45 protein-coding genes (1 of these 45 only partly in view) are annotated in these 57,671 nt (G+C 56.1%); 14 read left to right on the forward strand and 31 right to left on the reverse strand.

Translation table 11 applies throughout. From position 1 onward, the window contains the following. The 3 genes from BUC36_RS13240 to BUC36_RS13250 all read right to left on the reverse strand — a co-directional run. Positions 1 to 3,473, reverse strand: a 3,473-nt coding sequence (locus tag BUC36_RS13240) for a beta strand repeat-containing protein (protein ID WP_084536013.1), incomplete at its 3' end; no start/stop codon positions are given. Between the two features lie 57 nt (positions 3,474 to 3,530). Next, positions 3,531 to 5,501, reverse strand: coding sequence for a ShlB/FhaC/HecB family hemolysin secretion/activation protein (locus BUC36_RS13245; protein WP_073275915.1), 1,971 nt, complete (start codon positions 5,499 to 5,501; stop codon positions 3,531 to 3,533). Between the two features lie 104 nt (positions 5,502 to 5,605). After that, positions 5,606 to 8,191 carry a bifunctional serine/threonine-protein kinase/formylglycine-generating enzyme family protein gene (locus BUC36_RS13250; RefSeq protein WP_159436021.1) on the reverse strand — a complete coding sequence of 862 codons (2,586 nt, stop codon included), beginning with the start codon at positions 8,189 to 8,191 and terminating at the stop codon, positions 5,606 to 5,608. A gap of 623 nt (positions 8,192 to 8,814) precedes the next feature. Here BUC36_RS13250 and BUC36_RS13255 point away from each other — a divergent pair. From BUC36_RS13255 to BUC36_RS18840, 11 genes are all read left to right on the forward strand, one after another. Beyond that, complete coding sequence (locus tag BUC36_RS13255) at positions 8,815 to 9,303, forward strand: Hcp family type VI secretion system effector (RefSeq protein ID WP_073275919.1); 489 nt, start codon at positions 8,815 to 8,817, stop codon at positions 9,301 to 9,303. 196 nt (positions 9,304 to 9,499) lie between these two features. Beyond that, complete coding sequence (locus BUC36_RS13260; RefSeq protein WP_234994988.1) at positions 9,500 to 11,380, forward strand: type VI secretion system Vgr family protein; 1,881 nt, start codon at positions 9,500 to 9,502, stop codon at positions 11,378 to 11,380. An 11-nt stretch (positions 11,381 to 11,391) separates the two neighbouring features. Then, the gene (locus BUC36_RS13265; RefSeq protein ID WP_073276167.1) at positions 11,392 to 11,970 is read left to right on the forward strand and encodes a DUF6931 family protein; all 579 of its coding nucleotides are present in this window, start codon (positions 11,392 to 11,394) and stop codon (positions 11,968 to 11,970) included. A gap of 47 nt (positions 11,971 to 12,017) precedes the next feature. Further along, positions 12,018 to 12,266 (forward strand): PAAR domain-containing protein, encoded by a 249-nt coding sequence (locus BUC36_RS13270; RefSeq protein WP_234994994.1) that lies wholly within the window; start codon positions 12,018 to 12,020, stop codon positions 12,264 to 12,266. 138 nt (positions 12,267 to 12,404) lie between these two features. Further along, positions 12,405 to 12,593, forward strand: a complete 189-nt coding sequence (locus tag BUC36_RS19385; protein ID WP_407661776.1) for a DUF6795 domain-containing protein — start codon at positions 12,405 to 12,407, stop codon at positions 12,591 to 12,593. Next, positions 12,533 to 12,712 carry a DUF6795 domain-containing protein gene (locus tag BUC36_RS19390; protein WP_407661774.1) on the forward strand — a complete coding sequence of 60 codons (180 nt, stop codon included), beginning with the start codon at positions 12,533 to 12,535 and terminating at the stop codon, positions 12,710 to 12,712. The genes BUC36_RS19385 and BUC36_RS19390 overlap by 61 nt, the downstream gene beginning before the upstream one ends. Before the next feature lie 143 nt (positions 12,713 to 12,855). Next, positions 12,856 to 13,284: a DUF6795 domain-containing protein gene (locus BUC36_RS13275; protein ID WP_234994989.1), complete on the forward strand. Its 429-nt coding sequence runs from the start codon at positions 12,856 to 12,858 to the stop codon at positions 13,282 to 13,284. A gap of 15 nt (positions 13,285 to 13,299) precedes the next feature. Further along, positions 13,300 to 13,659: a PAAR domain-containing protein gene (locus BUC36_RS18605; protein WP_084536018.1), complete on the forward strand. Its 360-nt coding sequence runs from the start codon at positions 13,300 to 13,302 to the stop codon at positions 13,657 to 13,659. A gap of 8 nt (positions 13,660 to 13,667) precedes the next feature. After that, positions 13,668 to 14,195 carry a DUF6795 domain-containing protein gene (locus BUC36_RS18835; protein WP_143186994.1) on the forward strand — a complete coding sequence of 176 codons (528 nt, stop codon included), beginning with the start codon at positions 13,668 to 13,670 and terminating at the stop codon, positions 14,193 to 14,195. Beyond that, positions 14,192 to 15,358 (forward strand): lipase family protein, encoded by a 1,167-nt coding sequence (locus tag BUC36_RS13285; protein WP_159436022.1) that lies wholly within the window; start codon positions 14,192 to 14,194, stop codon positions 15,356 to 15,358. The genes BUC36_RS18835 and BUC36_RS13285 overlap by 4 nt, the downstream gene beginning before the upstream one ends. Before the next feature lie 438 nt (positions 15,359 to 15,796). Continuing rightward, positions 15,797 to 16,153, forward strand: coding sequence for a hypothetical protein (locus tag BUC36_RS18840; protein ID WP_143186995.1), 357 nt, complete (start codon positions 15,797 to 15,799; stop codon positions 16,151 to 16,153). Between the two features lie 57 nt (positions 16,154 to 16,210). Here the strand turns inward: BUC36_RS18840 and tssH are convergent, their stop codons facing one another. From tssH to BUC36_RS13375, 17 genes are all read right to left on the reverse strand, one after another. Then, complete coding sequence (gene tssH, locus BUC36_RS13290; protein WP_084536020.1) at positions 16,211 to 18,874, reverse strand: type VI secretion system ATPase TssH; 2,664 nt, start codon at positions 18,872 to 18,874, stop codon at positions 16,211 to 16,213. Positions 18,875 to 18,902: 28 nt separating this feature from the next. Next, positions 18,903 to 20,033, reverse strand: a complete 1,131-nt coding sequence (gene tssG, locus BUC36_RS13295) for a type VI secretion system baseplate subunit TssG (RefSeq protein WP_073275929.1) — start codon at positions 20,031 to 20,033, stop codon at positions 18,903 to 18,905. After that, positions 19,997 to 21,826, reverse strand: coding sequence for a type VI secretion system baseplate subunit TssF (gene tssF / locus BUC36_RS13300; RefSeq protein ID WP_073275931.1), 1,830 nt, complete (start codon positions 21,824 to 21,826; stop codon positions 19,997 to 19,999). The genes tssG and tssF overlap by 37 nt, the downstream gene beginning before the upstream one ends. Then, a complete protein-coding gene (tssE, locus tag BUC36_RS13305; RefSeq protein ID WP_073275933.1) occupies positions 21,826 to 22,296 on the reverse strand; it encodes a type VI secretion system baseplate subunit TssE in 471 nt (156 codons plus the stop codon). Before tssE ends, tssF begins: the two co-directional genes overlap by 1 nt. Positions 22,297 to 22,298: 2 nt before the next feature. Next, the gene (tssC, locus tag BUC36_RS13310; protein ID WP_073275935.1) at positions 22,299 to 23,816 is read right to left on the reverse strand and encodes a type VI secretion system contractile sheath large subunit; all 1,518 of its coding nucleotides are present in this window, start codon (positions 23,814 to 23,816) and stop codon (positions 22,299 to 22,301) included. 109 nt (positions 23,817 to 23,925) lie between these two features. Beyond that, positions 23,926 to 25,413: a type VI secretion system contractile sheath large subunit gene (gene tssC, locus BUC36_RS13315; protein ID WP_073275937.1), complete on the reverse strand. Its 1,488-nt coding sequence runs from the start codon at positions 25,411 to 25,413 to the stop codon at positions 23,926 to 23,928. Continuing rightward, positions 25,410 to 25,931 (reverse strand): type VI secretion system contractile sheath small subunit, encoded by a 522-nt coding sequence (tssB, locus tag BUC36_RS13320; RefSeq protein WP_073275939.1) that lies wholly within the window; start codon positions 25,929 to 25,931, stop codon positions 25,410 to 25,412. The genes tssC (BUC36_RS13315) and tssB overlap by 4 nt, the downstream gene beginning before the upstream one ends. A 44-nt stretch (positions 25,932 to 25,975) precedes the next feature. After that, positions 25,976 to 27,256, reverse strand: a complete 1,281-nt coding sequence (gene tssA / locus BUC36_RS13325; protein WP_073275941.1) for a type VI secretion system protein TssA — start codon at positions 27,254 to 27,256, stop codon at positions 25,976 to 25,978. A gap of 81 nt (positions 27,257 to 27,337) precedes the next feature. Further along, positions 27,338 to 28,099, reverse strand: coding sequence for a hypothetical protein (locus tag BUC36_RS18845; RefSeq protein ID WP_143186996.1), 762 nt, complete (start codon positions 28,097 to 28,099; stop codon positions 27,338 to 27,340). A gap of 578 nt (positions 28,100 to 28,677) precedes the next feature. Beyond that, positions 28,678 to 29,346 (reverse strand): type VI secretion system-associated protein TagF, encoded by a 669-nt coding sequence (gene tagF / locus BUC36_RS13340; RefSeq protein ID WP_073275955.1) that lies wholly within the window; start codon positions 29,344 to 29,346, stop codon positions 28,678 to 28,680. A 15-nt stretch (positions 29,347 to 29,361) separates the two neighbouring features. Next, positions 29,362 to 32,904: a type VI secretion system membrane subunit TssM gene (gene tssM / locus BUC36_RS13345; RefSeq protein WP_073275957.1), complete on the reverse strand. Its 3,543-nt coding sequence runs from the start codon at positions 32,902 to 32,904 to the stop codon at positions 29,362 to 29,364. 51 nt (positions 32,905 to 32,955) lie between these two features. Continuing rightward, entirely contained in the window at positions 32,956 to 33,819 is an 864-nt protein-coding gene (gene icmH, locus BUC36_RS13350; protein ID WP_073275959.1) for a type IVB secretion system protein IcmH/DotU, read from the reverse strand. 2 nt (positions 33,820 to 33,821) lie between these two features. Next, on the reverse strand, positions 33,822 to 35,159 hold the full coding sequence (gene tssK / locus BUC36_RS13355; protein WP_073275961.1) for a type VI secretion system baseplate subunit TssK: 1,338 nt from the start codon (positions 35,157 to 35,159) through the stop codon (positions 33,822 to 33,824). 54 nt (positions 35,160 to 35,213) lie between these two features. After that, on the reverse strand, positions 35,214 to 35,819 hold the full coding sequence (gene tssJ, locus BUC36_RS13360; RefSeq protein ID WP_143186997.1) for a type VI secretion system lipoprotein TssJ: 606 nt from the start codon (positions 35,817 to 35,819) through the stop codon (positions 35,214 to 35,216). 26 nt (positions 35,820 to 35,845) lie between these two features. After that, positions 35,846 to 37,483 carry a type VI secretion system-associated FHA domain protein TagH gene (tagH, locus tag BUC36_RS13365; RefSeq protein WP_073275963.1) on the reverse strand — a complete coding sequence of 546 codons (1,638 nt, stop codon included), beginning with the start codon at positions 37,481 to 37,483 and terminating at the stop codon, positions 35,846 to 35,848. Positions 37,484 to 37,612: 129 nt separating this feature from the next. After that, positions 37,613 to 39,106: a type VI secretion system contractile sheath domain-containing protein gene (locus BUC36_RS13370; RefSeq protein ID WP_084536029.1), complete on the reverse strand. Its 1,494-nt coding sequence runs from the start codon at positions 39,104 to 39,106 to the stop codon at positions 37,613 to 37,615. Positions 39,107 to 39,108: 2 nt separating this feature from the next. Continuing rightward, entirely contained in the window at positions 39,109 to 39,909 is an 801-nt protein-coding gene (locus BUC36_RS13375) for a transposase (protein WP_073275967.1), read from the reverse strand. Between the two features lie 161 nt (positions 39,910 to 40,070). On the opposite strand from BUC36_RS13375, the gene BUC36_RS13380 reads away from it, so the two are divergent. The 3 genes from BUC36_RS13380 (at position 40,071) to BUC36_RS13395 (ending at position 45,262) form a co-directional block, all read left to right on the forward strand. After that, a complete protein-coding gene (locus BUC36_RS13380; RefSeq protein ID WP_234994990.1) occupies positions 40,071 to 40,976 on the forward strand; it encodes a Stp1/IreP family PP2C-type Ser/Thr phosphatase in 906 nt (301 codons plus the stop codon). Positions 40,977 to 41,021: 45 nt separating this feature from the next. Next, positions 41,022 to 44,165, forward strand: a complete 3,144-nt coding sequence (locus BUC36_RS18850; protein ID WP_143186998.1) for a DUF6531 domain-containing protein — start codon at positions 41,022 to 41,024, stop codon at positions 44,163 to 44,165. A gap of 80 nt (positions 44,166 to 44,245) precedes the next feature. Then, positions 44,246 to 45,262 (forward strand): succinylglutamate desuccinylase/aspartoacylase family protein, encoded by a 1,017-nt coding sequence (locus BUC36_RS13395; protein WP_073275975.1) that lies wholly within the window; start codon positions 44,246 to 44,248, stop codon positions 45,260 to 45,262. Positions 45,263 to 45,315: 53 nt separating this feature from the next. Here the strand turns inward: BUC36_RS13395 and BUC36_RS13400 are convergent, their stop codons facing one another. The 11 genes from BUC36_RS13400 to BUC36_RS13450 form a co-directional block, all read right to left on the reverse strand. Further along, on the reverse strand, positions 45,316 to 46,536 hold the full coding sequence (locus tag BUC36_RS13400) for a lytic murein transglycosylase (RefSeq protein ID WP_073275977.1): 1,221 nt from the start codon (positions 46,534 to 46,536) through the stop codon (positions 45,316 to 45,318). 102 nt (positions 46,537 to 46,638) lie between these two features. Continuing rightward, complete coding sequence (gene trhA, locus BUC36_RS13405; RefSeq protein WP_073275979.1) at positions 46,639 to 47,286, reverse strand: PAQR family membrane homeostasis protein TrhA; 648 nt, start codon at positions 47,284 to 47,286, stop codon at positions 46,639 to 46,641. 155 nt (positions 47,287 to 47,441) lie between these two features. Continuing rightward, on the reverse strand, positions 47,442 to 48,764 hold the full coding sequence (locus tag BUC36_RS13410) for an adenylosuccinate synthase (RefSeq protein WP_073275981.1): 1,323 nt from the start codon (positions 48,762 to 48,764) through the stop codon (positions 47,442 to 47,444). Between the two features lie 77 nt (positions 48,765 to 48,841). After that, positions 48,842 to 50,035, reverse strand: coding sequence for an ATP phosphoribosyltransferase regulatory subunit (locus BUC36_RS13415; RefSeq protein WP_073275983.1), 1,194 nt, complete (start codon positions 50,033 to 50,035; stop codon positions 48,842 to 48,844). A gap of 192 nt (positions 50,036 to 50,227) precedes the next feature. Continuing rightward, the gene (gene hflC, locus BUC36_RS13420; protein WP_073275985.1) at positions 50,228 to 51,106 is read right to left on the reverse strand and encodes a protease modulator HflC; all 879 of its coding nucleotides are present in this window, start codon (positions 51,104 to 51,106) and stop codon (positions 50,228 to 50,230) included. 12 nt (positions 51,107 to 51,118) lie between these two features. Continuing rightward, positions 51,119 to 52,267, reverse strand: coding sequence for an FtsH protease activity modulator HflK (gene hflK / locus BUC36_RS13425; RefSeq protein WP_073275987.1), 1,149 nt, complete (start codon positions 52,265 to 52,267; stop codon positions 51,119 to 51,121). Positions 52,268 to 52,344: 77 nt separating this feature from the next. Next, positions 52,345 to 53,658, reverse strand: a complete 1,314-nt coding sequence (gene hflX / locus BUC36_RS13430; protein ID WP_073275989.1) for a ribosome rescue GTPase HflX — start codon at positions 53,656 to 53,658, stop codon at positions 52,345 to 52,347. 113 nt (positions 53,659 to 53,771) lie between these two features. Then, complete coding sequence (hfq, locus tag BUC36_RS13435) at positions 53,772 to 54,059, reverse strand: RNA chaperone Hfq (RefSeq protein WP_073275991.1); 288 nt, start codon at positions 54,057 to 54,059, stop codon at positions 53,772 to 53,774. A gap of 439 nt (positions 54,060 to 54,498) precedes the next feature. Further along, a complete protein-coding gene (gene miaA, locus BUC36_RS13440) occupies positions 54,499 to 55,422 on the reverse strand; it encodes a tRNA (adenosine(37)-N6)-dimethylallyltransferase MiaA (RefSeq protein ID WP_073276174.1) in 924 nt (307 codons plus the stop codon). A 67-nt stretch (positions 55,423 to 55,489) separates the two neighbouring features. Next, the gene (gene mutL, locus BUC36_RS13445; RefSeq protein WP_073275993.1) at positions 55,490 to 57,406 is read right to left on the reverse strand and encodes a DNA mismatch repair endonuclease MutL; all 1,917 of its coding nucleotides are present in this window, start codon (positions 57,404 to 57,406) and stop codon (positions 55,490 to 55,492) included. Positions 57,407 to 57,509: 103 nt separating this feature from the next. Next, positions 57,510 to 57,671, reverse strand: the 3' end of a protein-coding gene (locus BUC36_RS13450) for an N-acetylmuramoyl-L-alanine amidase (protein WP_073275995.1). It continues 1,149 nt past the right edge of the window; 162 of the gene's 1,311 nt are visible here — the last part of the coding sequence; its start codon lies beyond the right edge, outside the window; its stop codon occupies positions 57,510 to 57,512.

Here is a 57,671-nt window from a genome sequence, read left to right on the forward strand (position 1 = left end):
TTCGCCTTGATGCTGTCAGCCCCGGTAACCACAAAGCGATCACCGTTATTTGACGTCACCAAGTTACCGTTGGTCGCCTCCTCAATACCGGTGAAATCGATATTGCGGACTCTGGCTTCGCCATCCGCGCCGTTCAGCTGAATATCCGCACCACTGGCATCTACCGTATCGAGGCCGCCACTGTCGGCGCCGGCATTGATCGCGCTCAGCCCGGCAAACTGAATATCGTAGCTGGTGACATTGCCGCTGCCGTCCACGCTGAACTCGTCGGCATTGTCGGTGCCGTTCAAAGTGGCACTGTTGGTGGTGACACTGTCGATACCGGAGAAAGTAACGGCACCCGCCGTTGCACTTCTATTTCCCTCAAGTGTCCAGGACGCGGCATTGCTGGTGACACTGTCATCAGTCTCCGCACCGGCTTTGGCTTCGGAGGCCGCGGTAAAGTCGATGCCGAGTACATTCAGTATGCCGTCCGTAAGATCGAAGCTCTCGGCGATGTCGTTATTGATGCCATCGACAATAGCGTTGGCGGTATCCACTTGCTCGATACCGGTAAAGTCGATCCCCGCGGCCGATGCACTGCCGTCCACAGTGCCCAGGGTCCAGGTGAGTCCATCGGTGATGGTGTCCACCGTGTCTTTGCCGACGCCGTTGGCACCGGCGTTGACCACACTCAGTCCAGAAAACTGGATTTCGTAGCTGGTGATATTGCCGCTGCCGTCCACACTGAACTCGTCAGCATTGGCAGTGCCGTTCAGGGTGGCACTGTTGGTGGTGACGCTGTCGATTCCGGAGAAAGTGACGGCACCCGCCGTTACACTTTTATTTCCCACCAGTGTCCAGGACGTGGCATTGCTGGTGACACTGTCATCAGTCTCCGCGCCAGCTTTGGCTTCGGCGGCCGCGGTAAAGTCGATGCCGAGCACATTCAGCGTACCGTCCGTCAGGTCGAAGGTCTCAGTGACGCCGTTGCTGCTGCCATCGACAATAGCGTTGGCGGTATCCACTTGCTCGATACCGGTAAAGTCGATCCCCGCGGCCGATGCACTGCCGTCCACAGTGCCCAGAATCCAGGTAAGTCCATCGGGGATGGTGTCCACCGTGTCTTTACCGACGCCGTTAGCACCGGCGTTGACCACACTAAACCCAGAAAACTGAATATCGTAACTGGTGATAGTGCCGCTGCCGTCCACACTGAACTCGTCAGCATTGGCAGTGCCGTTCAGGGTGGCACTGTTGGTGGTGACGCTGTCGATTCCGGAGAAAGTGACGGCACCCGCCGTTACACTTTTATTTCCGACCAGTTTCCAGGACGTGGCATTGCTGGTGACACTGTCATCAGTCTCCGCGCCAGCTTTGGCTTCGGCGGCCGCGGTAAAGTCGATGCCGAGCACATTCAGCGTACCGTCCGTCAGGTCGAAGGCCTCAGTGACGCCGTTGCTGCTGCCATCGACAATAGCGTTGGCGGTATCCACTTGCTCGATATTGCTAAAGTCGATTCCCGCGGCCGATGCACTGCCATCCACAGTGCCCAGGGTCCAGGTGATTCCATCTACGGTGTCGACTGTATCCGTACCGCTTCCGCCGACTACCGTGCCGGAAGTGGAAACGGTGATGTCCCCCAACGTATTGAACGTATCGGCGCCGGTGTTGCCCACATTCAAGTTGAGATTTTCAACAGATACAATGCCGCTATTGACGAAGGAACCACCCAGGTCCAGGGAGAAATCCGAGACGAGCACGCTGCCCAGATTGGTAAAGTCACCGTCCGCATTCACGGCCAGGTGACCCGCGTTGGCACCACTTACCGCATCGATCGTGACATTCGCGGCAATTTGCACTTGATTGTGAGACGTCAGCGTCAAGGTGTTGCCAGAGTCCCAGGAAAGGTCGCTGGATACGAGTATGCCGTTGGAGTAATCCGGATTGTTTTCATTAACGGCAGCGTTGCCGCTGGCATCGTCTACCGTGCTGGAATAATTGACAGGGTCTGTCTCGCTGGCAGATACCGTGATGGTTACATTGTTGTTGTTCAGCGCCGCGGCCAGAGCCACGACAGAAACACAGTTCTCTGTGCAGTCGGCATCAGCCATAATTTCCAACCAACCCGGATCCAGCAGCCAGGTACCAGTGTCACCACCGGCGAGACTCAGGGTAGACACAGACATAGTGGCCTCACCCAGGTGCAGATTGACCTTGCCGGAGGTCTCGACAAAGCCACCGTCACCGCCCAGTACACCAGACTCGGCGCGGATGCTGCCGGCAAAGTGCGTACTGTCATCGGCCCAGACGATCACCCTACCACCGTTGCCGTCGCCAATACCGCTCGCGTCGATTTCCGCTTCCGCAGTCACCACTGTGGTTTCGGCGTTGCGAACCCGCTCATTCTTGCCCTGATAGTCGCCGCCGACCAGCACTTCGCCGCCAGCGGCGCGGCCGCGGGCGTCGATGTCGCCGCTGACAGTGACAGTATCGCCCAGCACCTTGACCTGACCACCCTGACCACTGCTGCCGCGCGCGACTATCTGGCCGCTGTGGGTGGCGCTGTCGCCGTCAAGCGTAACCTGACCGCCATTGCTGCCGGATGCATCCAGAGTGCCACTGTTGACTACTGCACTGCCGGAGCCCGTCAGCCGGATGGTGCCGCCGCTGGTGTCAATTCCGCGGGCGAGCACCGTACCCTTGTTGTTCACTGCTGACGTGAACAGACCGCCCGATACCTTGGCATCCATCAGGACCTGGGCGCCTTCGATAGCCCCCTCGTTCAACACGGCACTGTCGATACCCAGCTGGTTTTCCATCACCTCTTTGGTGACCTTGACACCGATCATGCCGTCAGTATCGAAGGTCAATACCGCCTCGTCGGCGGCTGCGAGGCTGACCATATCGGCGCTGATCAGGCCGCTCGATGCATTGGTCACCTGCTTGCCAACCAGCACCGCACTGGCAGCATTGATCAGGCCCCGATTGACCACCACGCCGGTCGATCCGTCCTGGCCCCGAAAGGAAAAGTCTCCATTCATAAAGCCAGACGAATCCATGTCCAACCCCGCGGCAGTGATAGCGCCCACGTTGACCGTTGCGGTTTCGGTAAACAAGACACCGCGCGGATTGGCGAGGATGACGTGACCGTTGGATTCGATGGCACCGCGAATGGTGCTCGGGTTCTGATCCAGAATCCGGTTCAGGACTATCGATGAGGAATTCGGCTGCAGGAACTTGACCAACTCCTCCTCGGTCAAGTTGAAGGAATCCCAGTCAATCGCCAGAAGATCCGTCTTCTGGTCGATAATCGTCGTCAGGTCCTGGGCCGTTATTGAGCCGTCACCACCGACAACGACACCACCTTCGGGAGCCGCCTGCGCGTTGTGACTGATAACCTGCCCCGCTATCAAACCGGCATAGGCGAGGTGGGAGAACTTGATGGCGGAAGTCAGTTTTTTCAGGCCGTGAGTCATTTTTTTTGCTTGCATGCCGATACCTTTGGAGAGCGTCCTGCTCGATTTCAGCGGTCGATTATTGCGATTAGATCAGTCAAAGAAGAAGGAGAAGTCCGCATAGATTGCGGGATCATCCGGGTCGTCGCCGGTGCCTTCGATAGAGGATTTGGACATGGTTGGCCAGGCTACGGAAACCTGGCTGGCAAAGGCTTCCTGCCAGCTGAACTTGAACAACATTCCCGCACCGGAAAATGCGCTCCAGTCGTTATCCAGGTCTTCTTCGTAATTGTTGACCACGCCGTAGCCTGCGTCGGCGATCAACGCTACCTGCAGTACGTCGTTCAAGCGATAACCAAAAATACTGGGATTGATAAACTCCGGGAAATCGACGTACCACTCAGCGGATAGCAGACCCGCCTGGTCGGCGGAGAAGTCCCGTACATCAAAAGCCCGCACGGCGCTGGCGCCACCGAGAGAAAACTGCTCAAAGGCAGGCAGGCTACTGTCACTATATTGCCAGCGGCTCTTCAGGATCAGGCGAGACTTCGCGTCAGTGAAGGGCATAGGCACAAAAATCAGTGAACTGCTATCTGCGGCGAACTTGGTGAAATCGTCACCGCGGAGCGGATCGACCAGGTTCTGGTGTTCTCCGTATTGAACTTTTGTATTGAGGATATTGAGCATCGGCACTGCGCCGTTGGACAGGCTATCCATATACAGACCGACTTCACCGCCATATACGTGATCGCCAGAATCCGGCAGGACGATAATGGCATCCAGTTCAGATTCCTTATCTGTGATGCCGAACGATCCGGTCAGGTTGAAATCCCGCGAACGGCGGAACTTGTGATCGACAGTGATAGCATAGCTCTCGTTTACTCCCTGGATATCCAGAAGATTAACTACGCTGTTCTCTTCATCGACATCACGCAGAGAAAATTCGTTGTAGTCAGCAGAAAACTGCAGTCGGGTGCGGGGGCCAAAGAATGGCAGGCTATAGCGGAACTGCCCCAGATCGGAGCCAAAATCTGAGCTTAGGTTGTCTGCATCGGTAGATTTAAGGTAGCCGATTGTCAGCACGTCACCAATACCCAGTGGGTTCAGCCAGTCAACGGACGTGAAAGCGCGTTGATCGCCGGTAAACGTGGAGCCGTGGTTATCGAGACGCGTCACGGCCTTCCAGGAACGCTCGTCGCGAACTTTCAGATTCAGCTTGGTTTCACCAGGATTATCACCGGCACTGAAATAGCCGGTGATATTCAGGCTCGGCAGATCGTTGAGCAGATACAGGCCTTCCTCGACATTTGCATGGCTGACAAGCTTGCCACGCTGATCTTCGAAGGGCGCTGCGAGCTGCTCAAGTGAGTACTTCAGGTTATTCTCCGCGGCGACTTGCCCCAGCAGACCTTCCTGCACTGTCAGGGTAACCACACCGTCCTCGACCTCTTGCGCGGGAATCTGAACCTGGGCAAGGAACAGCCCCTGTTGGCGATAAAAACTGGTCAGTTCTGCCGCTATCTCCTCCAGGTCGCCGTACGTGAGCCCCCGCTCCGAATTCTGCTTTTCTATAACATTTACGAGGCGCTGCAGTTCAGCTGGACCCAGGGCTTCCGGGTTAAAGCGGGCATTCATGTTGTCCAGCAGGCTGGCCAGCTCCACGAGGTTGGCCGTGGTATAACCATTAGCGAGGATCTTGTCCTCTTTCATAAATTTAACGCGGAGCTCCTCGGCTAACTGCTCGACCGTGTTTCGGTCGATACCGTACTCCGGGTACTCTTCCAAGCGATGGAACTGAAACTTTTTGACCGTAATCCGCGGCCCATCATCGCGCCTGGCGATCTCTGGGATATCCGCATTGAGGTTCCGGTCCTGTGCTTCGTGCGTGCGCTGCAGAAATTCCCGAGTGACATCCGACTCCCTGATCGTCGGCACATCCTGGTCAAAAGCTGCACGCACGCGACTGCGAAAGCTGGATTCATCATCCTGTGCGTAACCTGCCGTCGGCAGAAAGAGAAGACCAGCACCCAATACTGCCAGCTGACTTTTGTAGCGCGCGAGCATATCTGCCCCCCTTACAAATCCTTGTAAAATGAACGCCTGTTATTCTTGTTAGAACAAGCGCGACAATCTGGCCGACCGTAGGCATGCCGGCATATTGTTGTCCGTTAGTTGAGATCTCGTGCGATGCGAAATCCAGTAACCGTGTCGGGCGCGCCATCGTGGAAGCGCTTGGTAGTGGCCAGGCAACGGCTCATTGGGTCTTCCCGGCTACCACCGGCAGCCATCAGCTGGCCGTCGGTCCCGCGCACCCATTCCTGGACGTTGCCGACGGGATTGACCAACCCGAAGCTGTTACCAGAGCCGGACGTCACTGCAACCAGCTCTGCACCCTTTTCGATACCGCCGTACTTAAGGTGACAATTGCGATCTGCGACCTCAGGCTCCCCACCGGCACTTGCCGCTGCGAACCATTCGCGCTCAGTAGGCAGCCGATATTTATAACCGGTTTGCCCACTAAGCCAGTTCAGATAGGCCTCTGCGTCTGATATTTTGATATCTCGCACCGGGAAATCATCGGCCCCCAGACTCAGCTCCGCGCAGGTTCCGCCATCGCGGCAGTAGCGTTTGAATTCACCGTTGCTGACTTCATATTTGCCGACCACCAGGGACTTGCGCGAGCCGCCCTTTACCACCACCATCGTCGGCCCATCACCACCATCAGACAGGCGATCCGCACACGAATAGCGATCGCCCCTCCCGCCACTGCCGGGGCGAAGGTGCCCGCAGAAATCCAGTTTCAGCTCCTGCAACACCCCTTGGTTTGGCAGCACTGTTCGGGCGGCCGTAAGCAGCGGCTCCGTACGTAGTGGGTTTTCGTTCGCCAGCTTTTTCAGGCAACCGGTTAATTCGGCCGCCAGTACCGGACGGATTTTCTGCGCTTTGTCGGCATCCAGCGCCGCAAGTTGACTGAGTTGCCCGGTGAGACCGCCGCCGATATCCATGCCGAAGCCACAGCGTAACGATTGTTCCATCTTTCCCAGTACGGCATCGAGTTCACGCTGCTTCTGTGCTGCGGCGAGGCGTCTCTCTTGCCGTAATTCCTGCTGACGCAGGCGCTCGGCCTCGCGCTCTGCCGCCAACCGCTCTTGCTCTAGCCGGCTGCGCAACTCGGCACGCTCACTGGCCAGCTGCGACTTAATCTGCTCCGCCTGATTCGACTCACCGTACCAACTGGCCGCTCGCGCAAGCATAGTGTCGGCCTGGTCCAGATTGCCGAGGTTCAACTGGCCGGTGGCAGCAGCGACAAAGAGTTCGGATACGCGCTGTCGCGATGTATCGAGGTAGGCTTCGTCGGTCGGATTGAGCTCCGCGTATTCCGCCAGCTCGATATCGAGATCCTCCTCCCAGGAGCTCGTCAGAATACTCAGGCCAATCAAGCGGTCTATGGCTTCACGTTTGTCTGTAATGCGTCGTTCTAACAGCTCTTGCTCCAGCTTTTGCTCGAGCTCCGCCTTAACACGTTGCTGTTCCGCCACATTCTCCTGTTCCAGGTGCGTATAGCCCCACACGGCTCCAGCCAGCAAAATGGCAAAGGCACTTCCCAGCACCCACTTCCAAGTATTGTTACCAAAGAACTGCAGAACGAACTTCTCAACCGTGGCAGTACGGTTTTCACGCTTGAGCGCGAGCGCCAGCTCCAGCGCGCGCCACTGCCGGCGGCTCAGGGTGCGGATTCGCCGGGGCCTGAGCTTTTGCTCGAATGCTTTGTCTGCCGGCACTTTGCCGTAAGGGTGGCGACCGCAGAAGAGCTCATAGGCAACACAGCCCAGGGCATAGACGTCATCGCTGGGCGCAGGCTCCGCGCCCTGCAGCATCTCCAGGCTGGCGTACGCCGGGGTAAGCGCGCCGAGTGTGCTCGCATCGAAGATAGTCTTCTCGCCCGCGGTATTGGCCATACCGCCTTCAGACACCGCCCGCGCAATACCGAAGTCAAATACTTTTGCCCCTTTTCTGTTAGTGACAAAAATATTTCCAGGCTTAAAGTCTGAGTGCACTATGTGGTGAGAATGCGCGTAAATCAGCGCCTGCGATATGTCATGTAATACTGAGCAAGCTTTGTCAAAGCCCAGCCCTATTTCAGCGTGCTCGCGAAGTAGCTTGTCGAGCGGAGCCCCCTCGAGGTACTCCATCGTCATAAAAACGCGATCAGCATCCCGATCAAAATCGTATACGGTTACGATATTCGGGTGCGCCAGTGTTTGGGACTTCCTCGCTTCGCGCTGTAAAGAAATGAAAGCATCAGGATGTTGGCGGAAATCGTCATTCAGCAACTTGATGGCGACGTAGGGTTCACTATCGCTCGCCTCCAGCTTGCGGCGGTCGAGCGCCTTATACACGGCCCCCATTCCACCGACACCGAGAAGCTTATCGAGCTCGAAGCGGCCCTTGATAACCGTTTTAGCGATGGTACTGGATGCAGTCTTGGAACTCTGGAAATCTCCATGGCCGTGTTCCGAGAGAGGCAAACCGACTTCAGGGGAACGCTGCAGTCCACCTGCTTTCGGCCGGTAGACCGTAGTATCCGCAGTGAATTCTGAGGCGGCTGTAGGAATGAGACCGGGGTTCGAGCCAATCGGAGGGTGGTCATTCGCACCGGTTCTGTCGCGCGCGACGAAAACCGTCGTATCACCGTCTTCGCCCGGTTCCTGCTGCTCGTGAGTCGGCCTGACAATACGAGTCTTGTCGTTCAAATCCACCTCCCTGGAAGATTTCCTCGGCAAATTCCTTTGCCTCGACCGCATTTTCTGAACACATTTTCCAAACCGCATCAATTCGACTGGAAAACGAAGGCGCGCAGTATAACTGAGCCAAACCACCTCAACAATTAAACGGACCGCACAAACACCCGCAATTATATTTCAGGCGATTACAGCGACGAATAGTGCGCCTAAATCCGACCTCGCAGCTTTGTTACGATGGATAGAATTCGTTAATGCACGGCATTGTTAGCGTTAAACGGGCTTATTGAATTTTTTTCGATAAAAAATTGGTTCCAGAGTCAGTTCTTTTTAATTCATCAAGATCACACTCTTTCTCTGCAATTAATCTCCTGACCTCACACAATGCATAGCTATAAAAAATAGTGTCAGAGTGGATGTTAATCCTGCCTAAAGAAAGCCCTAAAACACACACCATAGATTTTGTAAAAATCGTGCCAGAGTCAATTAAATTACTGTAATCAATGGTTTTTTTTCTAAATCCTCTTTGCTTAAATGCTCACAATTGCCACTGCGGCAATACCTGCGCTACTGCGAATCGCGGTGGTAAAGGATGAACCACCAACGCCAAAGTCCATAACATATGAGGGATTACCATGGCTATCTATATGAACTTCAACAGCAATTCTCCGAAGGGCAACGTTACCGCTAAAGGCTATGAAGACTGGATTGAAGTAGACAGCTTCAATTTCGGCGTCGGCCGTGGCATCAGCATGGAGGCCGGTGCCATGGCTAACCGTGAGGCCACTCGCCCCAGCATCAGCGAAATCACTGTAACCAAGCGTATCGATGCTGCTTCAGGCGGTCTGTTCAAGGCCTCCGTTTCCGGGGACGAAGGGGTTGTCGCAGAGTTCCACGTAGTACAGACCGGTGCCAATTCGGTCGAGAAGTATGCAGTTTACAAACTGGAGGATGCAATCATCTCGTCCTACAGCATCAGCGCTTCGTCCGGCGGTGCACCGATGGAGTCTATTTCTCTGAGCTTCTCCAAAATTGAGGCGGACCTCAATCACGCGGACAAAACCAACAAGAACCCGAAAAACATGCGTGTCGGCTACGACTTGGCCACCGCTACCGTTCTGTAAGGCACGTCTTTCCTGCTTGCCGCAGGTCCAGTACCGCAGCCGCAGGCTGCGGTACCTCGGCCCCGCGGTTGTTTAGCACAGCGGTTTTGTGACCACTTCGCTAAACAGCTGCAATCATATAACGAATAATTTGCCTCTATAGAGCGCCTACAAGGATTTAGGTCAGAGCATGCCCACTCTCAATCAAGATAAACGAATGATCCAGGTCGACAGTCCGATTGGCAAGGATGTGCTTATCGCGACATCGGTGCACGGAGAGGAGCACATTTCCAAACCTTTTCGCTATCAGCTGGAACTTCTATCGGACAACCACGAGATCACTCAGGAGCAAATCGTTGGCAAAGCCCTTACCGTCAGGGTTCACCATGCTAAGACGCCTAGGTACATCAGTGGTTTTGTCACGCACTTCTCAATGCACGATGTGAATGCCGAGGGCATGCGCAGCTATACGGCTATTATTCATCCCGGACTATGGTTCACCAATCTCGCGGGCAAAAATCGTGTTTTTGAAAAAAAATCAGCCAAACAGATACTGGAAGAATTATTCGGTGAGTACAGCAAAGTCATAAAGCTCTCCCTGAAACTCAAAGCCGAGTATATTCCTCGAGAATACTGCGTGCAGTTTGAAGAGAGCGATTTCGATTTCATCAGCCGGCTGATGTCTGAAGAGGGTATCGCCTACTACTTCAGGCATGAAGATGGCAAACATGAACTTGTCGTTTGTGATGATGCCCAGGACTTCTACGACTGTGCCAGTGACAAAATCGAGTACGATGGCGGCGGCAGCCATCCCACAAAGCACACCGTGAGCAGCTGGCGACGTAACTTCAACTATCACGGTGGCGGATTCGAATTTAAGGACTACAGCGAATTCGCTGCGTCTAAGGACAATAAGCAGGAAGTCAAGACCACCAGCAAGCTGAACGATGTCTCCAGCTATATTCGTAGCCTCTATGGATTAAACCACTTTGAGGCTGACGGTGAGTCCAAGAGGAAGTTCAAGGACAGCTACCATCGTGCGCTTGCAGATCGTGCAATGGAATCTCAGGAGTCACTATTTGACGTCAGCTACGGCCGCAGTGACTGCCCCGCATTCGGCGCGGGAGGCCGCTTTGACTTCGATCATTCGTTGAACACAGAAAAAGGTAAGTACCTGCTCACCTCCGTACAGACCAGTGTGACTGACAGCAACAGCCAGGAAACACACTTTCACAATACGTTCAGCTGTATTCCCGCCAAGGTCATGCCCCGCCCGAATCCTGGTGTTAGCGCTCGGAAAATTCATTCGCCGCAAGTGGCCAAAGTGCTCGAAGTCAAGGCCAAAGCTGCCGAAAAATCCGATGATCCCTACACTCAGCTGAAAGTCAAGTTTCCATGGAACTCCTCCCAAAATAGCTGCTGGATTCGCGTTATGCAGTCATTCGCGGGCAAGAACTGGGGCGCGAATTTCGTTCCCCGCGTCGGCCAGGAAGTCGTCGTTACATATATCAACGGCGATCCAGATCGCCCACTAATAACTGGAGCCGTGTATAACGGGGACAATCCCGGGCCGAATTACACGGCTACACAAAGTGGCTGGAAAACCGAGTACGAGGGCAGCAAGTTCAATGAGCTCCGCTTCGATGATAAGGGAGGCAAGGAAGAGATCTATATGGAGGCCGGCAAGGATCATAACTTTGTGATCCACAACGACCAGACTGGAAAGATCGAAAACAAGCAATCAATTGAGATCAAACAGGATCGAAGTATTACTGTCACAGACGGAAGCGAGACGGTGACGATCGCCAAGGGCGATCAGACTGTCAATGTCCAAAAGGGCAATCAGGAAACAACCCTCGGCTCTGGAAATCATACGTTAAAAGTCAGCAAGGGGACCCAGACAACAGATGCGATGGGAGCAATAAAAATCACCTCCAAAACATCTATTGAGCTGAAGGTGGGAGGCAACAGTATCAAATTGACACCTGCCGGGATAACCATCAAGGGTACGATGGTGACCGTCAAGGGCGATGCCACCGCCGAGGTTAAGGGTGGCGGCATGCTGACCCTTAAGGGCGGTGTCACAATGATCAATTGATGGAGCTGCCAATGACTGATCTGATTAAAATTCAAGCACTCACCGCTGCTGAACTACTTAAGCATTTTGAAGTGAGCGAAGAGGCCGAAGAGCACGTCGTTCCCGAGACCGCGCCGGAAGTCAGTATTGATCGTCTAATGGAGGCGGGTCTCTACCCTGACGCTATCAAACTGCTGGCACATGGCCTCCCCAAGCGCGAAGCCGTTTGGTGGGCATGCTTATCCGCCCGCGACATTCAGAACCCACAGACCGACGAAGACAATATCAACGCGCTGATCGCAGCGGAGAGCTGGGTTAAAAAGCCCAGCGAAGAAGCGCGATTACGCTGTAAGGCTCTGGGAGAAAAAACCAAACACAGGACGCCCGCCAGTTGGGCAGCAACGGCCGCCAATTGGTGCCACGGTAGCCTGGCCGGACCGGATGAACCGGCGATTGAGCCACCTGAACACCTTTATGCCCATGCGGTTTCCGGCAGCGTGGCGCTCGCCGCTGTACTATCCGACCCGGTCAATCCGAGTAAACAATTTATCCGCTATCTGGAGCAGGGGTTAGATCTCGCCCGGGGCGGCAATGGACGAGTTGGCGATTAATTATGGGAAAGCCCGCATCGCGTATAACGGATATGCATGTATGCCCGATGGTCACAGGTACCGTTCCCCACGTGGGTGGCCCGATAGTCAGCCCGGGTGGTCCGACAGTACTGATCGGTGGATTACCTTCAGCCACGGCGGGAAGTACCTGCACTTGTGTGGGCCCTCCCGATACGGTGGCTATGGGCAGCGCGTCAGTTTTGATTCAGGGAAAACCCGCCGCCCGGATGGGCGACTCGACCACACATGGCGGAAAAATTGCGGTTGGATGCCCTACCGTCCTGATCGGCGGTTGATATCGCATGAGCAAAACCTGGATGAAACCATCGATAACGCGGCCAATGCTGTACATAATTTTGTTCACCCTTGTTTTTCCGCGCCTGGGTATTGCTATGAGTTCACTTAACCCTCTAAAAGCTTGCACCTTTTCAGAAATGGAGATCAGCTTAACGCTGCATGGAAAACCCGCTAATGGCGCGACTGTAATACGGACGGTAAATTGGCGGACCGAAAACAGCGCCACTTTTACTACAGATGATTCTGGAAAGGTTTTTTGCCGGCAATGTATGAAAGCTCAATTACAAAACTATTGCCGATGGAGTTCATATCAGCTCAAACCATAGCGGTCCATCATAATGATCAGGAATACAAGATATGGATCTACGCCAAGAGACAACCTAAGAAAAACTTCGAGCTCGATGGCCAGCCAATTAAATTAACCTGCGAGCTTTCCGATCCTTAAAAGACAGAGAGGGCGTTTGGATCGGCTGTAAAAACTTCTTGTGAATTTATATTTTCGAAAGGGATAACGAGAGCAAGCTAGTGATCGCCCTGAAAAACTAAGGAGCATTGCCATTGCGCAACATAATACTGACGATGTTGACAATGTTGATAGCAATTCCAGGAGCAACCATGTCACTTTTCGCAGGCAATGAAGTATTTCTATTTTCCAGAGTAAGCGGAAAATTAACCTACAAGAACGAACCGGCTGTAAACGTCACCTTGCGTCGCATCGTGGAATGTGGCGGAGACAAATTCGAAGAAACAACATCAACGGATGAAAATAGCTATTTCAATTTCAGTGCGCTAACCAAAAACGATAAGGCAATCTTACCTAAGGAATTCGTGTCCCATCAAAAACTAATTGCTGAACATCAGAATCATGAGATTTTGATCTGGGAAACCGTAAAGCGAAGCGAAGAGAAAAATGCGGAATTAGAAGGTAAAGCGCTAAATTTGACCTGTGAAATGACAGACAAAACTAGATTTGTTCACCTGATGCTGAATTCAATAGGCACCAACTGCACTTGGTAGAATTATAGGCGTAGCATGGGAAGCTTAATCACACATAAAGACTCTGCCAGCCTGGCCGCAGCTGTATATATAGTTCAGCAAACAAGCTTTACACCGCCGTCTATCGACCGGCTCAGGCGCTATCCGCTGTACTTTCCGACCCGGTCAATCCTGGTAAGTTACTTATCCGCTATCAAGACGATAGCCGCTGTTCTGATTGGCGACCTACCCTCTGCTACCGTTGGTAGTACCCGCACCTGTGTGGGACCTCCCGACACCATTGCGACGGACAGTACAACTGTTTTGACCCAAGGAAAACCGGCTGCGCGAATGGGAGTTACCACCGCGCATGGTGGTAAGATTATAATAGGATGCCCGACGGTTCTGATCGGATAATATTGCAAATGCATTTTCAAACTTCGAAAAGTAATAAATTACTTCCTGCACGCTGGCACAGATTTATTGGGAAATTAATCTTTTTAGTGCTGATTACGTCAACATCCAATATGGTAGCTGCAATGTCTTTTTTAAATGCCGGAAAAGCCTACGTATTTTCCCCAGTTCAAATAAGGATCACCCAGAATAAAGAGCCTCTCAAAGAAGCAAAAGTAATTCGCCGCTGGGAATGGAATGACAAGAAAGGGGAAGACTATGCTTTCACTAACAATGACGGAGTCGTTAGTTTCTCAGAAATTCGCCAGAGAGGAATCACTCAACTCTTTCCCGCGGAATTCGTCTCCGCCCAGCAAATAGTGGTGGTCATAGAGGGAAAAGAAGACCGCATATGGTCATTCTCCAAACGAAACCCCGACAAAAATTCGGAACTTGAAGGTACACCACTAAATCTGACGTGCGAACTAAGTAGCGAGGAAAAAATGTATCGCGATTTTGGCCCCGCACTATTTACCAAATGTACATGGAGTACCAAATGAGCCATCTAGAACCACTTTACGCTGCTCGCCTGGCTCAGGATATCTATGATTTAAATACCGACATCCGTAGGGACGATTTCCTGAGAGTTTACCAATCGGATTTCGAAACTGGCAAAGATAATAGTCTGAAAGGAAAGACTGGCGCTCTTACTTTCTTAAAAAACGAACATACCATTGGAATAGCCAGCAACGGAGTCGGACGTTTCAAGGGGCAATCATTCATTGCTCTCAAGGGAACAGCCAGCTTATATGACGGACTAACAGACCTGAACGCCGGCTTAAAACGTTTCCACACCGGCGGCCAAGTTCATCAGGGATTCTACTATACTTTTTCCTCATTCTTGCCACAGATTGAAGAGTTCGTGCAGCAATTGCCAGTAGAGTCACACACTATTCATTGTGTCGGCCACAGTCTCGGAGGTGCATTGGCAACGCTGACCGCTGATTGGCTGGCATGCAATACGGAAAAATCTATTAAACTTTACACATTTGGCAGCCCACGTGTCGGGCTGAATCATTTCTCAAGTAATTGCAGACGTCGCCTTACAGAAGAGAGTATTTTCCGCGTATATCATCGCAATGATCCAGTGCCAATGGTGCCGACATGGCCATTTATTCACGTCCCCGATGGAGGCAAGGGTGACTTACAAGTCCGCTCTCCCGATTCGCTAAACCCGGTTGCACACCACAGCTCAGATACTTATCGAAAATCTGTCTCTGAAGATAATAAAGGTAGTTCCAGCCTGGAATGGGACGTTTTAAGAAAGCGCCGCCCCCAAGGTTACCTCCAACAAAGCATGGAAGCCTGGCTAAAGTCAGACTCTGTCCTTAGTTTAACCATGAATACTGCATGGCTTGCTGGTGAGGCATTACTGTGGGTACTTAAGAAGATTGGAAATCTCGCAGCAATCGCTTTGGTGGCATCTGGCTCAACCACTTTCACCCTCCTTGACCGTCTCGCTATATTCATGCACAACGCCTACCAAATCAGCAAGGAGATCTCTTTCTGGGTTTTACGCCTGATCAAACGCTTAGCGCAATTAGTCGGCGTTACCATAAAGAGCGGTGCCAGTCTGACTGTTGAATTTATCAGGACAATCTTCTTGAGAGTTCATGCTGCTGTTGCAGAGCTGGTTGCACGTGCAAGCCGCACGTTACATTAAGTCTCTCGGCGCCCAGGGAATCTCCCTGGGCATGAACGGACAAAACTTGAACCTCAGCCCAGAATCATAGACTCATATTGTATCATGCCTGGACTTAATTTAATTATGCTGGTCTTCGCAGTTCTCACTCCAGTCTTGGTTATATTTGATTGCCTAAATTATAGGAAACATCAAACAAGCCAAAAGACTGTTGATCTTAGTCCGGATGAATTAAGTAACAGCCTACTAGTTGTACCTCCCCTTATCTCAATCCTTTATCCGGATGAATTTTGGCGCGCCACAGCTTTGCTAGCGTCAATCCCTTTACTAACAGCGACGCTACGGATCTTCTGCCACAAAGTAGGGTGGCTCAGTCGACCACCGGAATACATTTACTTACTACCTGGAAGCTGCCTAATTAGCATAGTGGTCTATTTCGTTTTCTACCATGAAGGTCAAATGCACGTTGCCCAGGCAGATTCGATAGGAACTAATACGGCTACACACTGGCTTTTGGATAAGGCATGGCTGTGCGTAATTTATATAATGGCAGCTTTATTTGCGATAACGCGAAAAGGCTCGGGAGGAATAAGTACGGCTAGTCTGATAGCTATCCTACTATTTAACCTTCTACCATTTTTTACCGGCTATTTTTGGATTTCGATTATTGCTGGTGTTAGCGTATTTTCATTGATTGTGCAGCGCCTAGCGTCGCGCCTAGAGGATTCCGTAAGGGGAGGCTTTGCCTTTGTTTCTGCATTTGCCTATCTCACGGTTACTTTACTTAGCGTCTTTGTCTATGCTGTTTTATATTGATATATAAATCAGTTACACGACCCTCAGCTGAGGGCCGCATCTTTAACTACCACTTTTTTAATTGACTCGGTATTTAAAGCCACCATCTTCCGTGGCACCAACATGGATATTGGTAACTTCCTGCCCTTTGGCCATCCTGCCTAAACAGCGTCCGGCCAGGGAAGGCAGTAAGGTACGATTGAGTATGACTTCTATATTGCGTGCACCCGTATCAGCCTCTTGACAACGTGCCACAATATTAATCAGTACATCCTCGTCGTAACCGAAGCTGGCCCCGTAGTGCTCTTTAACACGCTTCTCGATACGTCGCATATTGATTTTACAGATTTCCACCAGATCCTCGTCTTCCAGTGGGTAATAGGCGATGACGTTCGCACGCCCCAGGAAAGCGGGTTTGAATTTCTGCAATAACTGTGGACGGATATTGTCCAGTAGGACATCCGGCTCCGGCTTTTCCTCGACCTGACTGAAGATGGCTCGGATCGCATCTTCGCCCGCGTTGGAGGTCATAATGATGACGGTGTTCTTAAAGTCGATATCACGCCCTTCGCCATCTTTTATCGTGCCCTTGTCGAACAGGTTGTAGAAGATGTCCTGGACCCCGGGATGCGCCTTCTCCATTTCGTCCAGCAATATTACAGAATATGGCTTGCGCCTCGCGGCTTCGGTTAGAACACCGCCCTCACCGTAACCTACATATCCGGGCGGGGATCCAAGCAGCATCGAGACTTTGTGCTCTTCTTTAAATTCCGACATATTGATTGTCGTTATGTTCTGTTCGCCACCGAACAACTCATCGGCCAGCGCAAGGGCGGTTTCCGTTTTTCCGACGCCACTGGTACCGCAGAACATGAACACACCCACTGGTTTTCGCGGGTCGGTCAGCCCGGCACGAGATGTACGAATTGCCTGGGCCACGGCCTCGGTTGCATGGGGCTGACCAATGACCCGCTGGTTCAGGCGCTCAGCAAGCGTCTGCACCGCTACGATTTCATCGCTGACCATCTTTCCAACAGGGATACCGGTCCAATTTGCGATAACCTCTGCAATGGCCTGTTCGTCCACCGCCGGTTGCATCAGCGGTGTTTCGCCCTGCACATCGTCGAGCTGGGCGTGCAGAGATTGCAGTTGCTGCTTGAGATCTGCGATCGCAGCCTTATCGGGGGCTTCGCCGCTCGATAGCTGGCTCTGGAAGAGTTCATCAATCTGGTTCCGCAGCTTGTGGATTTGCTCAATCAGTTCACTCTCTTGGCGGCGCTGGTTGTCAAGTGCGCCCAGCCGTTCTTCGGCTTCCTGCTGTTGCGCTGCCAGGTGCTGCAATTGCTCTTCATGCACTCCCGTCGCAGCGTTCTCGCGCTGGAGCTTCTGAATCGTGCTCTTCGCGCGTGCTATCGTACGCTGTGCATCTTCTATAGGACCGGGCGTCGCCGACTGACCTAGTGCTACACGCGCACAGGCGGTATCGAGTAGGCTGACGGACTTGTCCGGCAGCTGGCGGCCGGGGATATAGCGGTGGGAAAGTTGCACCGAGGCAATGATTGCTTCGTCCAGAATACGCACCCTGTGGTGCTCCTCGAGAGAAGTCGCGATGCCGCGCATCATGTCGATGGCTTTTTCCTCGCTCGGCTCTTCCACTTTGACAACCTGGAAGCGGCGAGTGAGCGCGGGATCCCGCTCGAAATACTTTTTGTACTCAGCCCAGGTGGTGGCGGCTATGGTGCGTAACTCTCCCCGTGCCAGTGCTGGTTTGAGTAGGTTCGCGGCGTCACCTTGCCCTTCCTTGCCGCCGGCGCCGATCATGGTATGCGCCTCGTCGATAAACAGAATGATCGGTGTAGCGGAGGCGCGAACCTCTTCGATGACCGATTTGAGGCGATTCTCAAATTCGCCCTTAACACTGGCGCCGGCCTGCAACAGGCCCAGATCCAGTGTGCGTACTGCCACGCCCTTGAGAGGCTCCGGCACGTCCCCGCCGGCGATGCGCAGGGCAAAGCCCTCCACGACGGCAGTTTTCCCCACACCCGCTTCACCGGTAAGAATCGGGTTGTTCTGCCGGCGACGTGTAAGAATGTCGATGCACTGGCGGATTTCTTCATCGCGCCCCAGCACCGGATCTATTTCACCCTTCTGTGCGCGCTCGGTCAGATTGACCGTGTATTTATCCAGCGCCGGTGCCTTGCTGGCTGCGACGGCGACCGCCGAGCCCCCTTCCCCTGCGTTAGCGGCCGTCGCAACATGGCTTGACTCGCCGCTGCGGCCATACATCGCTCTGGCTGTTTCACGGATCGATTCCGGCGCAATGCTTTTTAACTCCGGACAGCTTTCCAGGAGCTGACGACGGGAGGTCTCATCCAGTAACAATGCGGCCAGTAAATGGCCGGAGCTGATAGCCCGGTGGCCGTAGTCGATGGAAGCCAGCATCCACGCATTCTTAGCTCCCTCGACTATGGTCGGTGACAGCGCAGCCGGCCGGCTACTGCCGGATTTAAATTTAGCAATGCTGGTCGCCAACTGTTTGGCGAAGTTAGACGGGTTGACATCGTGCTTTTCGAGCAGGTGATAGAGATCGGTATCCGACTGATCGAGTAGCTTCAGTAACCAGTGTTCCAGCTCCACGTTGTACTGGCTCTGCGCCAGGCACAGCCCGGCTGCGCCCTCGAGCGAGTCACGCATGTGCGGTGTCATGGTATCAACGAGACGCTTGAGATCTATGTTGATCATGGTCAAAGTTCCTTTTTGGTTTTGCTTGTCAGGCTGCAGGCAGTGCCTCATCCGGCGAAACCCGATCGGCGCTTAGCGTAATCGCCACACGCTGATTGTGTTCCTGCTCTCCCGCCATATGAGTGTTCCAGCCCAACAGCGGCTGGCTGTCCGGTTCATCGATGAGCTGCACCGGTACCACCTGATCCGTAAACAGCGTTACACATATCTCGAAGTCCATCTCGATGCCGGCGCTAAACTGGATAAAGGACTTGAGCGCTTCTAATTTTTCACTGCCCGGCGAAATCGCCATAAATTGCTCGTATTCCAGAGGTTCGACCACCACACGAAACTTGTTCTGCGCCTGGAAGCACTGGGTACCGAGCACCGAATTCTGCCCCAAACAGTTGTTCACACCCTGTGGATAGCCGGGACCCGGAAGGCGACAGAGGACATCTTCCGGAAGATTATCCCATTGCCCTTGGAACTGTTCGATGGATACATTCAGACCGAAGTACTGGCGGATCATGCTGGCGAGCGCCGCGGCAGAGCACTGCTGTCGGCTGAGATGACCTGCCATCCCCAGCATAGCCTCATCCGGGACCGGCATGCGGTAGCGCAATTCGCTGGTACCGAGACCGGACAATGCGGCGAGTGCATGGCTAAATAGGTCCGGTTCACGCTGTTGACGAAGATGCTGGCGTTCGTAGTTCACCGGCAACTGGTATTTGTGCCAGGCCTGATAAAACAACGAGATGTGCCGATGGTGGAAAATATCGAGAAAGTCCCGCAGGGCGGTATTCTTTTCCCGCAGCTCGCGGAGGACGAGCTCCGTCAGATAATACGGCATGACGCCCTGACTGCCGATCAGCCCCCCGAAACCGACCTCCATTCGCCACTGATTGGTTGCGGCATCACTGGGCTCACTTTCTGTACTATCTGCTTGTTGCACACGAAGTACATCGGCGCCGACAAACGAGAGACTCGACTGGGCACTAAATCGCACCAACTCCCGTGACGGCGGTGCAGCGCCCGCAACCGGCTCCAGTGCACGTTCCTGCCCTGCCCTTAATGTCACTCGCTCGAGTAGCCGTACCGCCTGGAAAAACTCAAAGCGGTACGGCTCGCGCCGCAAGCGCTCAATTACAGTAACGCTTTGTCGCCGGCGCGTGGTGGCCATCGTTTCAGCTCTCCGTCTCTGCCGCTCATGGTGGCGATCAAGCGGGTGAAGGAATTCAGCGAACAGTAAAGTCCAAGAAACCTCTCTATAACGCTGGCAAATAGTAGCGGGCTAGTGCCCGATAGCATCATGCTGTCCAGCTCAATCTTCACTTCTGTACCACGGCACAACACGACGCTGTTATCTATCTGAATTGGCGCGGTTATCGGACAGGTGGTCAACCTCAGCAGAGATTCGATCAAGTTCCTGGTGCTGGCTGAATCTCGAAAATCATAAAGGCGAAAGATTTCCTTCAACGCTTCGCAGCCGCCACTGCCAGAGAGCGAAAGGTGATTCAGGTTAAGATGTGATATCAGCCGCCAGTAACCACGCTCGCGTCGTGGCGGGCGCAGGGTCGCCGTCGGCGCCACGATACAGCTAATTCTACTGGCCGGCGCATCACCGTCGACGAGCTGCAGATACGGCTGGGCATTGCCCGTTGGCAGTTTCTTCGGTAAGTTGCGGTTACAGCAGGTCAGTTTTACGTCCATTGTGTGATCGCTGATGCGATGCGGATTGAAATCGAGATCCACCAGCGTGATATCCACTTCTGATGCCTGCTCATTACGGTGTTCACCTTCTACCACATCGCGGCGGCGACTGAACCAGAATGCCGATTGCCGCGCTTGATGCTGGCTATGCTGAATACCATAGAAGGGGCGATAGGTAGTAGTTTGCCCACTGCCATCGGTCGCTGAAACCTCGTCTACGGAGTAGATCTCCAGACCGTCACTACGTCGCGCGTCTGGCACGACATGATAGCTGTACTGCGTATGGCTGAGCGGAATCGGGTCTGCGGTCTGGGGAAATAGATTAACAGCGGGCGTGCAGCCCAATGCGAACATATTTGTGGCAATCTGCTTTTCCAGTTCTTCATGGCTCTCGGATAGATAGAAATACAGATTCAGAGTATCACCGTAGCTATTGTCCAGCGCCTCCTGTAGCCCCTCAATATCGATGAAGTGGAATTTTTCTGGAAAGGCAAAGTACTCGGTCAACAGACGATAACCGATAAACGCCGTATCTGGATATGGCAACAAACCCTCTTCAGGCTCTAACCCCACTTGTCTTATCGCATTGCTTTCCAAAAATATCGGCTTTGGGTCAGCTTCTCCATTGGCCACTACCAGCTTTGTGCATTTGCTCAACAGGATATCGTAGAGTGCGTAGATATGGCTTGGCTGGCCACGCAGAAAAAAACGCAGTTTTCCAGGGTTGAGCTCGAAGAAGCTGAGATCCTGGCTCAAGGTCTTCAGCGATAACTTGAGTACCGCATTCGCGCCTTGGATATCATTGCACCCCGGTGCGATGAATGGACGCGGCATCAGGCTGGCACTCACGGCCTCAAAAGGGCAGATATCGACGGAATAACTGCTGGTAAACCGACACGTTTGTCCCTGAAAGCTATCACTTTCCAGAAGTGTACCGGCTCCCACGTTAGTGATCGCATCAAGGTCCGGCTCGGGCTCGAATTGCACAATGGCACAGGAGGGAATAGGACGCAGGTAATGCGGGTACAGCGTTTCCAGCATCGCATCGGTGAGCTCGGGAAAATCATCGCTCAGCTTCTGCTGTACTCTCGCATTCATATACGCAACACCGGACAGCAGGCGGCCGACCAGGGGATCGTCCACGGTATCTGTATCGAGCTGCAGCCGCGAAGCCGTCGCTGGATGCATGCGGGCGAATTCCGCGGCGGTCTGCTGCACAAACGCCAACTCACGCTCGTAGAGATCGATTAGCTTTTCACTCATTAAATAATCTCCGATACATCGACCGTCTGGGTAACCGGATTAAGCGCCGAATCGAATACGATAACTTCCGCCGCAGGATTCACGTGTAGTACCGCCTCTACACGGAAACGGATACTCGGATCCTCTACATCCATCTTTTCCTGGGTTGTGACTTTTACAGATCTGATACGGGGTTCGAAGTTTAAGATGGTCTTTTCGATTTCCCGGCAGAATCGCTTGCGGCTGTCCATGGACGACAGGTTTATCGTTGACAGATCTGGAAGACCGAAATTGATATTGGACTTCTGTAATTGCACATGCGTGTCCGGCGCTGAGAGACAGCGGTAGCGCGTATTGAACAGATACTCCAGATCGCGCCTTACCCCTTCGCGCAACTGTTTGAGTAGTTGATGTGGCTGGTGCGGATCTACGTTGCGGGATGATTCCAGTAATCGATCGAGCACCGGGGCGAGCAGCCGCTTTTCTTTCATTTTTAGACTACCGTTCCAATACCGACCTGGGCCAGCGCCGTCGTGAGTTTGAGCTCCGACACTAGGTGGTCTACCGTGTAGTGGCTCTTCAGGTGAATGATGCTCTGGTAGCTGCCGACTTTGCCGGGCTCGTCTACCACCTGGACCCGCGCTTCGCGCAGCGGGTAGCGTGCGAGCATCTCCCAGGACAGGTCATCGCGACCGGTGGTATAGCGATCGAGCCACTGCTGAAGCTGGCGTTCGCAGTCCTTGGCATTCATATAGGCACCAACTTTGTCCCGGATCATTACTTTTATGTAGTGAGCAAAGCGCGACGCACATAATATCTGCTGCAGCATCGAGCTGATTCGGGCATTCGCCGTTGCAGCCTTGGTGGTGTACTGCTTTGGGCGCTGTAATGACGGCACATTGTTAAAGGCGCTGTAGGGGGTATCGTAGCAGTGACTCAGGCAGGTAAATCCCAGCTCACTCAGTTCCCTTTCGGCGAAATCTGTTACCAGTATAGAGGTCGACATACGCCCCATGTGCGCCCGTGAATCGACTGCATAGGGGACAACCGGCAACTGCGATACCAGGCCTCCCCCCAAGTGATCACGTGCCACACCGCGGATATGCGAAAACCAGCCTACTTCGGCAAATTCGCGTATCAGCACGGCGCCGAGGGCAAAACAGGCATTTCCCCAGAGATAGTTGCGGCTGTGTGAAGCGGCAACAGCCTCGGCAAACCGCAGCCCGCGATAGCGCGAGAAACTGGTGTTGTACGGCTGACGCATCAGAACTTGTGGCAGCGTTACTGCAATAAAGCGGCTATCTTCGAGCTCCCGTAATCCATTCCAGCGAATGTACTGCTTCTGGCGAAACACCTCACCGAAATCGATTGGCTTGGCCAAATCCTCATATTGATCGACACCAAACAGTTGGGGGGTCGCCGCGCATACAAACGGCGCAAATGCGGCGGCAGCGGTTTGCGCAATGCCCTGCAGGGTGAAAACATCATCGTAGGGATGGTCCGAGAACGGCCGGTGGGAAACATAGTAATCCCCCAGAATAAGGCCAAAGGGTTCACCACCTGGTGTACCAAATTCCTCGTTGTACAGCAGATGAAACAGGCCGGACTGATCGTAATCCGGAGCCCTCTCAATATCCTTGGTGAGATCCCGCCAACTTACATCCAGCAGCTTTATCTTCACATTGTCGCTATGGGGGGCGGCGTTGATCAGCATGGCCAGGCCAAGCCAACTGGCCTCCAGGCGCTGGAATCGGGGGTGGCGCAGGATTGCATTGACCTGGTCGCAGATCGCCTCGTCAATTTCCGCGATCAGCCTGCCCAGCCACTGGCGTACGCTGAAATTCTCGCGGTTGTGACAGGGACAGATTTCCGTCAGCCAGTATTCCAGGGCAAAAAGGTCGTCCGGTTCCTGCAGGAATTTTCGCAGGGGCCCCCATCCGCTTTGCATCAATGACGCCGGCAGCAGCTCCCCGAACTCACGAGACTGGTGACTGGATGATGCTGCGGACAAAGAAGCTTCTCCCAAGGAACGATTCAGTAGCGAAAGCGTGGGACTTTCGCGTTTTCGTAGGGTACATCGGAAATATCAAAGGCCCGCCGCAGACGGCGGGCCTATAGCTTTATCCCGCCGTGGGGATATTCGCCACCATACGCATGGACGTGGTCAGCTCTTCCATCTGCAGCCATGGTTTCAGGTAGGCTACTGCGCTGTAGCAACCCGGCTGGCCAGGAATTTCCTTCACTTCAACACGTGCTTCGGCCAACGGATACTTGGCTTTCATTTCCGCGCTCGCGTCAGGGTTTGAGTTGGTGTACTGACTTATCCACTTATTAAGCCAGCGCTCACAATCGCCCGCCTCCATGAAGGAACCCACCTTGTCACGCGCCATGACTTTCAGGTAGTGGGCAATACGCGAGGTCGCCATCAAATAAGGTAGGCGTGCGGAAATTGCCGCATTGGCGGTTGCATCAGGGTCGTCAAAGGCTTTTGCTTTCTGCGCGCTCTGCGAACCGAAGAATACAGAGTAGTCTGTGTTCTTGTAATGGCACAACGGAAGGAAACCCTGGGCACTGAGTTCCGCCTCGCGGCGATCAGTAATGCCGATTTCCGTCGGGCACTTCTGGTCCAGGTCGCCGTCATCACTTTTAAACAGGTGTGTCGGCAAGCCTTCCACTTTACCTCCACCTTCAGCGCCGCGAATGGCGGTACACCAGGAATTCTCTGCGAAGGCGCGAGTCATGGTGGTACCCATCACGTAGGCCGCATTCATCCAGCAATACTGATCGTGCTCTGCCGGTCGGGATACACCGGACTCATCTACTTCGAACTCTTCAAAGTTAAAGGACTCAATCGGCTTGGTGTTGGCGCCGTAAGGGGTGCGGGCCAGTGTCCGCGGCATGACCAGCGTCACGAAACGGGAATCATCGCTGTCGCGGAAACTGCGCCACTTAATGTATTCACCAGACTCAAAGATGCCGCCGAGATCACGGGGTTTCGACAGCTCGGTAAAATCATTGAAGCCAAACATGCCGGCACCAGCCGCCGATACGAACGGACAGAAGCCCGCCGCGGCTACATTCGACATCTTGCTCAGCAGCTCGATATCCTCCGGGTGGCTGGTAAACTCAAAGTCACCAATCATGCAGCCGAAGGGCTCGCCACCAGCGGTGCCGAATTCCTCTTCGTAGATTTTCTTGAACGTCTGGCTCTGGTCAAACTCCACCGCTTTATCCAGGTCGCGAAACAGCTCGCGCTTGGACAGGTTGAGCATACGGATCTTCAGCGTCGCCCCGGTCTCGCTGTTCATGACCATGTGATGCAGTCCGCGCCAGGAACCCTCCAGCTTCTGCAGCTTCTCTTCGTGCAGAATGGCCGATAGCTGCTTGGACATGGCGGCATCAATAGCCTGGACGGCTTTGTTGATCGTTTGGGTAAGATTCCGATCCCAAGTGACGGTCCCTTTCAGAACCTGCTGAGTCAGGTTGGCGATCAGGTCTTGCGCTTCATCTGGTTCAGTCTGCTTAGTGGCCGAGATCGCTTGCTCCAGTAGGCTGACCGACTGCTCTTCCGCTTCGCTTTCCGCTACGTTTTCGACTTCGGTACTCATTCCGCGTCCTCTCCCTTTTCTTCTCCCAGACCCAGCTGCTCAGAAATAGCACCGACATTTTCAGTACTCTTCAGAATATCTTCCAGAACCTTTTCCAGCTCTTCCGAACGATCAGCCTTGCTGAGCAAATCCCGCAGCTTGCTGCGCGCTTCCAACAGCTGCTTGAGCGGTTCCACCTGTTCGACAATCTGCTCCGGCGAGAAGTCATCCATGTGATTGAAGTCCAGATCCACCGCCATCTTGCTACCGTCACCGGCGAGGGTGTTCTCCACCTGTAGATTCAGCTTTGGATTGACCTTCGACATAACATCATTGAAATTATCGCGATCGATCTGGACAAACTTACGCTCCTTCAACGCCTTGCGGTTTTCAGCGTTATCACCGGAATAGTCGCCCATCACACCGGCAACAAACGGCAGTTCCTTCTTGACTTCAGCACCGTTGGTTTCTACATCGTACGTGATGTGTACACGCGGCTTGCGCACACGCTTCAGCTTGTTGTGGATGCTCTCAGACATCTTGGATCTCCTTTCCTCAATTTAGGATGCAATTAGTGAAGTGATTACCAGCCCACGCTGGCCTCTGCCTGTGGTTCTTCAGACCAACCTGTCTGAGTGGAAGCTGCCTCAGGTTCTGTCATTGCGCCTGTATCGGCGGTCATCGGAACCCCACTGGCCGCCGCAGGTGGCGCCACATAACGCTGGGTATCCGAGCCATCGAGCTTGACGCCGGTCAACTGGGAATAGACTGCACGCGATTGATCGTCGGGCAGTAGTTCGGTCATCAATTCGGCAACGGTCATGCGCCCCCAACTGATCAGTCGCTCCAAGCCGGGAGCCAGGGGGGTGTGCGGCTCATAGGTGCGGAAATATTTCGCCGCTTCCTCGAGTAATTTCAGAGCTGACTCCCGTGAGGAGACCGCACCAGCGGGCACATTGAGACCGCCGGGCGCGGTTGCGACGAGAGTTGCGCCGGTCTCTTCCGCACCAGCGGCCGGGCCTGCCGACTCGGCTGGCTCAGCGGAGGAGACCGCGAGGGCATCGAGCTGCTGTTTGTAGATAAAGCGTGTCGTGCGCAGGACTTCGTCCAGCAGAGTGTTGATATTTGTCGCCGGCGGTGCGTCGTGGCCACAACTGGAACGCAGTGCGTCATTGATGCTTTTGTAATGGGCAACGGTCTCTTCCAGCGTCTCTATAAGATCCTGCGCCCATTCATTACTGGCACTGTGTATGCAGCTTTCAATGTCGCCCAGGCTGTAGCCGAGCGTCTCGAGCCGTGCCGCCTTGGCATCTTCATCCGCTATACGGTCGGCATCCCGGGCTTGCTGATACTGAAAGAAAGAGAAGGTACCGTAATCGCCTTCGGGCGTGATTTCGGCACTGCGGATCGGTAGCAGCAATGTCCCATCTCCACCGTCCCCGTTCAGTCCCGTCAGGGGCGCCACTTTGGTTTCCAGGCCGTCTTCGTCCGGTTCCGGGTAGAGGCCCTCCCAGTGCTCGGCCACCAGGCGATCAATCAACGCCATGCCATCTCGCAGCCCGGTGAAACCGTGCAGGCGGATCAGTGCTTCGGTATACCAGGCCGCAACTTCGAGGTCTTTGCTTTTTGTCGACAGAATCTTCTGCGCCGCTTGGGCGACATCCCGCCAAGGCGCCAATAGATCAGTATCACTTTCATCGAACAGCGCCGAGCGCTCCGCCGCTCGCGCACTGTTGCGGGCATCTTTGATGGTGTAGTAGTCGGAGGTCGGCGATCGGTCCTCGCGAATATCGCTACCGGTGGGCTGGTTGTCGGCAATCGCTGCCGCCAAATCGTCAATATTGATTGAGCTTGGAAAGGCCATGCAGTGTCCTTTTTCGTTTTATCCCTTTAACCTGCTCTGAGCAGTGTGCTTCGGCTACGGCCTTTCCACACTCTGGTCAGACTAGCAACTCACTTTACGACCCGATGGCGCGGGCTCTATGCGAAAATCTCTGATGAGCTGCTCAAACAGCCTCAGCTTTCCAGCAAAAACCCGGGCTTCACACCACAGAAAAATCGTGTAGTACCAACTTTTATCGCCCACACAACCGAGTAGATACCTGATCGGTACGTTACCCAGCTCAGCAGAAAGCTGAACGGTATAGGTTGCATAAGTAGAGTTCCCGAGCGGTACAGGCTCTCCATGAATCTGCCCCGCACTGACTTTTGCATAGCACTGTTGCAATTGTGCTGCGCTGTAGTCGGTCAGCGTCAAGGTTTTCGGCAGTTCCGCCTTATCCTGCCGCAGCACAACGACATACTGGTGAGACAGCCTGTCTCCACGCTGAAAAAGAGCATGCGGATTCAAGTCATCACAAGTTTGCCAAGATGCTGGTAATGAGAGAGAAATACTGGAATCAGCGCTGAACGATCTGATCATCCCAGCTCTAACCAGTGGCGCTCCCTCGCCCTGCGACTGACTGCTACACCATAGGATGCGATCACCCTGGTATAACTCTGAATGCCACCCTCCATCCCATAGAGTATTAACAATCCTTTCTGCCCGATGTCGATCCTGAGTCCGTTTTACGATACAGCGCGCGCCGGACAACAGGCGCTTGATCTGATGGAAGTCGAGCGAAAACTGGTTAGCCAGTGCCTCGATACCTCGCCGGCGGGTAAAACCATCGCGCAGCACCCCGGTAAACACGACCTCAAAATACATTCCTATGACCTGCGATCCCTGCCAACCAAATGAAATAACGGAGCTGAAAATCTGCACCTCCGCCAGAGAACCAAAAATCCATCTGGCTCATAAACTGCCTTGAGAAAAAAAGCTGGGACTATCGTATCTAGTAATACGCAGACAGCAGATCCCAGAAAAATTAAACCTTCTGGAACCTGTTATTCTCCGTTACAAGTTACATAATTCTACCGGACCTTCTCCGCGTTTGGATACACAGCAAACAACTATCGGCAATGAAACTGGTACTAATACCAGTTATTGCTCTCCAACTTTCACAAATGAAACGAATGTACTTAATTATCCAGGGCATTCAGCCGTATTCTTGTTTTGCAAGACTTCGATATTATTCGATTAACTTAAACGATATCGAAAAATAATGCCGCAAAAACGACATATTCTTCAATGACAACGGATTACAGCAGAGTTTAATCAACATCTTTTCGAATCGGTTCGATTAAGTCCCAACAAATGCAAATTGATGCGCCACGAATCTTCAAGTGTATAAGCAATTTTTTTTGTCTTGATGCATCTTCGCTGCCACGTTCAAATAGAGCCGTTCACCAGTTTTGACTCGGCGCCCCTAGCATTGAGCAGTACAGAGTTGGTTCCGGCAACGCTGGGCTGACAAGCGTGGTCGGAGCCAGTTGCTGTGAACCCGCACACCACCAAAGGCTGAAGCTGGATAAATTGGCTCGATACAGTTGGTTCAGTAAACTCGGGTAACTACTACCAATATTGGCTTCGTTACAGGCTACGATATGGCTGCCATTGACGTCGATCACACGGTTATCTGGCAGTCCGGGCAAAAAATCAGGAAACCTTTCCAGCAGGTGATCGGCCTGCAACCCGCCTTGAAGCGCCTCTAGTGCCAGGTCGGACATTTGCTGATACCAGCTTTCGGCAGTCACCTGAACAGAAAATGGGTTCGTGTTAGAAGTCACGGGAACGGCCATGGTCAGCGGGAAATAGCGACCGACACTGTCCACGCTCGGCACCAGAATTCCGGCCCAGGCCTGTCCGTCCAGTACGCCGGAGGAGAGGGCGAAGCGCCAAATAGGGCTGGTCAGATAGTAATCCAGCCACGACTCCCCCACCAGCTCGCGTGATCCGTATACCGCGCGCTGAAGCCATTCGTCCCACACTTTCACAAAGCTGGCCGGCAACTCCCGTTGAATAAAGTCGCCGTGTCCAGGGAGCTTTCCGTACAACCCTTTTTTTATACTCACTTTCAGCTCTGCCTGTCAGAGGGTTTCGGGGCAGCGATAGCTACGCAACAAGGTGCGATCGAAAGGGTTATTCGCCGCTGACGCCAGCAGCCTGAATTGCGCCTTACGGCCTTCCTCTTCGAATGTCACCAGATACTCGGTACTGCTACGGCCACGCTCGAGCCGCGAACTCGCCAGCAGTCGATACCAGGCCCAGTCACCCTCATAGTGCTTCCGGTGTACCGTTTCATTCAGGTCCTCAAAGATAATTCTCACACGATTTGACTCCCCGCCACGCCAGGTCAGCTTTTTCATTGTCCGTGGACCATGAGAGTAGGGTACACGCTGTCCGCCCACCTCGAGTTCGAAGAGGCGCACGCTCGAATCCAGTTTGGTCGGCTCAATCCGGAATGAATAGCTTGCCTGTTCGCCGCCACCAAAAAATGTACTGCGAATACGCTCGGCGCGACGCATTTGTGCAACAGCGCTTTCAGAGAGCCCGAGACTCTGGCCATCAAGAGACCTCATCGTCCAATTTCTGGTATCGACAAATGGCTTCAGATATTCGTCAATAAATTGCTGTTCTATACCGCCCGGCTTGAAGAATTTGTTGAACTCCAGCACCGGCACTTCCTGCTCACGGTCACTGCTTAACGGGTAACGACCGGCCAGGCTGCGGCTGTAGCTGTTGTAAACTTGCTCGCGCCAAATGCGGTCTGCATGTAGCTTGGCCTTGCTCATTACCAACGCCCAGGTACTGTCAGCGATATCTTCGAGCCATTCTTTAAAGGGCGCAGGTGCATTACTCGCTTTGATTCGCAATTGCTTAATGGCATCTCCACTACCACCTGCAAATCTGGCCTTGGCACTGTTGAAAGCAGCTTCATTCGCATCCGGCGCGCTGTCAATCTCGGTCAGATATTCCTGAATGCGGGAAATGGCCGATAAATATTCCTGAATGCGCGCGGGACGTCCTTTCTCGCTTTTGGTGATGCGATGCAGCTCTTCGAATCTTATGTCAACGATGGTCGGCTGAAACTTCTGCTGCAGTGCGGTGGCAGCGCCACCAGCCGCAGCATTACCGAGAGTTCGCGTGGTGCTGGAAACTGGCAGGCGAACCCCGGAGGCATCTACCGGCAGCTCCGGCCGCGGTGTGAGACTGGTGTTATCGGCCGATATTTCTGCGATTGCGAGCAGCGGCGAATACACTGGGTCCGATAGCTTCGATAGCGTATCCAGCGCCTGGCTCGTAGTGCGAAAACGCTGGATTGAGAAGCCATTGATGAATCGCTGCCAGCGCTGGTGGTACTCGCTGAGGTAAATACGCTTTACCTCCTCGCCGAGTTTTTTGCGATCCGCTTCGCTGAAGTCTTCACCACTGAGATCGCCGCCATATATCCATCGTTCTTCGGATAACCTGGCCATCAACGTGGAATCAGCGCCAAAATCTGTCTCTTTGTATCCGGCTTTGGTGTACAGATAGGGAATCGTGAAGCGTTTATCCGAGGCTGCGACACCGAATAGCTCGTCAGTATCACCACCAATCTCCCCGTACAGGTCAATTTGAGTCACGCCAAGTTCGCTGCGCTGCAGCTGGGCATATAGTCGCTGCGGTACCGGGACACGTCGCAATTGCTGGCGCGCCCGCGCGACAACACGTTCGTTCACCCGCAGGTCTTCCGGCATCGGTTCGGCGAAGAGGCGCTGTAAGTGGCCTGCCAGCTGTTCCTGCTTCTGAGCCTCTCCGGGCAGCTGGCGCTCCCAGCGAGCCCTATAATAGTCCTCCAGAGTCTCAACATTTCGCTGGTCGGGAGTAAAGAACATCAGGTAGGTCTTCAGGGTGGAGGCTAGCGCCGGGTCATCGCTATCCAAACGATTCAGATCCCGCTCAATGTCGCGTATCAGGGCGGGCACGAAAATGCGATACAGCTGCTCCTGATATAGGTTGTCTGCAGCCGCATCGATGCGATCATCATAGAGGCCGAGATTTGTAAGCCAGGGATGCTTGTCTTTTTCATAGACAGCTGCTGCGCTGTGTAGCGGCTGCAAAAGTTCCAGGCTCTGGACCGAGGTCAACTGTGTACTCGCAACCCGCTGCTTTTGCTGCTCGTACTCAGCGATCTTTTTGCTGACCTCATTCATGTACATTTTGTTTTGCGCGATGCTGCCGGTCCACAGGAACAGGGCAGCGATAAATACAGCGGCAGAGGTCGCGTAGATACCCCGACGGAGCCACTGGGTCGCAGCCTCTATCTTGCGATTGACGCCCACCAGCTCTGCTTCCGGAAAGACCACATCCTTGAGCAATCGATGCAGAAAGTAACTTTTGCCAGCCCCCTGGAGCTTCTGCCCCATATCGCGCTCGAGACCGAAGTCGGCGCTTACAGACGCCATCATGCGGTCAATCGGGCTGCCCTCCTGAGTGCCGCTGGTAAAGTAGACACCGCGTACCATCGGCACAGTGTCGTAGCGGTTGGGGCCGAACGTCTGCTTGAGGAAATCGGCCAGCATGTCCCGCAAGCTCTCCATGCGCGCAGGAAAGCCCTGTAAAAGTGCTCTTTTTTCAATGTTGCGCTCTTGGTGTACCCGCCACAGAACGCGCTGGTTCAGGCGCTCGATCAACTGCTGAAACTCGGAGTCAAAGCTGTCCAGCGGCGCGCCCGTTGCGGGGCTTGCCTCGGCAGGAAAACTCACCCCCCAAACCTGCTCCCGCTCCGCTTGCGAAAGGTTGTCGAAAAACTCGCTGAAACCGGCGACAAGGTCGCACTTGGTAAATGTCAGGTAGATCGGGAACCGAATGCCGAGTTGCTGCTGTAACTCATTAATGCGCTGGCGAATAGTCTTGGCCTGATGGAGTCGTTGCTCGGCAGTCTGCACCATAAGATCCTGCAGACTGATGGCCACGAGGGCGCCGTTGATCGGCCGGCGCCGGCGGTAGCGCTTCAACAACGCGAGGAAGGCCTGCCAGGCACTATTGTCGTAAACCCGATGACTGTCCTGTGTTGTGTAACGGCCGGCCGTGTCGATGAGCACGGCGTCGTTGGTAAACCACCAGTCACAGTTGCGCGTACCGCCCACTCCGCCCAGGGCTTCCTTACCGTGGGATTGCGCCAGCGGAAATTCAAGTCCGGAATTCACCAGGGCGGTTGTCTTACCAGAGCCCGGCGGGCCAATGATGATGTACCAGGGCAGCTGATACAGAGAGACACTGCCCCGTTCAGACTTGAAGCGCGCCTTGCTCAGAACCCCCATTGCCTCGCGAAAACGGCTGGAGAGCGTGTCGAGTTCTTCGCGACTGCGCTCTTCATCGGGATCGATTTCGCCTTGCTGAGACTCTTCAATCTCGTTAATCAGAGCTTGGTTTTGGCGCCGCTCCACCAGCCACTGGCTGATGTTCCAAACCAGCCAGGTGGCGAACAGAAACACAATAATTGTTGCGCGTACCGCGTGTGACAGTGTTGTGTTATCACTGCCGAACTTGATGTAGTCGGCACCGAACCAAATCAGCAGTGACAGAGCCAGCAGGCCGATGCAACCCACTACCCATTTATTCGTGAAAAAATTACGCAGGCGTTTCATGCAGAGCTCCATCTCCCGCTCCCTCGGGGACCGGGGAAAACCGTTCCAGGTTTACCGGTTGGGAATATCTTCTTTCTTGTCATCGACGATGGCGGCAATACTTTCTGCCACCGGTGTCGCACTCTGGTACAGCCACCAGCGATAGCCGCTGTAGGTAATTGCCAGCACACCAAACACGACACTGGCGATCACCCACAGTGGTATATATTGAATCAGACGCGTCCTGCGCTCGACGCAGCCCTGCCAGTGCGGCGAGAGGTCCCGGTCCATGCCGGGTCTGTGACTCTCTATAGTCTGGTAGAGGTTGTCCCGTATCTGCTCAAGCTGCTCGTGTCCGCGCTGTACCAGTCGATACTTGCCCTGAAACCCGAGGCTGAGACACAGATAGAAAAGTTCGAGCAGTTGCAGATGGGATCCGGGTGTTTCCAGCATGCGCTGCAGGATCTGGAAGGACTTCTCGCCCCCAAAGGTCTCCTTGTGAAACAAGCTCAGAAGTGAGTGCTGACTCCAACCACTGGCAGTGCCCCAGGGAGTCGTCAGGACTACCTCATCCACAACCGTACACAACAGGTAGCGCGCCGTAAGAACCGTTTCAGGCGCCAGCGAAAGCTGTTTTGCTTCGCGCTCAAAGCCCTGAATTTCCCTCGTCAACCGCTTGTGTAGATCCGGTACATTGTCGTGCTTCATCGTTGTGCGCAGCTTGATGATCACACCTAACAGTTTCGATGCGGCGGCGACCAACGGATTGAGCGTGTTGCGGATCCTGATTTCCTGTCGCACATCGCTGCCAGCGAATTGATTTGGCGGTGTACTGCCGGTCGGACGGCTGGCCGCAGCGGCGCCGGGTGTTGGAACCACCACTGTGCGGTCTCCGGCCGTGGGGGCGCGCGGCGGGGTAAAGCTGTCATTACTCATGATCAGTTATTCCTTATTGCCCAGAGCTCCATGCTCAAACCCGGGAACTCGGCCCCTAGATGCACTGCGAAGCCGCCGGATCTCTGCATGGCCTGCCAGAGTTCACCGGCGCGCTCCACCTCAAAGTAGGTAAAGCCGGCGTGGTACGGAATCTGTCGCGGCGCAACGGGTAGAGCTCGCAACGACAAACCGGGTAACTGCGCTGAAATCAGTTCGCGGATGGCCTCTACCGGTGCCACCTTGGCCTGCCCGGGGAAACGGCTACGCAACAGGTCGCCCGGCATATCCGCTTTTGCCGCCATAATGAAGCTGGCAGTCTTGACCAGCGAAGGATCGGTTACTGGCGCCACATAAATACCGTACTTGCGCTGCACCAACTCCATCGCAATGGCAGTCTGCTCCAGCACCGTAGACAAACACTGGCGCAGTGCTGCGAACAGGCCGGCATAGCTCTGCTGCAAATTCTCGTGGGCGTAGTGGGGAATCTCCGGCGGGCGCTTATTGGCGGTCGTAAACGTGGACAGCTCACCGGCCAACTGCAGTAACTCGACAAACAGGCTATGCGGGTGCAGGCGGGGTTGTGCCGTAAGCTGGACCAATAGAGGCTCAAAGCGATTTATTACCTGTAACAGTAGATAATCGGCAATCTCCGCCGAGCCACTACGCCCACTGTCGCTCAGGCGATGGCCCAGCGCGGAGCCCCGATGACTAAGCAGCCCCTTGATCTCTTCGATGTAGGCTTTAATGACCGATGAAGCGTCACCATTCAGCAATGGCGGAATATAGTCGGAATCAAGCTCCACTGGCTTTTCGGGCTGACGCTCCCGGATGCGCGCGATACCAATGGCGGCGTAGCCGCTCAGATCATCGCTGCCCAGTTTCAGGCAGGCACGCAGCTTGCCGACCTGTATCCGCGCGGGCTCGCCGGATGTGGAGGCACTGTTGCGGGCATCGAAATTACTGGTCTGATAACGCGCCTGGGGGAAGTCTTCCTGGTCACGCACCGACTCCTGGCTCCCCGGCCGCTTCATCGGTATACACAGATACACCACTTCATCGCGGGTATTGACCGGCACTTCCAGCACTTCGGGTAGATGCTCATTTTCTGGCGCAAGCATCGGTGTACCATCCGGGAATATGACATTCACCCGCGATACGGATATTTTCCCCATGGCCAACGGCTCACTGTCGATGGCAAGTTCGACGAGTCCCCACGTGTAAGGGCCAAGGGCGCCGGTGCGGGCCTCGAGTAACTGTTCCAGATAGCGATCCTGCTGCTGGAAGTGCTGCGGGCGAAGAAACATGCCCTCGCTCCAGATTACCTTATTGTTCGCCGACATAGTTTTTCCTTATGAAAGTCGGGGCCGGGAGTGTCCAGCCTGGCCGTGACTCAGCTATTTTCCTTGTTCCGTCTGCTCCAGCTGTTTACGCATACGCTCATATTCCGCGCTGGAGATAGTCACCGTACCGTCGTCACGGGATCCAGTAGCGCCACCACTTCCAGAAGACCGGCGCATGGCCAATGCTTTGGTGGAACCTATCTGCGTGCCGGTCAACGTCACTTCGTACTCGTTTTCCTTATGCTCGGTGATCGGCAGCAACATAAGGGCATCAGCCCGCTGGTACTGCACGAACTCAGCCAGCAATCCTATGTATCTGACTTCCGGACTGAGCTGCAGCTTCTCGATCCGTTGCTCGCCCGGCGCAAACTCTTTCAGGACCACGGTGTCGAGCAGGTCATTTCCGAGGCGGGATTCTGCGTTCTCGTAAAGATTCAGGAAATCCTCGCGGGAAAACTGACGGTCATCAGCGAGCATAAAAACCCGCACTACCACTGGTGATGCGCGGCCGTCGTTATCCGGATTTACATCGTTTTCACTGTCCACCGACAGCTCAACGCTGGTTTCAAAATTTAATGTACGCCGTGTGGTCTGGCAGGCAGACACGGTCAGAATCAAGGCACCGATCAACAGTAACTGGAAAACTTTATTGGTGGTCACATTTAACTCCCGTTTTTCCTTTATCGTCAGTTTTTCAAGCTTCTGGCATTTTTCAGCTCGGATAGCTGGTTTTCGTAAACAGTCGCGAACTCCTCACCAAATAGCCGCCGATAACAGGCGTCCGGATCCTTCAACAATTCTCGATACAGCTCGGTGAAGCCTTCCCAGTTTTTGGCATTCTTGCTGGCGAAAACTCCACCGTGCTGACCGGCATGCCGCTCGATATTTTCCGGATTGAAGAACTTCAGCATGGCGTCATAGCCGGCACGCATACCGGCGAGCACTGCGACCTGGTGGTCGGAAAGGTCATCAAAGCTGTCCCGCACTGCTTGCTGGGGTGACATAAAGGCACCGCTGCCGGCGAACATTGCGGTCAGCGCATCTGCGGCGGTCGCACTGAATTTCAGCGGATTGTTCGCTTCCGTCTGAATCATGGTGCGCTGCACACGCAATTCGTTTTTTATGCTGGTGCGCGCGCGCAACAAGTCGATAAGCCGCGCAACCGTCTCCTGGACAATCGCTGTCGTCTGCTGGTCCACCTGTTGCAGCTGCGCCAGGGAGAGATTCAGCCCCAAGGCTGCAGCCAGGGCATTGGTAGTGGCCGTGGCAGGCGCCGGCGCAGCCGGTGTCGAGGGCTGCGGCGCCTCCACCGCGGGCACTGGCGGAGCCTGATCCTGGCGGACACCGGGAACCGGCTGTTGCGGCTGAAGCTGGGAAAACTGTTGCGACGCATCGGAAAATGCGGCTCCCGTGGACATACCGTTATCGAATCCCGGCGCACCTTCCACCTGTTGCCCCTGCATAGCGGCGAAAGAATCGGCAAAAGGGTTATCCAGCGGAGGGGCCGGGGGCACTGGCGACCCCGTGTTCGCGGTGGGCTGCGGGCGTGGATCCGACCAGAGTTGATCCACAGCGGGCGCGATATCGGCGGAGCTTGTCTGTTGCGGTACAATTTGCATCGAGTGACGATCGGCCGGTGCATGGTCCTGCTCACTGCCGTCTTTCCACCAGTCGTCGCCCCAGTCGCCGCCCGCTTCTGCAGACAAGCCCCCTGCAGTGCCGCTGAAGGCAGACAAAGGGTCCTGAACCGAGCCGAACTCGGATCCCTTAACGCCACCGAAGGTCGCCAGTGGATCCGTCGGCCCCGAGTCCGTCCCGAGAAGATTATCGCCGCTTACAGCGCTCTGATTAGTACCGCTGACATAGCCCCACTCACCTGTATCGCCACCACCGCTGCGGCCAGGCTCCAGCCAGCTGTCGAGCTGCTGCGCTTCCGCCTGGTTCTGCATTTTGGCAGCCGCGGCGGCACTGAATGTCGTGCGGTCGCTACTATCGAGAAAATCCGCATCACCGAGGCCTTTGGGCAGCCCGTGACTTTCGGCCTGTGGGCGGCGAACACTGACTTTGAGTTGGTAGTCGCCAATACCGATTACGTCACCATCGTTCAGTGGGGCCTGGTTGCCCTTGCCCAGCGGGTTGTCTCCCTGATTGTGATAGGTGCCGTTTGTACTCTCGTCCGTAAGGAAATACTGGTTGTTGCTGAAGGTGATCAAGGCGTGCTTCGATGAGACTACCCGTTCCGGATCCGGCAGCACCCAGTCATTGCTGTCCGCGCGGCCGACACTGCCACCGGCGGGCGTAAACAGTTTTGTATGCTTGAGCATATTGGCACCCCGGGGGTCTGCCAACACGGAGAGAACTAAGTCCATTTCACTCTGACTCGCGCTATAGAAATTTCGGGCCTCTAACACAATGGAGCCCCACTAACGGATACGGCGGCGCAACCCCGCCGATCAGCTCCAGGGGCCCCTGAGATCAGTACCGGCAAGCGACTGTAATCTCGGCAATAAAATCTGGTCTTTTCCCTGCACCGACCGCAACGTACTGATGCCCGTGCTGGCGAACCGTGCCGCGGCACGGTCTGTCAATTGCGCCTCAGCACAGGGCGTCATCCAGTCTCCCTGCGGCAGTTTGCGTAGATGCAGCGGCAAATCTTCGTAGCTCGCCGACGCCACCGGAGCGAGCCGGCCGGTACGAACAAACTGCTGACAGATTGACAGTACCAATAGGTATGCGCTGTTGCCCCACAGGTAATAATTGTGGCCGTGCTCCGGTGTCAGCTCCTCGAAATCAAAACAGTCGGTGCGGGCGGAATCTGCACCGAAAGGCAGCCGTAACATGAATCTGGGACCTGCCAGCGCAACATATTCACAGCCCGAGTAGTCACGCACGGCCTGCCAACTCTCGGCGAACACCTCGGACAACGGGTAGTGCCAATCATCCGGGTCCAGCGAACCGGCCAAACTGGTACACCCGGCGAGGCGGCAGTCCCCCCCCAAGATAACGGCGCTGCCTGCGGCTTCGGCGATGGTCGCGAGATCAATCAACAGGTGCAGGTCCCTCTCCTCGTCGGCAACGAAGAAGTCACCCAGAATCAGATTGAACGGCATACTTCCGGCTACAGCTTCACGCTCAACCAGGCACTTGAACAACTGCGATTGTTCGAGATCATTCTCCGCCTGGGCGAAATCTGCCAGTATTTCCTCTTTACTGACGTCAATCAGATACAACTTAAGATTCGGATGCTCCTCGAGTCGCCGCAATAACAGCTGCAGACTTCGCCAGCTACTTTCGATTTGTCGAAAGTCACTGTTGTGCATCAGCTTGCGCATGGCTTCGGAGGCGGCCTGGCTAACCGCCTGCAGGTAGAGGTCCTGATTGGCGTCTGGCTTCTGCTGCACATAGGGCGCGACGACATCTTTGATCAGCCTATCGATCTGCCCTTCGGCGCTATTCCCGTGAAAATCGTCAAACCCTTTTCCGGACAGGATTCGATCAAGCAAAGAGTCATGTGAATTCGGCGCCTGACCCGCGCCATCTGGAGCTTCCAGTTCCGGATGCCACTCGCGAATCTCTTGCGCAGCCTGGGCAAAAGTCGCCGGCTTTAACAGCTTTTTTTCCAGATCAATAAACTTTTGGAACAGCGGCACTCGACTGTAAAGGTAATCCGGATGTAGATCATCGAATTCGAGCAGTGCCAGCGACTCCTGCATCACCGGCAGCTGTAAACGCACCCCAAGGTGTTCGAAAACGGCCTCGAAGTTATCCTTACCCAGCCGGATTGCTGGCCGCTGAGAAAGATTCTCCGGCTCGCAGACACGGCGGCTGGCGCGGCCACTGAAATCACCCAGGATAGCCACTTTCAACACATCATTTGGTAACGTTCCTGTGTCATCCTGGCCAACCTGAAAAAAAGGCACTCCCGTACTAATGGTCGATCGACTCACTTTCAGCTCTCCATTGCCACGATATCGACATCCTTTGTTGTCCGCGCCACTGCCGTCGTCACTTTTTCGATTTTATTTGACGAACTCCCTTCGCTGGCCGTCTCCTCTGATATCTTTTTAGTTTTACGTGGTCGACCGCGCTTCAACGGACGCACCCGCTGATTGGCGATTTGCTCGATCTTGTCCTTGAAGACATCCCCACCGAGCACATGTCCAACCTTGATGGTTTCCGCAATATATTCCAACAGGCGTCGATCGAAGCTGTAGCGGAATAGTTTTCGGTAGGCCTCAGCCCGCTCCCGCGGCGTTTTCCCTAGAGCCATGTAAAGTCGGTGATCAGTAATGACTTCACTGTCCGTATTACTTGCATGGTGATTGAAACTGGACCAGGGATAGTCACCGAGCGATTCGGCCAAGCCGAGGTATAGGGGCCGCAACTCAACATAGCGATAACACGTCAGCAGGTAGGCATCGGAGTCAATGAGACTGGACTTGTAGCGCCCTCCCCAGAGGGTTCCGGAACGTTTGTAGCGGTGATTAACAAACTGTACGTAACGCCGCCCCAAAGACTGCATCATCGAGGGTACACCGTCCGGGACACGCGGTGTTGCGATGATCTGCACCATATTAGGAAGAAGAACGTATGCGTGGACGTCGACGCGGTACTGATCCGCAGCGTTGCGCAGACTGATCAGATAAAACTGATAGTCTTCCTCATCGAAAAAGCACGGCAGGTTGTTATGACCTACCTGAACAATGTGCTGAGGAATATCGATTAGATTGAGTCTGGGGAGACGGGGCATCTTGCCGAAAAATCCTTTTCTTGCACAGGCGTACCGCCTAGCTTCCTTCCTTAGTGGTGCGACATTATCACAAATGAATGAAAAAGATTTCAAACCACTTGTACTACCAAGTTAACATTGCTGCACAGTGGCGATGATTTTTGAGTCATCCTGAAAGAAAATTGCTGAACGATTACAGCAAATTACATCAACAGGGAGTTGTGACTGACATGGAGCCAATCAGGCTGGCAGTCAATGGGCGCACCGATATCGGACAGGTGCGGGAGGAAAACGAGGACAGCATTCGCTGGCACAGTGATTCAAGCCACCCCTTTGCTTACGTCATTGTTGCGGATGGAATGGGCGGCTACAGTGGCGGTGCCATGGCCAGTCAAATCGCCGCCGACACTCTGCAGCAACACCTGAATGAATTGCTCGGTGACACTTTCTTATCCTGCTCACCACAGCAACAACAGCTGATGTTGCGGGCAGCATTGATCGAAGCTATAGGCAATGCCAATCAGCGAATAGTCGAGACAAAAAATACTCGACCGCAGTTTTCGCAGATGGGTACCACTTTGGTTGCCGCGGTGGTTTGGCAGGAGTTTCTGGTTGTCGCACATATCGGCGATTCACGCGCTTACCTGTGGAATGCATACGGCCTGCAGAGACTCACCCGCGATCACAGCGTGGTCCAGGAAATGATCGACAGCGGGCAACTCACACCGGAACAGGCACAACAGTCTCAGATTCGCAATCATATTACCCGCGCACTCGGTGTCACTGAAGACGCGGAGCCGGTCATCAATAGCTGGAAGCTCACCGAAGATGCGCTTCTGCTTCTGTGCAGTGACGGTTTAACGGAGTATCTCGACGACCACTGCATCGAGCGCGTGCTCGCCACCCACAGGCCGGCACTCGAAAGCGTCTATCGCTTTATCGATGACGCCAATCAATTAGGCGGCCGAGACAACATCAGCGCAGGCATCATGGAGTTTTCCAATAGACCAGAAGCAGTCGCTCGGGCAGTCGATGATGCAATTACGCTGAAGCCAAAAAAGGACGATGTCACAGTTCGCAAATCCTAGCGTCAACCCCCTCTTGCCCTTCTTATTCTTCTCGAGAGCGCCAATATGACACCGGAACGTCTGGCCGAAATTATTCCACTAGCACTGACAAAGCTAGCACCGCCTCATATCGACCCCGTAGCTGGCGATCCTTTCGCGCTATGCCGGTGGCTAAATTCTTATACAGGACAAAGTGCGGATACGAGTGGACAGTCTCCTCTCGGCGCGCTGTGGCCAATACCGCCTGAGATATCGGCCGATAAATTCACACTGACCCAGGCGCCAGAATTGCCGACGCTCTGCACTAAAGACTGCGGGCCGGTGAAGTTCTGTAATCGGCCTGGTGTCAATGCGCAAGGTCGGCACGTACCCTCGCTCGCTCGGTGCCAGCAAGTAGCGGAGCATGTAATCGCTCACAGCGGTGAAGTAGCCTTTGCGCGGACAGATTTTACTTTGCCCGGCCCTCTACCTTTTGCATGGCAGCGCTACTACCGCAGCAGCATTACAGAAAACAACGGGCTTGGTCCTGGCTGGCGTCACACTCTGAGCGAAAAGCTGACTATCACCGAAGGGCACCCGGACAGCGACGGTGCGCATGCAGCCGTTGCAGAACTGCAGACCGCCGAAGGCCGGATTGTGTCTTTCAATGTTCCGCCTATCGGGCAAAGCAGCTATAACCGCTTCGAGCGTTTGCTGCTACATCGGCAGAGTCTGCACAGCTATCGCCTCAGGAGTTTCAGCCAGCCCGACAAGATATTCCGCGCAGATGGTATCAGCGGAGCACTCCCCCTAACAGAAATACGCGATCAATTTGGTAATTCGCTCACCGTGGATTACGAGGGTGGTCTGCCGAGAAAAGTTGTCAGCTCCTGGGGACGGATGCTGATATTCGAATACCAAAATCATTGCATCAAGAGAATACTGAATCGACATGCACCTACCGGTGAACAGAGCCTTTGTTCCTATGATTACTGCACTACGGCCGCAAGGCTCGCCGCAGCCTGCAGCGGTACTACGCACGAGAGCTATCACTATGATTCCGACCGGCTCACTGGTGTGGAGCACAACCTGCACGGCGCGCTCGAGTTTAGCTACGATCACCAGCAGCGGTGTCACAGACTAAGAAAAAATCGATTCGAATACTCGTTATGCTGGCAGAACTCGCAGCGTCACTGCACGCTGACCGTACCCGATCGGCATAAGACACAATGGGAGTTTGATGGCTTAGGCCAGCTGTTACGGGAAACACAGCAAGGTAGAGTGACCAGCTATTTTTACGACTACTACGGCAATCTCTGCCAGAAGACTTCGAACGCGCAACGGGAAATCTGTCGCCACGATGAATTTGGCCGCCTGGTGCGCCGCACGCGCCGTGGAATAAGTGATCGCTTCGTTTACGACGATTTCGGCCTGCTGGCAGCCGCGCACCTTCGCGGAAAGGAAAACTGGCTATTTGATTATTCCGACCAGAGACTCCCGGAAACGGTGACGGACCCAGCCGGACACGACTGGAACCTCCTTTTCAATGAGCGCGGACAACTGATAAGGCTGATCGACCCGGAAAATGGCAAGCTGAAGTTGCACTGGGATGGACAGGGCCAACTGACGTCGATTTTGCGTGGGGAGCGGCACTGGAGATTTGAATACGACAACTGGAACAGGTTGACGGGCAGCAGCTGTGGAAATCTCACGGCAAGGCAGTGGCGCTACCAGAGTAGCGGCGAACTGCTGGAATATCGTTGCGGTGAGAGAATTCTTAAGGTTGAAAGTGATACCCGGGGTCGACCGTGCGGCATCAGTGAGAATGGACGGGTACGCCTGCTCTGGGAGCGTGACGACGATGGCGATATCTGCCGGCTGCGCCTACCCACAGGAGACACCTGGGAAATCCGCTATGACAAATACAAAAATGTCGTCCAGGCACAAAACTCGGCGAATACACTGACCTGGCGCTACGATCGCTTCGGCCAGCTCTGTGCATTCGATGATGCGCGCGGCGATTGTATCCAGTGGCGGTACGATAGCAGTGCGCGAGTGCGGGAATACCGCAACAATGACACACGCTGGTTTTTCACCTACGACGACTGCGGCGCACTACGGCAGATCCGCAACAACAGCGGCCAGCAGTGTGAGTTTCACCATGATGAGTGCGGCCGCCTGCTGCTCGCCGACAACGGCTATAGCCGTGTAAGGTTCCAGTACGACAGGCGAGGCCGGCTCATCGCTGAACACCACGACAGTAGCGATAGCGAAAGTCTGGATATTAATCACCAGTATGATCGCCGGGGCTGGCTTAAGAAGTCCACATCCGGCGAACTCGATATCAGCTACTTGCTAGCTCCCGACGCTGCTCTCTACGGTATAGATGCGAATGGCGAGGCAGTGCTGCGCTGCGAATACCTGGACGCAGAGGAGAACTGGACCCAAGGCCGCATCCACAGCCGGCACCGATATTTGGACGGCCAGCTAGCCAGTATCGAGACCACGCACAACCAGCGTTGGCATTTCGCAAGCCGGGAATCCGGGCGCGATATCGAACCCGCACTAAGTGCTGACCACAGTGGTATCGAGCGCGACCAGCACGGCAGTATCGCCAGGGAAAGGCGTAGTGACTCCAGTGACTCCGAATATCGCTATCAATACGATGGCTGGGGCCTGATGACCGGCGCCGAATGTGACGCGTTCAAAACCTATTTTCGTTACGACCCCTTCGGGCGCCGCCTGCGCAAACTCACCACCTACCGTAAATCCACGCAGCAGAAGCGCGTCCTCTACTATTGGAACAGTTTGGGATTGTGGGCCGAGCACAGCCAGATAGCGGCTATTGAGGAACCGCCGTCGCAGTATCTTTATCACCCGCTAACGGGAGCACTGTTAAGTTGCTGGCAGGCTGGCGCACTCAAGCACTACCTGCTCGATCCGGCCGGCAGACCGCTGGTGCAGTTTGACCATCAAGGTGAACTATTGTCGCCGGAAAGTGCGGCGCCAGCGCAAGTTGGCACCAACGGAGAGCCGGGCCCCGGCTCTTGCCGCTTGCGCGGAACGGCGCAGATGCTCGACCCAGAGACCGGTCTTTACTACAGCTGGCAAGGCTACTGGAACCCTATCCGGCACTGCTGGCTACACAGGGAGGACCCTTTCGGGGGAAATCAACAGGGAACCGTGTCTGAATTCGAATATACCGCAGAGGTCGACGTGGAGCCTGCCTGAAAAATTTCGCGCCGCAAAACAAGCGACCGGGAAACGCGCAGCGGCTACAATGCAAACGCGTCCCCTCTAATGACTGACTCATGGCAGAAAACTTCAAAATCGGTGGTGTATCTATCTCTCGCGGCGAGACCCGACGTATCGATCTACCCGTGGTTCGCCTGTACACCGACACGGAAATGGCCATTCCGGTCTATGTGCAGCGAGGAAAGAAAAGCGGTCCGACCATGTTTGTTTGTGCGGCACTGCATGGCGACGAGCTCAACGGTATCGAGATTATCAGCCGCCTGATCGGCAGTCGGTCGCTCAAGTCGCTGCGCGGCACGCTGATCGCCGTGCCGGTGGTCAATGTATACGGTGTGCTGCAGCACTCGCGCTACCTGCCTGACCGCCGCGATCTGAACCGCTCCTTTCCGGGCTCTGCCAAAGGCTCGCTGGCTGCACGCATGGCCCATGTATTTCTCGACGAAATCGTCTCCAAGTGCGACTACGGCATAGATCTGCATACCGGCGCGCTACATCGCAGCAACCTGCCGCAGATACGCGCCAACCTGGATGACGAGGAGACACGTGGAATGGCGAACGCCTTCGGTGTGCCGGTAATGCTGAACGCGACCCTGCGCGACGGGTCCTTGCGCCAGGCGGCGGCGGATCTGGGCGTACGCATTCTTTTGTATGAGGCCGGAGAGGCACTGCGTTTTGACGAGCTGTGTATCCGCGCCGGGGTAAAAGGTATCGTCAATGTTTTGCGACATCTGCAGATGCTGCCAAAAAGCCGCCGCCAACAGAGCATCGAGCCCTTTGTTGCCCGGCGCAGCGGATGGCTGCGCGCCAGTGACAGCGGCATTGTAAATCACAAGAAGGAGCTGGGTGACCATGTGCGCGAAGGGGAGGTTCTGGCAACCATTGCCGATCCGTACGGTCACGAGCTGGACCGGGTAATTTGCAATGCCGACGGCATTATTATCGGCAAACAGAATATTCCGTTGGTGCAGGAAGGCGAGGCCATGTACCACATCGCCTATTTTCACGAGCCTCATGAAGTGGCGGAGAATCTTGAACTGCTGCAGGACAGCCTGCTGCCGGATGAGAATTTCTGAGGAGCGGCACTGATAGAGGCGAACTTTCGGTTCGCCTTTACTCATGGTGTTTTTTATTGGGACTGCAGCAGGTCAATCACTTCCTTACTCGGATAGCCCTTCACCTCGACCCCGGCACTCTTTTCAAAGGCCCGGACCGCTTTGCGAGTGCCCGACCCGGCCTTGCCATCGATTTCCCCTTTGTAGAAGCCTTTTTCTTTTAACAGTCTTTGCAGCTCTTCCACTTGGGCGCTATCGATCGGTGTAAACGGGCGATCCCAGTCTTTCACGAGTCCGGGTGCGCCACCTATCTGGTCGCCGAGCAGGCCAATCGCGGTCGCATAGCGGTCGGAGTTGTTGTAGCGCTTAATGACAAAGAAGTTTTTCAGCATCAGGAAGGCCGGACCTTTGCGGCCATCCGGCAACTTCAGCTCAGCCATATCGTCCTTGCGCGGGAAAGGCTCACCATTGGCGCGTTTGACGCCCAGCTTTTCCCATTCGCCGATCGTCAGTTTGCCTGCGGGCAGCTTGCGGTCGGGAATAGTGACTTCGTACCCCCAGGTCTCGCCCTTGCGCCAGCCGTTGTTGGACAGCAGGCTCGCTGCGGTGGCCAGTGCATCGGGGACCGAATTCCAGATATCGCGCTTGCCATCGCCATCGATATCCACGGCGTAGGCCTGGTAGCTGGTCGGAATGAACTGGGTGTGCCCCATGGCGCCAGCCCAGGAACCTGTCAGGTGGCTCTCGTCGATATCACCGCTCTGCAGGATTTTCAGGGCGGCCAGCAATTGTTGGCGACCGAATTTCTTGCGCTGAGGATCCGCATAGGCGAGCGTTGCCAGTGAGCGAATCACACTGCGCATGACCTTGTCGTTGTCCAGGATGCCGCCGTAGCTGGATTCGACGGACCAGATCGCCAATAGAATGTTGGGATTGACACCGAAGCGCTGCTCTATCTTCTCAAGCCAGGGCTGCAGCTGTTGCTTTTCCTTTTTGCCGCGCTCGATCGCGCGCCTCTGCACCCGGTTGTCGAAATACTGCCATACCGGCGCCTTGAACTCCGGCTGGTAGGCCGCCTTATCCAGCACCCACTGATCCGGCGAAGTGATCCCCTTGAACGCGCGGTCGTAAACCTCGCCGGAAATACCATTCTTGATTGCCGTCTTGCGGAAATCCTGTACCCACTTCTGGAAGCCCGGGTCAGCGGGCTCCTCGGCGGCGACCGGCGCCGTCAGCAGCAGGCTTAACAGCAACACAAATGGGGACAGCTTGAGATACTGGCGAGGGCTGGACATAGCGATTCCTTCAGCGCACATCAAATTGCTCGCTCAAGGGTAGAACGGGAAGGCGCCTTCCGAAAGGCAGATTCTCCAACCCGTGACGGAGGTCAAGCCAACTCAGGGAATTACGTAGAAAAGCACGGCAAAGAAATGCAGTATGCCGCCCGCCAATACGAACAGGTGCCAGATGGCGTGGTGGAAGCGCAGACTGCGCCACAGGTAGAAGGCGATACCACCGGTGTAACAGAGGCCACCGAGGACCAGCAGCCAGAGACCACCGGGCTCAAGGCTGTTCATCAGCGGTTTGATTGCGGCGATAACCACCCACCCCATCAGCGCGCTAAGTGTGATCGACAGGGCGCGGATCTTTTTCAGCGGCGTGAACTGGATAACGAGTCCGGCGAGCGCCAGCCCCCAGATAATCCCGAACAGCCACCAACCCCACGGGCCGCGCAGGGTCACCAGCGTAAACGGTGTGTAAGTACCCGCTATCAGCAGAAATATGGCCGAATGGTCGAGCGTGCGCAGTATCTCCTTGGCGCGGATATGGCTGATGGCGTGATACAGGGTCGAGGCCCCGAAACACAGAATCAGGGTGGCGGCGTAGACACTGGAGCTGGCAATATGCCAGGCGTCGCCGCGCAGGGCAGCGAAACCGCAGAGGACACCGAGACCGGCAATGGCGAGCAGTGCCCCGACGCCGTGGGTAATACTGTTGGCGACTTCTTCCGCGAAGGTATAGCGGTGGGCGACGGTGGAGGACATGCAAAACCCCGGTCAGAAAGCTGGCCATTAAGTCTGGCACAACTTTGTGACCAGACGCTTAAATCCGGTCCAATCATCGGCAGCCTTGCCGATGAAAGCAAGAGCTGATTGGGACCGGGGATTCACGAAGTGGCCGGATTGAGCCCGGCCCGCCTTTATAGGCTCGGGTTGTGGATACCCATTTCGCACAGGGCCGAGGATTCGCGCACGATGGTCTCTTTGCGATCGGGGCCGGTGGAGATAATGTCGATGGGCGCCCCCACCAGCTCCTCGATGCGAGCGATATAGGCGCGCGCATTGGCAGGCAGCTCCGCCTCGCGGCGCACGCCGAAAGTGGTGTCGGTCCAGCCGGGCATGCTCTCGTATACAGGCTCAACTCCCTCCCAACCGGCGGCGTCGAAAGGCACGGGCACTTCCTCGCCTGCGGCATTGCGGTAGCCCACGCAGATCTTCACTTCCTCGAGGCCATCGAGAACGTCCAGCTTGGTCAGGCACAGGCCGGAGATACTGTTAATGCGGATTGCATGGCGCACAGCGACGGCATCAAACCAGCCGGTGCGGCGCTGGCGGCCGGTGGTAGCGCCGAACTCGTGGCCCTTCTCACCCAGGTGGCGGCCCACATCACACTCCAGCTCGGTCGGGAAAGGACCACCACCGACGCGCGTGGTGTAGGCCTTGGTGATACCCAGCACATAGTCGAGGTACAGGGGACCGAAACCGGAGCCGGTAGCCGTGCCACCGGCGGTGGTGTTGGAGGAAGTAACGAACGGATAGGTACCGTGGTCGATATCCAGCAGCGAACCCTGGGCGCCCTCGAACAGAATATGGTCACCGCGCTCGCGGGCACAGTGCAACTGATCGGCGACGTCGGTGATCATCGGCACCAGCTGGTCGCGCCAGATTTTCGCCGCTTCGACAGTCTCTTCGTAGCTGACCGGATCCACCTTGTAGTACTGGGTCAGGGCGAAGTTGTGGTACTCCAGCAGTTCTTTCAGCTGGGCGCAGAAGCTGTCCCAGTTGCACAGATCGCCGAGACGCAGGCCGCGGCGCGCGACCTTGTCTTCGTAGGCGGGGCCGATGCCGCGACCGGTGGTGCCGATCGCCTTGTCACCGCGCGCCTTCTCGCGAGCCTGATCCAGGGCCACATGCACCGGCAGGATCAGCGGACAGGCCGGTGACAGGCGCAGGCGTTCACGCACCGGCACGTTTTTCGCTTCCAGTTCCGCCATTTCCTTCAGCAACGCTTCCGGTGACAGCACGACGCCGTTACCGATCAGGCAGGTGACGCTCGGGCGCAGAATGCCGGAGGGAATCAGGTGCAGGACGGTTTTCTCGCCGTCAATCACCAGTGTATGACCGGCGTTGTGACCACCCTGGAAGCGCACCACCAGTGACACTTTTTCGGTCAGCAGGTCGACAATCTTGCCTTTGCCTTCATCGCCCCACTGGGTGCCCAGCACTACTACGTTCTTGCCCATTTTGCGTAAATCTCTAACTCAAGGTTTCTGACGGAACGGACGGACCGCCCCGGCAAGCAAATTAATCTTAGTTCGGATCAGCCGCGCGGCTTCACCACCCAGTCGCCGTTGTCGAGGACCAGTTCGCGATCGCAGCGAGACTGCACCTCGGCCTCGGCATCGCCCGGCAAAGTGGCGATCACCACCTCACCGTTGCGGCGCAATTCCTCCACGGTGCGCCACAGGGATTGCCCTTCGGCCCCCTCTGCCAAAGGTGCAAGAATGGCGCAATCCGCTGGTATCGCGGCGCGGCCGAGCGTATTGAGCGATACCAGGTCGCTACTGAATCCGGTGGCAGGGCGGTCGCGACCAAACACCGCGCCGATACCGTTATAGCGGCCGCCGTTTGCGAGTGCCTGGCCGTGGCCGGGCGTATAGACCGCAAACACCAGCCCGGTTTCATAGTCGTAACCGCGCACTTCGCTCAAATCGAAAAACAATTCGACGGCCGGATAGCGCTGCGCGAGGGCTTCGGCCACCCGCTGCAGGTCGGTGAGTGCCGCCTCGAGTTCGGTCGGTGCGCCGCTCAGCAATTCGCGCGCGCGCACAAGGCATTCGCGCCCGCCGGCAAGGCCCGGCAATGCGCGCAACCAGGCGGCCACCTGGGGGTCGGTCACGTTGTCCTGTACCCAGCGCTGCACGTCGGCACTGGCTTTGCTCTGCAGCAGCGCAAACAGTTCGCGGCGCTGCTCTTCGTCCAGCCCCGCGGCTTCGGCGAGACTGCGATAGATAGCGACATGGCCGAGATCCAGGTGAATCTGTGCAATCCCGGCAATCTGCAGGCTCTCGAGCATCAGCGAGATGATCTCGATATCCGCCTGCAGGCTTTCCACCCCGTACAGCTCGGCACCGATCTGAATCGGCGCGCGGGAACCCATTGCGGTGCGCGGCCGCGTATGCACTACGTGGCCCGCATAGCACAGGCGATTGGCGCCGGCGCGGGGGAAACTGTGCGCGTCGATACGTGCGGCCTGGGGTGTGATGTCTGCGCGAATGCCAAGGGTGCGGCCGGAGAGCTGGTCGGTGACTTTGAAGGTGCTGAGATCGAGATCTCGCCCCATGCCAACCAGCAGGGACTCGGTGAACTCCAGCATCGGCGGTATCACTAGCTCGTAGCCCCAACTGTGATAGAGGTCCAGCAGGCGGCGGCGCAGGGTTTCGATCTGCACGGCGTCCGCGGGAAGGATTTCCGCGATGCCATCCGGCAGCATCCAGCGATCGGCTTGGGTCATGGTGAAACAGGTACTGTCAGCGGTGTAACAGGTGCGGGGGCACCCTTCACAAAAAAACCGGGCTCGGCCCGGTTTGCGTGATTTTACCACCAACTGTTTGCGGGAAGGTAGGGGTTTGATCCGGCAATTGCGCGGATTTGCCGGCGAAACGGGCCAAACCAGGCCCGTCCCGCCTATTCCCGCCGGTCGGTCTTACTGCGACTTACCTTCCGGATCCTTCAGATAGCGGAAGAATTCGCTGTCCGGGTCCATCAGCAGCAGATCGGCCTTATGCTGGAAGCTCTCCTTATAGGCGGTAAGGCTGCGGGTAAAGCGATAAAACTCCGGGTTCTTGTTGAAGGCCGCGGCATAGATGGCGGCGGCCTCGGCGTCACCGGCACCGCGGAGCTCTTCCGACTGGCGATAGGCCTCGGCCTCAATCTCCACCTTCTGGCGGTCGGCGTTGGCGCGGATACGCTCGCTGGCCTCCTGACCCTTGGCGCGGTGGTCGCGGGCCACCAGCTCGCGCCCGGCGCGCATGCGCTGGAACACGGACTCGGACACTTCCGGGGGCAGGTCGATACGCTTAACACGCACGTCGATGATTTCCACACCCAGGCTGGACTTGGCCGCCTCGTTCAGGTTCTTGGTGATCTCCGCCATCAACTCATCGCGCTGGCCGCTGACCACTTCGTGCAGATCGCGCACACCGAACTGGTTACGCAAACGGTCGTTGATCTGTTCGGACAGCAGCCGCACGGCATTGCGTTCATCGCCGCGGGTCGCGACATAGAAGCGCCCCACATCGATAATGCGGAACTTGGCGTATGAATCCACCATCATGAACTTGTTTTCCGCGTTCAGCATGCGCACCGGGCTCGAGTCCACAGTCTGGATACGCGCGTCAAACTTGCGCAGTTCGTGCACCAGTGGAATCTTGAAGTACAGGCCCGGCTCGTAATCCGTGCGGATCAGCTCACCGAAACGCAGCAGTACGGCCTTTTCCGTCTCCTTGATGACGAAGGCGCTGGAGGAAATGGTCAGCAGCGCCAGTAGCAGCGCGGCAATAATCACCAGTGTTCTGTTGTTCATTGCGTCACCCCCTTAGCGTACATTCTGGCTGCGACGGCTGTTGGCAGCCTCGGTGCGCAGGCGATCGACGATGCGCTCGTAGACCTCATCGATCACAGCCGGCGACACGTCTTTGCGCTGCACCGTCTGCGTGCCCTTGTCCTGTGCCAGCTTGTCCAGAGGCAGATACATCATGTTGCTGCCACCCTCGACATCCACCATGACTTTCGAGGCGTTGGACATGACCACCTGAACCGCGTCCAGGTACAGGCGCTCGCGGGTCACTTCCGGCGCCCGCTCGTATTCGGCCAGCAGTTTCTCAAAGCGCACCGCCTCACCGCGGGCACTTTCAACCACCCGCGCCTTGTAACCTTCGGCGTCCTCGATAATACGCTGAGCCTGGCCGCGCGCGACCGGGATTACCTGGTTGGCATACGCCTGCGCCTCGTTCTGCAGGCGTACCTCATCCTCGCGTGCCCGCACGACGTCGTCGAAGGCATCCTGCACTTCCCGCGGCGCCTTGGCGTCAGTGAGGTTGACCACGTCGACCCGAATCCCAGTCAGGTAGAGATCCAGGTACTGCTGCAGCCGCTCCTGGGTATCCGCGGACACCTGGGTACGATTCTGGGAGATGACGCCGTTCAGCGTGGTGGAGCCCACCACGTGGCGCAGGGCACTGTCGGTCGCCTCCTGCAGACTCTTGAGCGGATCGCGCACGCGCAGCACGAAGGATTCGGCGTTGTCGATATGCCACTGCACCTGCAGGACCACGTCAACGATGCTCGCATCCTCGGTGAGCATTTGCCCGGTGGTGCGCTCGGTGCGCACCTCGGTCATGTTGACCTTGGTAACCGCATCAATCAGTGGCGGATTCCAGTGCAGACCTGCCGTTTCGGTGGAGTGATACTTACCCAGGCGCAGAACAACCGCCGCTTCGTTGGCGTTGACCTGATAGAAACCCAGCAGACCGTAGAGCACCGCCAGCACGATCAGCACCAACGACCAGGGAAAACCGCCGGAGCCGCCGCTGGCTCCGGCACCCGCGCCGCCGCCAAACAGGCCATTCAGCTTCTGCTGCAGCTTACGCAGCAGTTCGTCCAGATCGGGGGGGCCGTCATTGCGGTTGCCGCCACCGCCACCCCAGGGATCCTTGTTATTACCACCCGGCTCGTTCCAGGCCATCTAAATACTCCAACTCTGATCATTTAGCTTTATGTACCGGCGGATTCTAGCATTCTTCGCCTGCGAAATATTGCCGCTTATCGCTGTTCCGTCTCGTCCAGTGGCTGCCATTCCGGCGCGTTGCCACTGAGTTTGAAGGGTGCCAGCAGGCGCTGGAAATCACTGCGCGGCAACAGCAATTGCAATTCGCAGTCGCCGTTGTCGCGGAAATTTTCGCTCTGTACGGCATTGACTTCGTAGAGCTGCGCGCGCAAACGCGACTGCTGCGGCGTCGTCACCAGCAGACCTCGCACCATCTGTTCGCCGAGGCGCTCGGCAATGGCCTCGATCAGCAGGTCGCCGCCGGCGCCGGTAACAGCAGAGACCCAGACAGCGCGCGGCACGCCCTGATCGTCCCGCTCGATGCGCGGTTCGCTGTCCTGCAGCAGGTCGATCTTGTTATACACAAGCAGCTGCGGCAGTTCCGCCGCATCGATCTCCTCGAGTACGTTCTGCACCTCTTCCATCAGGTGCAGGCGGTCCTCCGCCGCCGCATCGACAACGTGCAGCAACAGTGTCGCCTGCGCCGCCTCTTCCAGCGTGGCGCGAAATGCTTCCACCAGCTTGTGCGGCAGATGGGATACGAAGCCCACCGTGTCCGCCAGGATCATGGCGCCGACATTGGGCAGGTCGACGCGACGCATGGTCGGGTCCAGCGTTGCGAACAGCTGATCGCGCACATAGACGTCTGCATCGGTAAGGCGATTGAACAGCGTGGATTTGCCCGCGTTGGTGTAGCCCACCAGGGAAACGGTGGCCATCTCGGCGCGGGAGCGCGCGCGCCGGCCCTGCTCGCGCTGGCGGCGCACCTTTTCCAGTTTTTTCTCGATAGAATCGATACGCGCACGCAGCAGGCGGCGGTCCGTTTCCAGCTGGGTCTCACCGGGACCGCGCAGACCGATACCACCCTTCTGCCGCTCCAGGTGCGTCCAGCCCCGCACCAGGCGCGTGGCCATGTGGCGCAGCTGCGCCAGCTCCACCTGCAGCTTGCCCTCGTGAGTGCGCGCGCGCTGGGCGAAGATATCCAGGATCAATCCGGTCCGGTCCAATACACGGCATTTCAGTTCGCGCTCGATATTGCGCTCCTGACTCGGGGACAGGGTGTGATCAAAGATCACCAGCTCGGCGCCATGCTCTGTTACCGCCTGCTGAATCTCCTCCAGCTTGCCGCGGCCGACAAAAGTCTTGGGATCGGGAGTGGCGCGCTGGCCGAAAATAAAGGTCACCGGGTCTGCACCGGCAGAGAGTGCCAGCTCTTCAAATTCGCGCGGGTCATCTGGACTGTCGATGGCTGACAGTTCCAGATGTACCAGCACAGCCAGTTCACCGGATTCCGGTCGTTCGAAAAACAATGGGAATTCTCTTAAACAGGGCTGACAGCCCTAACTGAAGCCACTTTTCGTGGCACCAAACCGCAGGCGCCCCGGCAAGCCGAGGCGCAGGTCAAAACTTGGGGCGGGGCGAGTTAAGCGAAAGTGTCTCGCTCACCACCTTCACCAGTGCCCTCGCCAGCACCGCCCTGGGCTGCCGGATTCAGCAGCGGCACGCGCACCGCGCGGGACGGAACGACGGTAGAAATGGCGTGTTTGTACACCATTTGGCTGACGGTATTTTTCAGCAGTACTACGAATTGATCGAATGATTCGATTTGCCCTTGGAGCTTGATGCCGTTAACCAGATAGATAGAAACCGGGATACGCTCTTTGCGCAATACGTTGAGGTAAGGGTCTTGTAAGCTGTGCCCTTTTGACATCTTTTTTCTCCTTGTCAAAAGCTGTAAGCGAATGCAGGCCGCAATCGCGCCCACGAAACCCGTGGACTAAGAAACGACTGAGGTTGAACACGCGTATAAAAAAGAGCCGGAAATGGCCGGACTCTGTGAAAAACTGACTGAGCGGGCTTGTTAGTGTCCTGCCCCATACTAAATAGCGATATCAGCGGGCCGCTAAGCGGCCAGATGCAAGGCGCATTTGCGCAGGCCTAGCCGGCTAAGTCAAGCAAATGCAACGCAGCAGATGGTTGCTTAGCGGCCCGCCCGAAGGGAGCCCCCCAAATCGTCCACAGCGGCGTTGCCGTTTTTGAAAAGGGCGCGCCATTCCCTGCGAACGGCGCCTTGCTGTGAACAATTTGGGGGGCTCTGATCTCGCTATTTAGTATGGGGCAGGACACCAGCCCAACCACGTTATGGATGCTCAGGCGAGAAATTTCAAGGCTTCCGCCAATATTTCGTCATTTTTGCGCACCCTGCCATCGACATCTTGTGCGTAAATACCCGCCAGATCCGGCCAGCGCCGCAACCAGGTCAGCTGGCGCTTGGCCAGCTGGCGCGTGGCAGCAATGCCGGCCTCTAGCATTTCCTCATAGGTCAGGCGGTCATCCAGGTACTGCCATACCTGGCGATAGCCCACCGCGCGGATGGCGGGCAGATCCTCGTGCAGATCGCCGCGGGCACGCAGCGCTCTCACTTCATCGACAAAGCCCTGCTCCAGCATTCGCCGGAAGCGCGTCGCGATTCGCTCGTGCAACAGCGCCCTGTCGCGCGGCAACAGCGCCAACTGGCGCAGGTCGTAATGCTCTGCCACTGAGTCCCGCACCTGCTGCCGGCGCAACTGGGACATTGGCACACCGGTCACGCGGAACACCTCGAGACCGCGCTCAATACGCACAGAGTGATTGGGGTGCAATTCGGAAGCCAACTCCGGGTCGACCAGGGCCAACTCCGCGTGCAGTGCGGGCCAGCCCTCGCGCTCGGCCCGGGCCTCGATTTCCGCACGGATGGCCGGATCGGCCTCCGGCAGCTGCGCCATCCCTTCCAGTAGAGCGCGAAAATACAACATGGTTCCGCCGACCAGGAGCGGGATCCTACCCGCCGCAGCAATCTCGGCCATGGCCTCGAGCGCATCCCGGCGGAAACGGCCGGCGGAGTAAGATTCGCTGGGATCGCAGATATCGATCAGGCGGTGGGGATAGCGCGCCAGCTCTTCCGGGCTCGGCTTCGCGGAGCCGATATCCAGGCCGCGGTAGACCAGCGCCGAATCGACACTGATCAGCTCGACCGGCAAGCGGTCGGCCAGCGCCATCGCCAGATCTGTCTTGCCGGAGGCGGTCGGCCCCATCAGGAATATCGCGCGGGGCTTGCCGCCGCGTGTGTGGTCGCTCACTACACGTCCTTCTCGCGCGCGGCTATTGCCCGCGCATAAACCACTTGTCCATGTCAGCCAATTTTACCTGGGTCCAGGTCGGGCGTCCGTGGTTGCACTGGCCGCTGCGCTCGGTGCGCTCCATATCCCGCAACAGCGCATTCATCTCCGGCACCGTCAGACGGCGGTTGGCCCGCACCGAGCCGTGACAGGCCATGGTGGAGAGGATTTCATTGATGCGCTCGCCAATGCGATCGCTGCCACCCTCCGCCAGCAGGTCCGACAGCACGTCGCGCACCAGCTGTTCCACTTCGGCACCGTGCAGCATCGTCGGCACCTGGCGCACCAGCAGGGTTTCCGGCCCGGCGCGCTGCAGGACAAAGCCCAGCGACGTAAACACTTCACTGCGCTCTTCGAAACAGTCCGCCTCGCGCTGACTGACGGCCAGGCTGACCGGCACCAGTAGCGGCTGCGCCTGAATGCCACCGGCCGCATGGGCCGCCTTCATCTGTTCGTAGACGATGCGCTCGTGGGCGGCGTGCATATCCACCACGATCATGCCGTGCGCGTTCTGCGCGAGGATATAGATCCCATGCAATTGAGCCAGCGCATAGCCGAGCGGCGGCACTTCTTCGCCCTCGGCACTCGCCGGCATCGCGGCGCTCCAGCCGGCAACACGCGGCATGGACTCGGCAACGCCCGGCTGCTGGTAGGGTTGATGCAGCGCGCCGTAAGCTTCCATCTGCTGCTGCAGGCTGCTCTCTGACGGCCGCGCCGACAGCGGCATCTTGTGCTGACCGGCGAACTCGCCGGCACCGATACCGCCGACTTTCTCCACTGCCGGCTGTGCCCCTTCCCCGTGCTCTCCCGGCGGCACCGCAATGTCTCCGGGGCGCAACTCTTTATCTCCGGGGCGCAACTCTTTATCTCCGGGGCGCACCGCTTTGTCCCCAGGGCGCACCGCTGCCAAAGCCCGGTGGAGACTCCCAAACAGGAAGTCGTGCACCAGGCGACTGTCGCGGAACCGGACCTCGTGCTTGGTCGGGTGCACATTCACGTCCACTGACGCCGGGTCCAACTCCAGATAGAGCACGAAGGCGGGGTGGCGGCCGTGGTAGAGCACGTCCGCAAAGGCACGGCGCACCGCGTGGCTGACGACCTTATCGCGAATCGCACGGCCATTGACGTAGAAAAACTGCAGGTCCGCCTGCGAGCGGGAAAAGGCCGGCTCGGCAACCCAGCCCCACAGGCGCAGGCCGCTGCGCTCGACATCGATATGCAGCGCATTCTGCATAAAGGCCGGACCGCACACCTGCGCCACGCGGCGCTCCATCTCGACACGGCCGCTGCCGGCGCGCAGGTTGTGTACGCCTTTGCCGTTGTGGCGCAGGCTGATCGACACATCAAAACGGGACAGCGCCAGGCGCTTGATAGTCTCGTCGACGCGGTTGAATTCGGTTTTCTCGGTGCGCAGGAATTTGCGCCGCGCCGGGGTGTTGAAGAACAAATCGCGCACATCCACCGTAGTGCCGCGAGGATGTGCCGCCGGGGTCAGCTGCGCCTGCATATCGCGCCCCTCGGCGCTGACCTGCCAGCCTTTACCGCTGTCGTCGCGACTGCTGGTCAGCGCCAGGCGCGCCACCGACGAGATACTCGCCAGCGCCTCGCCGCGAAAGCCCAGGGTGGCCACCGCTTCCAGGTCCTCCAGCGCATGGATCTTCGAGGTGGCGTGGCGCGCCAGCGCCAGCGGCAGGTCTTCTTTGGCGATACCCTTGCCGTTGTCCCGCACCTTGATGCGCTTGGTACCGCCGCTATCGATTTCCACGTCCAGGCGCGTCGCGCCGGCGTCGAGGCTGTTCTCCAACAGCTCCTTGATGACCGACGCGGGCCGCTCCACCACTTCACCGGCGGCGATCTGGTTAGCGAGACGGGGGGATAACTGCTGGATTCTTTCGGACATATCAAAATGCGCCTGTGAGCAGGCTCCTACATCATTCTTTTGCTTTCGGACGCTACCACTGAAGCCGGCAGGCCGGGAGGGGGAGCGCCCTCCCACAGAGCAATCAGCCAGACGGGATGGTCAACGTCTGCCCGACGCGGATCACCGAAGTGTCGATACCGTTGATCTTCTTGAGATCGCTAAGCGTCACATTGTACCGCGCGGCGATCGCCGACAGGGTATCGCCGCGGGCAATGGTGTGGCGGCGCTCTGCCCGGTTAGGGTT

The organism is Microbulbifer donghaiensis, assembly GCF_900129095.1.
In the GTDB taxonomy this organism is placed as follows: domain Bacteria; phylum Pseudomonadota; class Gammaproteobacteria; order Pseudomonadales; family Cellvibrionaceae; genus Microbulbifer; species Microbulbifer donghaiensis.

What these genes read in the sequence shown, in the direction of transcription:
- BUC36_RS13245 (WP_073275915.1), bottom strand. Translation starts at nt 5,501, where the DNA reads ATGCTCGCGCGCTACAAAAGTCAGCTGGCAGTATTGGGTGCTGGTCTT.
- BUC36_RS13255 (WP_073275919.1), top strand. Translation starts at nt 8,815, where the DNA reads ATGGCTATCTATATGAACTTCAACAGCAATTCTCCGAAGGGCAACGTT.
- BUC36_RS13260 (WP_234994988.1), top strand. Translation starts at nt 9,500, where the DNA reads ATGATCCAGGTCGACAGTCCGATTGGCAAGGATGTGCTTATCGCGACA.
- BUC36_RS13265 (WP_073276167.1), top strand. Translation starts at nt 11,392, where the DNA reads ATGACTGATCTGATTAAAATTCAAGCACTCACCGCTGCTGAACTACTT.
- BUC36_RS13270 (WP_234994994.1), top strand. Translation starts at nt 12,018, where the DNA reads ATGGTCACAGGTACCGTTCCCCACGTGGGTGGCCCGATAGTCAGCCCG.
- BUC36_RS19385 (WP_407661776.1), top strand. Translation starts at nt 12,405, where the DNA reads ATGGAGATCAGCTTAACGCTGCATGGAAAACCCGCTAATGGCGCGACT.
- BUC36_RS19390 (WP_407661774.1), top strand. Translation starts at nt 12,533, where the DNA reads ATGTATGAAAGCTCAATTACAAAACTATTGCCGATGGAGTTCATATCA.
- BUC36_RS13275 (WP_234994989.1), top strand. Translation starts at nt 12,856, where the DNA reads ATGTTGATAGCAATTCCAGGAGCAACCATGTCACTTTTCGCAGGCAAT.
- BUC36_RS18605 (WP_084536018.1), top strand. Translation starts at nt 13,300, where the DNA reads ATGGGAAGCTTAATCACACATAAAGACTCTGCCAGCCTGGCCGCAGCT.
- BUC36_RS18835 (WP_143186994.1), top strand. Translation starts at nt 13,668, where the DNA reads ATGCATTTTCAAACTTCGAAAAGTAATAAATTACTTCCTGCACGCTGG.
- BUC36_RS13285 (WP_159436022.1), top strand. Translation starts at nt 14,192, where the DNA reads ATGAGCCATCTAGAACCACTTTACGCTGCTCGCCTGGCTCAGGATATC.
- BUC36_RS18840 (WP_143186995.1), top strand. Translation starts at nt 15,797, where the DNA reads ATGCACGTTGCCCAGGCAGATTCGATAGGAACTAATACGGCTACACAC.
- tssH (WP_084536020.1), bottom strand. Translation starts at nt 18,874, where the DNA reads ATGATCAACATAGATCTCAAGCGTCTCGTTGATACCATGACACCGCAC.
- tssG (WP_073275929.1), bottom strand. Translation starts at nt 20,033, where the DNA reads ATGGCCACCACGCGCCGGCGACAAAGCGTTACTGTAATTGAGCGCTTG.
- tssF (WP_073275931.1), bottom strand. Translation starts at nt 21,826, where the DNA reads ATGAGTGAAAAGCTAATCGATCTCTACGAGCGTGAGTTGGCGTTTGTG.
- tssE (WP_073275933.1), bottom strand. Translation starts at nt 22,296, where the DNA reads ATGAAAGAAAAGCGGCTGCTCGCCCCGGTGCTCGATCGATTACTGGAA.
- tssC (WP_073275937.1), bottom strand. Translation starts at nt 25,413, where the DNA reads ATGAGTACCGAAGTCGAAAACGTAGCGGAAAGCGAAGCGGAAGAGCAG.
- tssB (WP_073275939.1), bottom strand. Translation starts at nt 25,931, where the DNA reads ATGTCTGAGAGCATCCACAACAAGCTGAAGCGTGTGCGCAAGCCGCGT.
- tssA (WP_073275941.1), bottom strand. Translation starts at nt 27,256, where the DNA reads ATGGCCTTTCCAAGCTCAATCAATATTGACGATTTGGCGGCAGCGATT.
- BUC36_RS18845 (WP_143186996.1), bottom strand. Translation starts at nt 28,099, where the DNA reads ATGTATTTTGAGGTCGTGTTTACCGGGGTGCTGCGCGATGGTTTTACC.
- tssM (WP_073275957.1), bottom strand. Translation starts at nt 32,904, where the DNA reads ATGAAACGCCTGCGTAATTTTTTCACGAATAAATGGGTAGTGGGTTGC.
- icmH (WP_073275959.1), bottom strand. Translation starts at nt 33,819, where the DNA reads ATGAGTAATGACAGCTTTACCCCGCCGCGCGCCCCCACGGCCGGAGAC.
- tssK (WP_073275961.1), bottom strand. Translation starts at nt 35,159, where the DNA reads ATGTCGGCGAACAATAAGGTAATCTGGAGCGAGGGCATGTTTCTTCGC.
- tagH (WP_073275963.1), bottom strand. Translation starts at nt 37,483, where the DNA reads ATGCTCAAGCATACAAAACTGTTTACGCCCGCCGGTGGCAGTGTCGGC.
- BUC36_RS13375 (WP_073275967.1), bottom strand. Translation starts at nt 39,909, where the DNA reads ATGCCCCGTCTCCCCAGACTCAATCTAATCGATATTCCTCAGCACATT.
- BUC36_RS18850 (WP_143186998.1), top strand. Translation starts at nt 41,022, where the DNA reads ATGACACCGGAACGTCTGGCCGAAATTATTCCACTAGCACTGACAAAG.
- BUC36_RS13395 (WP_073275975.1), top strand. Translation starts at nt 44,246, where the DNA reads ATGGCAGAAAACTTCAAAATCGGTGGTGTATCTATCTCTCGCGGCGAG.
- BUC36_RS13400 (WP_073275977.1), bottom strand. Translation starts at nt 46,536, where the DNA reads ATGTCCAGCCCTCGCCAGTATCTCAAGCTGTCCCCATTTGTGTTGCTG.
- trhA (WP_073275979.1), bottom strand. Translation starts at nt 47,286, where the DNA reads ATGTCCTCCACCGTCGCCCACCGCTATACCTTCGCGGAAGAAGTCGCC.
- BUC36_RS13410 (WP_073275981.1), bottom strand. Translation starts at nt 48,764, where the DNA reads ATGGGCAAGAACGTAGTAGTGCTGGGCACCCAGTGGGGCGATGAAGGC.
- BUC36_RS13415 (WP_073275983.1), bottom strand. Translation starts at nt 50,035, where the DNA reads ATGACCCAAGCCGATCGCTGGATGCTGCCGGATGGCATCGCGGAAATC.
- hflC (WP_073275985.1), bottom strand. Translation starts at nt 51,106, where the DNA reads ATGAACAACAGAACACTGGTGATTATTGCCGCGCTGCTACTGGCGCTG.
- hflK (WP_073275987.1), bottom strand. Translation starts at nt 52,267, where the DNA reads ATGGCCTGGAACGAGCCGGGTGGTAATAACAAGGATCCCTGGGGTGGC.
- hfq (WP_073275991.1), bottom strand. Translation starts at nt 54,059, where the DNA reads ATGTCAAAAGGGCACAGCTTACAAGACCCTTACCTCAACGTATTGCGC.
- miaA (WP_073276174.1), bottom strand. Translation starts at nt 55,422, where the DNA reads ATGGGGCCGACCGCCTCCGGCAAGACAGATCTGGCGATGGCGCTGGCC.
- mutL (WP_073275993.1), bottom strand. Translation starts at nt 57,406, where the DNA reads ATGTCCGAAAGAATCCAGCAGTTATCCCCCCGTCTCGCTAACCAGATC.